The organism is Mucilaginibacter sp. (genome assembly GCF_028288225.1).
GTDB lineage: Bacteria > Bacteroidota > Bacteroidia > Sphingobacteriales > Sphingobacteriaceae > Mucilaginibacter.
Window position 1 is genome coordinate 1 of sequence record NZ_JAQBOC010000008.1, and the last position, 57,671, is coordinate 57,671.

Here is a 57,671-nt window from a genome sequence, read left to right on the forward strand (position 1 = left end):
GTTGAAATATGGAAAACTGAAGGAGTTTCCCACATTCCAACACGACAAAGAAACAACAACGTTTTCTTTAACATAAACCTTCTATAATTGTATTTAAAAACTGTCAACTTATTTTAGGGAAGGTCAAACGGAACACCCGGAACGCTATGAAACATGCTCATTATCAGCTAATTTACTTTTAACAGATCAGCAAATAGCTGATAATCAAACGATATATCGCACTGGTAGTTGCAGTACTTTGGAGATAGCTCAAAACAAAAGTGGGCAGTTACTGGCACCTCCCGCCAACTGCCCACTTAAAACTGCAAACTTTTTTTTACTACTCGCTTTTCAAACTCTTAACCGGGTTTGCCAATGCTGCCTTTATAGCCTGGATACTTACCGTAACCGCTGCAACCAGTAGTGAAGCAGCCCCGGCTGCAATAAAGATCCACCAGTGAATACTTACTCTATAAGCAAAATCCTGCAGCCATGAGTGCGCCATGTACCAGGCTATGGGCGATGCAATTACGGTAGCTATAATAATTAACCCTAAAAAATCTTTTGAAATCAGGACTATAATACTGGAAACAGTTGCACCCAACACTTTCCTTATGCCTATTTCTTTTGTGCGCTGTACAACGGCATAAGCGGTAACAGCAAACAGGCCAAGGCATGCCAGCAATATTGCCAATGCCGAAAACGTGGTAAATACGCCTGCCGTACGCTGTTCGCTGCGATACATGGCATCATAGTCATCATCTAAAAATTTATAGGAGAAAGGTCTTTCAGGCACGCGGTCTTTCCAGATCTTTTCAAAGTTTTGGATAGCTGATGTGGTGTTTTTTTCATTTATGCGTACAAATAATGCCTGTGTTTGGTCATGGTCTAAAAATATCAGCAAAGGCCCAATAGGATCATGAAATGATTTGAAGTTGAAATCTTTAACCACCGCTTTGATCGTCCCGGTTACTCCTTTTGAAATTTCCTTTCCAATAGCTTGTTCCGGTGTCCAGCCTAATTGCCTGGCAGCTGCCTCATTTAGCATAAATGAGTAATGAAAGTTTTTGCCCTGGTTGGTGGTATCTGTCTGTAAAACATCGGTTTGATTATAATCACTCCCTGCAACTATTTTTAGCTGCATTGTTTTTATAAAATCCTCGTCCATAGGTAGTGCATTTACAGAAATATCCTTTCCATCGGCAGTAGTTATTCCATCGCCCCATTGCACATTTATAGGTTCATTATTTGCTGCTGCAACACCTTCAACACCAGGAACATTACTAATGGCTTTTTTTAAGCCTTCAACTTTGGCCAGCATTTTCCAGTTTACAGGCAAAACCACCACGTTGCTTTTGTTGTACCCAATATCCTTATTCCTGATGTATGACAGTTGTTGTAATATAACCACCGTTGTAATGATAAGGAATATAGAAATGATAAACTGGAACACAATTAATGATTTGCGCACTCCCTGTCCCGAAGTAAATGAAAAACCGGATTTTAAGATCTTTGCCAGCTTAACACTTGATAACAATAAAGCAGGATAAGCCCCTGCTGCAAAGCCGATTGTAATACCCAGCAATATCAAGCTGCCCAGTATAACAGGATCAAGCAGTGCGTTAAATTGCAACTGTTTACCCGAGATCTGATTGAATGATGGCAGCAATATAAAAGCCAGGCCAATAGCCAATATTACGCCGATAGCCGTAACGAAAAGCGACTCACCTATAAACTGCCTGAAGAGCTGGCTTTTTGCAGCGCCCATAACCTTACGGATGCCAATTTCGGCGCCGCGCCCGGCAGATTGTGCTATCGAAAGGTTTACGTAGTTTACACAGGCAATTATCAATATCAGTACAGCCACTATGACCATTATGTAGATATAGGTTATACTGCCATTTGGCTCTAAAGAGCTGGGCAGGTTTGAATGCAAATGCACGCTTGTTAATGGCTCCAAGTGATAGGTTAAGTATTGGTTGCCTGCCATTTTAAGCTCATTTTTGGTGACTGAACTCATATAAGCAGTTACCTGTTTTTGTAAAGGATCAATTTGGTTTTTATCCTTTAATAACAAATAAGTAATGTAATTGGCTTCCCACCATTTTTCAGTTTTGGAAGCATTCAGATTATTAAATGATACAATAAAATCAAATTTTACCTGTGAATTTTCAGGTGCATTCATAGTAACACCTGATACCATAAAATTCTGATCGCCAATTTTTAACATCTTCCCTATTGGGTTTTCTGTGTTAAAATATTTTTTGGCCGTTGTTTCGGTAACAATTATCTTATCGGGTGAGCTTATTGCAGAAGCATCCCCGCTAACAAGTTTAAACGAGAATATTTTAAAAAAAGACGGATCTGCATAAAGGATGCTGTTCTCTTCAAACACCTGATTATTGTAGGTTATAACACCACCGCGTTTCTCTAATCGTACAAAATCTGCTACTGCCGGAAAAGTTCTTTTAAACTGTGGCCCAACCTTTGTACCGGTAACTGCTACTTTTTGCGGCGCCTCGCCATGGCCGTAATCCATTGTTACCCTAACTATCCTGTCGGCATTTTCATTAAAACGATCATATCCCAATTCGTTTTTAATGTATACGCCGATTAATAAACAGCTTACAATCCCAACTGTTAAGCCGGTAATATTTACAAAGGCATAAAGCCTGTTTTTCTTTAGATTTCTCCAAGCAATTTTAAAATAATTCTTTATCATGATATTTGGTTCATTGGTTCACTTGTTCATTAGAATTTGCCGGCGTTTTTACTGCCAACTGCCTACTCACAACTGCTAACTTGATCTCACTCACTCCTAAGGCTCTTAACCGGGTTCATTAGCGCAGCTTTTACAGATTGAAAGCTTACTGTGGCCAAAGCAATCAGTATTGCAATAAAGCCCGATAGTACAAATACCCACCAATCAATACTGGTTCGGTAGCTGTAACCTTGCAACCATTTATGCATAGCTAGCCATGCTAAAGGCGATGCTATACACAAAGCTATTAAAACCAATACCAGGAACTCTTTTGATAGTAATGTAAATAAGGAGCCTACGCTTGCACCCAATACTTTACGGATGCCTATTTCCTTTATTCGCTGTTCGGCAGTAAACATGGCTAATCCAAGTAAGCCAAGGCACGAAATAAATATAGCTAAAAAAGCAAAGGCATTTGAAAGTTTGCCTACAACCTGCTCGCTGATATATTGCTTCTGGTATTCAGCATCGGCAAAATAATAGCTGAATTGAAAATTGGGGTTTAGCTCCCTGCAAAGCTTTTCGGCGGATGCCAGTGCCTGTTTGGTTTGACCGGGTTTGGTGCGGATCAACGCCATACCATAGTTTGTTTCCTCACCAAAACGAATGATCAGCGGCAAAATAGGATCGTGTAGCGAATTAAAATGAAAATCTTTTAATACACCTACAATGGTGCCTTTTTTACCCCACATGGTAAATGGCTTACCGATAGGATTGGTATAACCAATTCGTTTTAAAGATGTTTCATTAATTATATAACCTACGGAATCAGTTGCAAAATCTCTTGAAAAGTCCCTCCCGCTAACCAGTTTAAGCTTCATGGTTTTTACAAAATCATAGCCGGTTGATACCTGTGTAAACATTACGTTTACATTAGGGTCTTTGCCATTCCATTTAACACCGCTGGTGGTGCTGCCAAAATTGGTTGGCGCATCAGAGATCCTGGTAACCTGCTGAATCCCGGGCATATTTAAGGCCTCATCTTTAAATACTTTATACTTAGCGGTAAGGTCACCCTCTAATGGGATGTAGATCAGGTTTTCACGGTCATAGCCTAAATTTTTTGTCTGGATATAATTAACTTGCTTGGAAATAACTATTGTACCGATAATGAGCACAACTGATAACATAAACTGAACCACCACCAGTCCTTTACGAAACCAGGCTGCACCTGTGGTTAACTTCACGGCACCTTTAAGCACTTTAACCGGGTTAAATGATGATAGAAATAGCGCTGGATAGCTTCCTGATAATAGACCGGTTATAACAGTTAAGCCTACAAGGCCCAGCCAAAATTTAACCTGACCAAAAGGAAATTCGATTTGCTTTTGCGTAACTGAATTAAATACCGGTAACAACAGCATTACTATTACCAGGGCTATAATTGCAGCGAAGCAAGTAAGTAAAATGGCCTCGCCTACAAACTGCCTTATCAAAACCGAACGCACTGCTCCTACTACTTTCCTAACCCCTATTTCGCGCGCCCTTTTAACAGACCGGGCCGTGGTTAAATTCATGAAGTTGATACAGGCAATTACGAGGATAAATACAGCGAGGATACTGAATAAGTGTACATATTCAATTTTGCCGTCTTCAGGTTTTCCATTCTTAAAATTATTATGAAGGTAAACGTCTTCAAATTTTTGAATTCCTAATTGTTCGCGGAAAGCCGCACTTTGGTCTTTATCGTAGGTATCTAAAAAGTGAGCTATTTTTTTGTCAAATAATGCGGCATTAGCACCGGCACGCAGCATTATATAAGCAACAGGGCCGTTGTTGCCCCAATCTTTTGCCCATTTATTTTCCTCTAAAAAGTTATCCCAGTTGATTAAAAATTCGAACTTGTTTGAGACATTATGAGGCAGATCTTCAAAAACCGCTGTTACTTTAAAATCCTTTTTATTTTCATAACGGATGGTTTTACCAATCGCTTCCTGCGGACTGCCAAAAAAATCAACTGCCATTTTGCGGGATAAAGCTATGCTGACCGGAGAGTTTAACGCAGTTTGTGCATTTCCCTGGATCAGCGGGTAGCTGAACATTTTAAAAAAATCGGCGCTTGCTGATGTGCCTTCCAGTTTCAGGATCTTGGTTCCCACCTGGAAGGTATTCTGGTTATTCCATGCCATCTGTACAGCATACTCAACTTGCGGCAATGTCTTCTTCATTTCATCAGCCAGCACACCCGGGACAGAATATTGTCCCATAATTTTATGATCGTAATACTGGCGCTCAATAACAGCGTATAGCCTGTCGCTGTTTTTGTGAAATGAGTCAACACTCAGTTCATTTTGTACCCACAGAATAATGAGAACGCTGCAAGCCATCCCAAGCGCCAGGCCCAGGATATTAATGGTTGAAAAGAATTTGTTTCTCCACAAATTTCGCCACGCGATTTTTAAATAGTTTTTTATCATTGTTGTTGGTCATTAGTCATTTCGCTGTGCTGTCATTAGTCATTGGTTTGCATCAGTCACTAATGACTAATGATCAATGATTATTCCGAACGCAGGCTCTTAACAGGGTTTGCTAAAGCTGCCTTTATTGCCTGGAAGCTTACTGTAATAACTGATATCAAGACTGTTATAAATGCTGCAATTACAAACACCCATACACTTATTGAAATGCGGTATGAATACCCCTGCAGCCATTTATGCATTGCCCACCAGGATATTGGCGTGGCAATTAAAAAAGAGAGCATTACCAGTTTTAAAAAATCTTTAGACAGCATTGTAGTAACGCCGGCAACTGATGCACCTAAAACCTTACGCACACCAATTTCCTTGATGCGATTTTGTGCCATATAAGCTGCAAGACCAAACAAGCCAAGGCATGATATAACTATTGTAAGTCCGGCAAAAAGGCTGGCCAGTGTGCCTATCCGTTGTTCATCACCAAACTTGCGTGCATACTCCTGGTCAACAAAATTATATTCAAATGGGTAATCAGGGTTATATTTTTTAAATACCTGTTCTGCACGTTTTAAATTCTCTGCAGTGTTATGCGCATTATTTAATTTAAAATGAATGACATTAAACCATGCTTTAGGCCCCTGAATCAGCATATGCTTTACCGGTTCATAAGGTGATTGTAATATAAAATCCTTAACCACGCCCACTACATGCCACAGCTGGGCATCTTTACCCTCACCGTTCCTTACTACCTGGCCTACAGGATTTTTAAAGCCCATGATTTTAACCGAGGCTTCATTCAACAGCATTGCAGATGAATCGGATGGATAATTTATAATGTCGATATCCCGGCCGGATATAACTTTAAGTCCCATTGTTTTAACAAAGTCGCCATCTGTATTAAAAATATTAAAATCAATTTTTTCTCCTCCGGCCGTCCTTCCATTCCAATTATAGCCCCAGCTGTCACTCCAGCCCTGGGTAATTGGGGCGCTGGTTTTAGTTACGGCAGTTGCTGCTCCGCTATTAATTAACTCACTTTTAATGGCGACATAATTTTTTTGTACACTTCCGGTCATCATTACGTAAACCAGGTTATCCTTTTTATAACCTGAATCCCTGTCTTGTGCATATTTTAGTTGCTGCCTGATAATTATAGTACACACAATAAGCACTACAGCAAATGTAAACTGGATAACTACCAGTAGTTTACGGGGTGTAATTAATGCATTAGCCGCTTTCAGGGTACCCTTTAACACGCTAACCGGTTTAAAGGATGACAAATATAACGCCGGATAACTTCCTGATATGATCCCTGTGAATAATATAAACCCAAGGAAAATCAGCCAGAAATATGGATTGCCATAAGGGACAAATAATTGTTTATCAGTTAAGGTATTAAAGCCTGAAATACTTAATTGAACAGCAATCAATGCTATAACCCCTGCTATAAAAGCTATCAATACAGATTCGCCTAAAAACTGGCAGATCAGTGAATTTCTTAAAGCCCCGACCACTTTGCGGATGCCTACCTCGCGTGCGCGTTTCTCACTTCGTGCTGTGCTCAGGTTCATGAAATTGATGCAGGCAATCAGCAGAATAAAAGCAGCAATTATTGAAAAGATCCTGATGGTTTCTATTCTACCGCCTGATACTTTTCCTTTATCATCAAATTTAGAATAAAGCCTCCACTTACTTAATGGATGCAAAAATTGCGAGATATCTTTAGTGTCTGAATGAGATTTTGTTACATTAACAATAGCGGCATCAGCTTGTGCCTCTGTAACGCCTTTCTTTAATAAAACCCAGGTTTGTACGGAGTTATTTCCCCAATATTCATCATCCCACCCAATTTTTTTCATGTATGACCATGGCAGCAAATACTCAAACTCAAACCTTGTGTTATTTGGCAGGTCTTTTAAAACCCCGGTTACAGTAAAATAGGCATTACTATCAATTTTCACGGTTTTACCCATTGCATTAGCATCACCAAAAAGTTTTTTTGATAGTTTTTGAGTAATAACAATATCATGTATATTATTTAGCGCTGTGTGCGCATTCCCACTGATTAGCGGAAAACTGAACATGGTTAAAAACCCGGGATCAGTAAAATTACCCGGAACGGTCAGGCGTTTATCGCCCACAGTAAATAAAAATTTGTTGCTGGTGGTTCTTGCTGTTTCTTCAATTTGCGGGTAGCCTTGCTTTAATGCTTTTCCCATCACTTTTGGTGTGGTACCCCAACACCAAAGCTTTCCATCAAAAACAGAGCGGTTATAAACCTCGTATAACCTGTCTTTCTTTTCATGAAACTGGTCATAGCTTACTTCGTTTTGGATCCACAATAATATTAGGGCCGAGCTCGCCATACCAATGGCCAGCCCTAAAATATTGATAAAAGAAAATGCCTTATGCCTAAGCAAATTTCTCCAGGTGATTTTTAAGTAGTTTTTAAGCATATAAGGGTTAAATGATGTTTTTTACTTTTTTCTAAAAGACCAGCAATTCGGTCACTACGTTGCACGCAGATTAAAATATTCCCTAAAAATTCCACAATGTTAATACCTTTCGCCTATGACCTTCAAGCTTTCACCCCTTCTTACTCACTTTTCAGGCTTTTAACCGGGTCATTGTAGTTAGTCATTGATTCATTAGTCATAAGTGCTTTGAAGTTCACAGTTGGTGATTCATGTCCGAAGCTTTTAAACTGCAAACTGCTACTGCCTACTCACTTCTAAGACTCTTAACCGGGTTCATAATAGCAGCTTTAACTGATTGAAAGCTGATGGTAACAAAAGCAATAAGTATTGCGCCACCGCCGGCAAGTACCAATACCCACCATTGAATACTCTGACGGTAGGCAAACCCCTGCAGCCAGCTATGCATGGCCCACCAGGCCAGCGGTGTTGCCAGCACAATAGCTAAAAGCACCAGCAAAATAAAATCTTTGGAAAGCATACCTACTATAGTTGAAATATTTGCACCCAAAACTTTACGGATCCCAATTTCTTTGGTGCGCTGTTCTGCTGCATAAGCGGCCAGGCCGAAAAGGCCCAAACAGGCAATTACGATGGCAAGCGAAGTAAATGCAATAGAAATTGTACCAATCCGTTGTTCGGCCCGGTAAATGGCATCAAAATCCTCATCCATAAATGAATAATTAAACTCCTGGGTTGGAGAAAAGGAGTTGTATTTGTTTTTTATTTGCTGGATTATTGCCGGAATATTAGTCGACCTGATGCGTACGCTCACAGCTCCCCTGTCTTCATTCATTGTAAAAATCAACGGGGTTATATTATCTTTTAATGATCTGAAATTAAAGTTTTTCATAACCCCGATAATGCGATATTTCTTCAGGGTTTTAACCAGGTTATCATTCGGGGCATAAAGCGGCTGGTCAATAGGGTTTGAAAAATTAAGCATTTTGGCTGCTGCTTCATTTATCACAAGTGCAGCAGTATCTGTAAGCACATCTTTCGAGAAATTCCTCCCGGCGACTAATTTTATCCCGAGCGTTGGTAAATAATCTTCGTCAACCGGCCAGATCTGTGCAAGGAGAGCACGCTTTTGATCAATGACAGGATCTTTGAACATAGTTGAGCTGTTACCATATCCGCCGGTTGGCAATGCACCGGAAAGAGAGGCATTTTGCACACCTGCCAGGCCCTGAACTTCATGTTTAAATGATTTTGCCGAATTGCCAAGCGACCATACATTACGTACGATCATCACATGATCGCGGTTGTAACCAAGATCTTTACTCTGGATATATTTTAGCTGGTTGTATATAACCAGGGTGCCGATGATCAGGAAGATAGAAATTGCAAACTGGAAAACAACCAGGAAGTTGCGGAAAATACCGCCTTTGAAGCCTGCAGCAATTTTTCCTTTTAAAACTTCAATGGGTTGAAAAGCCGAAAGATATAAAGCAGGGTATGAACCAGCAAGACAGCCAATTATAATAATTATTAACAATAGTGTTGGCAACAGCCATGACAGGATCTGCCCTGTAATAACCAATTCCTTGCCCGACATTTTATTAAACTGAGGTAAAAACAACCAGGCGGCAAGTAATGCTATCAATGTGGCAAATAAGGTTACAAGGATAGATTCAGTTAAAAACTGGGCGATCAAATATTTACGCGGAGAACCTAATACCTTACGCACCCCAACCTCACGCGCCCGGTTTGATGAACGGGCGGTAGAAAGGTTCATGAAATTAACGCAGGCGATCAGTAAAATAAATATAGCAACAGCTGAGAATATATAAACAGTTTTTATATCGCCATTGGCGCTCAATTCGGCTATGCTGCCTGAACGCAGGTGGATATCTTTCAGTGGAATAAGTGCGAACCTGAAATAATTGCCGCTTTGTTCAAATTTATCAAAGGTTAAATGGATGATACTTTGCATCTGCGGCCCGGCGTGTTTGTGCATAAATGCAGGAAGTTTTGTTGCGAATTTTTTAATATCAACGCCTTCTTTAAACAGAATATAGGTATTGAAGTTATTACTGAACCAAACATCCTCCTTGCTTTCATCAATGGTAGGCATCGATATAAAAAAGTCGAAATTGAAATGTGATTGTTTGGGAAGATCTTTTATAACTGCAGTTACTTTATAAAGTGATGTATCATTAAAGGTTAACGTCTGTCCTACAACATTTGTCCTGTCGAAGTATTTTTTAGCCATCCTTTCGGTTATAACAACCGTATGGGGCTCGGTTAAGGCATTTTGCGTACTGCCGCTTATCATAGGTAATGTAAAAACACTGAAGATGGAATTATCAGCGTAAACCATTCTGTCTTCAACGATGTTCTTGTTGCCCTTCTTTACCTGGTTACCGCCTCTGTCTCTAAACCTAACTACCTGCTCAATTTCGGCGAAGTCGGCTTTTAAGGCTGCTGCTGCCGGGGCCGGACACACAGCGTAAGAGTTTTCCGTACCGCCAAATTTAATCTCATTATTTACCCTGTAGATCCTGTCGGCTTTGGTGTTGAATCTGTCGAAGCTTAATTCATCAAATACATAAAACACAATAAGCAGGCAGGTAGCCAGGCCTAAAGCAAGCCCAAATACATTAATAAAGGTGAAGCCTTTATTTTTCATCAGGCCTCGAAACGCGGTTTTAATATAGTTTTTTATCATGGCGGTTTGTTTTAGGCGAACTGTTAGTTTACAGTCTATAAATAAGACGACCTGTTAACTTAATAGGTTGCACCTGTATTACATTAATTAATTATAATTCATACAATTAATTCACCATTTAACCCTATTCGCTCCTTAAACTTTTAACTGGATTTGCCAGTGCTGCTTTGATAGCCTGGAAGCTTACTGTTGTAACAGCAATCATCATTGCCAGTATGCCGGCTACTGCAAATACCCACCAGCCGATATTTACTTTGTACGCAAAATCTTTTAGCCAGCTATGCATGCCAAACCAGGCCAGCGGGAATGCAATTATTGCTGCGATGCCTACCAGCAGCATAAACTCTTGTGAAAGCATGTTTACAATCCCGGACACACTTGCACCCAGCACTTTTCTTATACCAATTTCGCGGGTGCGCTGCAGCGTACTGTATGATGCAAGGCCTAACAAGCCAAGGCATGAGATCATGATAGCAAGCACGGCAAAATACATAAACAGCTTGCCAAACCTGTCTTCTGTTGCATACTGTTTATTGAAATTCTGATTTAAAAAGTAATAAGTAAATGGCCGTTGAGGAGCCAGCACCTTCCATTTGCTTTCCACCGAAGCTATTGTATTCGGAATATTGCCGCCCTTTATTTTAAGTGTAAACACATTTATATTCCTGGGGTTTATGCGCAGGTTTAATGGTTTTACATTTTGCTGTAACGATTCGAAGTGAAAGTCCTGCACAACACCAATAATTTGTCCCTTACGGCCCCATTGGTTAAACTTTTTTCCAATTGCATCTTTTGGTGATGCATAGCCCAGGTTTTTTGCAGTCGTTTCGTTTACTACAAATGACTGTGTAGTATCGGTAGCAAATTCTTTTGAAAAGGCACGCCCTGCGATCATCTTCATTCCATATTGCGGCATAAAATCAAAGTCGACATCATACAGATTCATATTCATTGACAACAAGCTACCTGAACGACTTTCAACTTCCGAATAAGCTACACTGTTACCATTTCCGGGGGTTGTACCTGAGCCTGATACTGAAACTACGCCATTCACTTGTTTCAGCTCGTTTTTTAAAGTTTCACTCATGCTTTGAACAACCGAGTCGCCGTTAAAATCGACAATCATCATTTGATCTTTTTGAAAACCAAGCGATTGATTGCGCATGTAATTCAACTGGTTGTAAACAATAATGGTACCTACAATAAGCACTATTGAGATGGTAAACTGCACTATCACAAGCCCCTTACGTAAAAAAATTCCCTTTACCGATGTGCTGAATTTCCCTTTGAGCACCGATGTGATACTGAAATTAGTGAGTACCAGCGCAGGATAAATACCGGCAATAAATCCAATTGCAAGTGATATGGCAAACAAGATAAAAATGTAACCATGTTCAATAATATTATGGCTAATTATCTTGCCGGCCAGTTGATTAAACAAGGGTAGTAACAGCATACTTAGTACAACAGAGAAGAGAAATGAGATCAAACAAATAATGACAGATTCCCCTAGAAACTGTGTAGTAAGCTGATCTTTTCCGGCGCCTACGACTTTACGGATGCCTACTTCTTTTGCCCTTTCGGTTGCCCTGGCAGTGGTAAGGTTTACAAAGTTTATACAAGCGATAAGCAAGATAAATATGGCAATTATTGAAAACGTATACACGTTACTCATATTACCATTTACAGGCGCTCCCCTGAATGTATCCATATAAACTTCTTTCAACGGCTCAACAAACAGTTCATAGTTATAGCCTTTTTTACGCTTGTCTTCGCTGATATGCTTTATTAAAAATCCGGTAAGCTTTGATTTAAGGTTAGCTGCAGCATTTGCATTTGGAATTAGCAAATAGGTAAAATTGCTGAAATTACCCCACTCGGTCATATCTATCAGCTTCATCTTTTCCATTGTTGAAGCTGATATAAGCATATCAAAGCTAAAGTGAGAGTTAAGAGGGACGTCCTTAAGTACACCCGTAACTGAGACCGGCTGTTTGGCGTTTAACCGCAGTATTTTACCTACAGCATCAGTACTTCCAAAATACTTTTTAGCCATAGTTTCGGTAATCACCGCGCTAAAAGGATCTTTTAATGCTGTTTCAGGATTGCCGTGTATAAATGGGAATGTGAATATTTTAAAAATCGCCGGATCGGTAAAGCTGATGTTATTTTCCTGGAATTTTTCGTTATTGTTTTCAACGAGGAAGCTGGCGCCGAACACCCTTGCGTTGACTTTTACCTCAGGAAAATCTGCTTGCAGAGCCGGACCCATCGGCGGCGATGCGCTCGACCAGTGTAATACTTCATTTGGCGACTTAATATCTGTATTAAGCCTGTAGATCTGGCCGAAATTTTGGTTAAACTTATCATAGCTTAGTTCAAACCGCACATACATAAATATCAGGAAGCAGGCTGTCATACCAACAGCAAGGCCTATTATATTTATAAACGAAAAGCTTTTATGCCTCCAAAGATTTCTGAATGCAATTTTAATATAGTTCTTTATCATTTTATCTGGTCATTAGTCATTCTGTCATTCGCTACGCTGTCATTGGATCATTAGTCATTACCTGACGCTTCGATAGTTTTATTTATCAACTGCAAACTGCTACTGCCCACTGCCTACTCACTTCTAAGGCTCTTAACCGGGTTCATCATCGCTGCTTTAATTGATTGAAAGCTAATTGTAACCACAGCTATTATCACCGCTGCAATCCCCGCTATTGCAAATACCCACCAATTTATTGTAATCCGGTATTGATACGTCTTAAGCCAGTTATGCATCGCCCAGTAAGCAACCGGGAAGGCAACCAGGCATGACAGGATCACCAGCTGTAAAAACTCCATTGAAAGTAAGCGCGCCAGACCAGGAACACTTGCACCCAGTACTTTACGGATACCGATCTCTTTGGTACGGCGTTCGGCTGTGTAAGCTGCTAATCCGAACAGGCCCAGGCATGAAATAATGATTGCCAGTGACGCAAATACCCGGGATAATTTACTAACCAGCATTTCTGATAAAAACATCTGGTTAAACTGGTCGTCAACAAAACGGTAATCAAAAGGGTAAACGGGGTTGTATTTTTTTAATACTGCCTGCAGGCTCGCCAGCGATTTTTCAACATTTTTTTGCGATTTCAAGCGCACATACATAATAGTTGCATGTAGCGGTGGCACACTCCAAAACATTACCGGATCGGGCTTACCATACATATTGCCATATACATAATCATTTACAACACCAATAACAGTAGCTGATGTTGTATCGCCTTCACCATGTACAGTTTTGCCGATAGCACTGCCCTTACCCATTAATTTAGCCATGGACTCTGTTATAACCATTTTTAAAGGCATGTTTGTATCAGCCATTGTAAGATTCCGCCCTTCCAATACTTTCAAACCCGAAGTTTCCATAAATTCAGGAGTTACATAACGTTGTGATACTAACACCTTTGAGCCCGCAGGCTTGCTTGCCCAGGTAAGTCCCGAGGTGTTGTTGCCGTTATAAATAATAGCATGGTCGGCAAGGGCCACGTCTGATACGTAACCAGTGTTTAAAAATTCCTGTTTTATCGGATTGAAGTTTTTGGCCATATCACCTTGCAGGTCCATTTCTACAAGGTTATCTTTATCAAAGCCCAATTTTCTGTCTTTAACATGCTGGATCTGCTGGTAAACAATAATGGTGCTAATGATCAGTACAATTGATGCGGTAAACTGTAAAACCACTAAACCCTTACGGATATAGGAGGCACCGCTATCCTTCAGCTTTATTCCTTTTAATACGGATACCGGGTTGAATGACGAAAGATATAATGATGGATAGCTGCCTGCAATAAGTCCGCAGGTTATAGCTATAAACAATAGGCCAATAATGTGATAAGGGTTGTTAAAGCCCGGCACAAGCTGTTTTTGAACCAGTGTATTGAAGGCAGGCAATACAAGAGCTACAATCATTACCGCAAAAATTGCGGAGATAAAGGCCATAAATATGGCCTCCCCAATAAATTGAAAGACCAGCAATTTTTTGCCGGCACCCAGTACTTTGCGAACCCCAACTTCGCGGGCTCGTTTTTCGCTGCGGGCTGTTGCCAGGTTCATGAAATTGATACAGGCAATGAAAAGGATGATCCAGGCGATTATGGTAAACAGGTGAACGTATTCAATTTGACCACCACCGGTTTTCTTACCATCCTTAAAATCATCATATAGGTGCCAGTCGTTCATGGCAAACAAAAATGCATGCCCAATAGCTGTGGGCACACGTTTTTGAATATAACCATAAAGCTGCTTATTTACGGTTTCCGGATCAACTCCTTGTTTTAATTCAACATAAGTAAGTGCAGATTGATTCCCCCATTCTTTTAGCCATGGATTTTGATCATAATAAATTTGATAAGGCATAAACCACTCAACCTGCAATGAGGAATTAGCAGGAAAATCTTTAATAATGCCAGACACTATATAATCCTGCTTATTATCAACCCTTATACTTTTACCCAAAACATCCTTATCGCTTCCAAAAAATTTCCTGGCAGTTTTTTCAGTAATAACAAGCGAATGCACCTGTGAAAATGCCGATGCAGCATTACCTTGTACAAATGGCAGGGTAAACATGTTAAAGATAGCCGGATCTGCATATTTGCCTGAAGCAAAAACAGACTTATCCCCCCTTGAAAAAAGCAATGAAGTACTGCCTTCAGTTGCCCTGGCTGTGTTTGCAACGCCAGGAAGTTCTGATTTCATGGACGGACCCATTAAGCCCGGCGTAGAAGAATGTGTAAATACATAAGTATCGTATTTTTGGTTTTCCTTTACTATGTAAAGCCTTTCTTTCTTTGTATTTACTGAATCAAAATTAACTTCGTCCTCAACCCATAAAAAAATAAGCGAAGCACAGGCTATCCCAATAGCCAGTCCGCCAATATTTAAAAAGCTGTAGCCCCGGTTCTTTGCCAGGCTGCGCCACATGGTTTTAATATAATTCTGTATCATGTTTTAGTTATCTGTCATTCGCTTCGCTGTCATTAGTCACTGGTATTTTAAAGCTGTAATTGTGTCATTGGATATTTTAGTCTAGTCATCCGCCTAAAAACAAATGACTTAATGACCAATGACTAACCTCACTCGGAACGCAGGCTCTTAACCGGGTTAGCCATTGCAGCACTTAATGTATTAAGGCTTACAACAATCATTGTAAGCAATAAAATAAGTGCACCGACCGCGCCAAACATCCAGAAATTGATATCAATATGGTAAGCATATTTTTGCAGCCAGTTGTGCATCATCCACCACGTTAGTGGTACTGATATCACAAAGGCCACTAATACCAGCCTTAAAAACTCTGTTGCTATCAGCATCAATAATTGTTTAACATTGGCGCCTAATACCTTACGGATCCCTATTTCGCGGAATCGTTTTTCAATAGTAAATGATGCTAAACCTGCAAGCCCGATACAGCAGATAAAGATTGCCAGGCCTGCAAAAATATTAGTGAGATGACTGATCAGCTCTTCGCTTACAAACTTCTTCCCGAACTCCTGGTCAACAAACTGGTATTCAAAAATATCTGCTGGGCTGTAGCTCGCATAGAGCTGCTTAAACAACTCAATTGCTTTTTGAGGTTGTACACCTTCATTTAATCGTGTGGTGATATATGAAGAGCCGCGGTCGCTATAATATACCATCAATGGATCAACCGGGGCGTAAGGCGAGGTCATAACCACATTATCAATAACACCTATTACGGTATATTTTTTAGGTCCGTAACTCATTTGCATACCAACCGGGTTCTTAACTTTCATAGCGTCTATGGCTGCTTTATTTAACATCATAGAGACAGAATCAGAAGGCGTACCTGAAAAATCCCGGCCTTGCAGCAGTTTAATACCCATTGTTTTGGTAAAATCAACATCAGTTTGGATGCCTGAAAATATAATTTTGGCATCAGTTGGCATTCCCCGCCATGAAGGAGACGGCGATCTCCACCAGATATCCGTAATAGGTGATGAAGTGCGGGTGACTTCCTTTATCAACCCGGATTTTAACATATCATTTTTAATGGCCACATAGTTTTTATCAGCGGCCTGGGTTGACGGCATCATAATTAGGTTATCGGTGTTATAACCCAGGTTTCTATCCTTAACATGCTGGATCTGCTTGTATATAATAAGCGTTGCCGCTATCAGGAAAATGGAGATCACAAATTGGCCTACAACCAGGATCCGCCTCGGCAATACCGCGCTTTTACCGGCTGCAAAAGTGCCTTTCAATACCTTAACCGGGTTAAATGACGACAGGTATAATGCGGGGTAGCTGCCTGCCATAATACCAGTAAACAGAATAATTATTAATGATCCTATCCAGAAAAAAGGATCGGAGAGGTCTAAGTACAATTGCTTATTTACCAATGAGTTAAACGAAGGCATTAATAAATACACTGATACAACAGCAAAAACAAAAGCTGCCAATGACAACATCATCGATTCAAAAAAGAATTGCAGTACCAGTTGTTTTTTACCGGAGCCGAGTGTTTTCCTGATCCCAACTTCTTTAGCCCTTTTCTCTGAGCGCGCTGTGGACAGGTTCATGAAGTTTACACAGGCAATAAGCAATATTATAATGGCTATAATGGTAAATAACCGTACGTATTCAATCTGTCCGCCAGTGTTTTTGCCGTCTTTATAATCGCTGTATAAGTGCCACCTGTTCATTGCCACCGTAAAATAAGTGCTGATCTTATCATGGTTATGATCAAACATTACTTTGTTGATGGATTTTTCTAATTGAGCGATATCAGGATTAGGTGTCGTTTGGATATAAACCATGTATGAGGAATTTTGCCATTCTTTCATTGCGCCCTGAACCTGTGGATCTGAATAATTATAGCCGGTAAGGCAATCGAACTGGCGGGTGGAGTTGCCGGGCATATCGGCAATAATGGCTGTTACCTTCATTAACCGGCCATCGGCTTTAAGCACTTTATTGATAGGGTCGGCATTGCCAAAAAAAGATTTGGCTGCTGATTCGGTTAAAACAAGGCTGTTTGGCTCGGAGAGCGCAGTTGAAGGGTTGCCCTTAATAAATTTACAGGTAAACATATCAAAGTAGCGGCCACCAACAAAGGCCAATTGCTTTTTAAGTTTTGTGGCACCATAAACAAACTGCTGCGGCGATGCATAGGATGACATTACCGCATTTTTTATTTGCGGATAGCCGGTCTCCAATGATTTTGCCAGCGGGAACACCATATTGTTATCCGTAAATATGTTGTTCTTAAAATCACGGTTGGCAATTACCTGGTAAATGGTTTTGTAATTGGTGTTAAACTTATCGTAAGTAAGCTCATCGTTCACCCATAAAAAAATAAAGATAGTGCAGGTAATACCAATTGTTAAACCAAGCAGGTTAGTAATGGCAAAACCTTTGTTTCGCACAAGGTTACGCCATGCTATTTTTATATAATTTTTTATCATAACGATATGATTTAATTTCAATTAACGGGTTTTTTATATAGACACTAAAACTATTCAATGTGTTGCAGGGTACTTTTTGTTGGTTTCTATTTTATTGATTGCAATTTTATACCCTAATCAATAATTATTCCGAACGCAAACTATCCACAGGGTTAGCAATCCCCGCTTTTATTGCATGGTAGCTCACTGTTATAAGAGCTGTTAAAATTGCTGCGAAGCCCGCCACTGCAAACATCCACCATGAGATGGTTATCCGGTAGGCAAACCCTTGCAGCCAACTGTGCATGGCCCACCAGGCTATTGGCGAAGCAATTACAATCGACAATATCACCAGCGCTAAAAAATCGCGCGATAGTAAAGTGTTGAGTGATGCCAGGCTGGCACCCAATACTTTGCGGATGCCGATTTCCTTGGTACGTTGTTCGATGGTGAAGGCTGCTAAACCAAATAAACCAAGTGTGGCAAGAATTATGGTGATATACGTAAATACGCCAAATATAGAAGCAAGGCGGTCTTCGGCTTTGTATTGCGCATTAAAGGCATCATCCATAAAAGTGTAATTGAATGGCGTATCCTTATCATATTTTTTATAGATAGCCTGCATTTTGTTTAGCAAAGTTGGTAGGTTGGTATGTGGCTTTATCCTGGCAAACAAGTTGCAACCATCCCTCGAAAAAAATGGCATATTACCAGGAGCGATATAAAGAACCATAGCCGATATTTCTGACTGCAGCGAGCTGAAGTTAAAATTCTTCAATACGCCGATAACTTTCATTTTTTGATCGCCCGACTGAACGTAGCTGCCGATAGGATTAGCAGGCAGGTGAAGTTTTTCAATAGCGGCCTCATTTATTACCAGTTGGCCCATACCAGCGAGCTTTTGGCCGGGAGCCGGTGCATATTTCCACTTTAAGCCTAACGTCTTTATATACTGGTCGTCAGCTAACAATGATGAAACCATGATATTTTCGTCTTTAGTTTTACCGGTGAATGAATTCATATCGTACCCGCTGAACATTGCATAGTGCGAAGTGGCGGCGATCTCAACGCCGCTTAATGCCTGTATATCCTGTTTAAATGCCGGGTAATTTGTGCCAAAAGTGTTATGAACCGGTATCATTACCACATTTTCGCGGTTAACGCCTGTATCGGCGTGCCTGAAAAAGTAAAGCTGGCGGTCGATAACAATTCCGCAAATAATAAGGCCTACTGATATGGAAAATTGTAACGTGGTGAATACCTTTCGTACCACAATGCCACCGGTACTTTTGCCCATTTTGCCTTTCAGCGTTGCAACAGGTTTAAATGCCGATAGAACCAAAGATGGGTAACTGCCTGCTATTAAGATTGTTAATAGCAACAATGCAAACAATGATATTAATACCGTCGGGCTGTATAAAAAGGTGTCATCAATTTTAAGCTGAAGCACATTTAAAAACCAGGGTTTAAAAGCGTAACATAATAAATAGCCCAGCGCGAACGATATGGTTGCAAACATTGCTGACTCTATGTAAAATTGAGCAGCGATGGTTTTCCTGCTTGCGCCTGCTACTTTTCGCACGCCAACTTCTTTAGCCCGAAGTGTTGCGCGGGCAGTTGAAAGGCTCATGTAATTAACCAGCGCCAGCAGCAATATCAATATGGCAACGAGAGGGAATATTTTCAGGTATTTTGTGTTTGATGAGTCGCCGAAATTGCTTTTAAGGTGTGAATCGCCCAATGCGATTAGTGAATAATGTGCATTGTCAAACGTCTTTTCCTGTTTCGCCATTACGTCCAGGCTGCGCCTTAGCGTCGCGGTGTCGGACGCATGATTTAGCAGCACATAATTGTCAAAATTACCAAAGCTAATTTGTTTCTTTTCTCCGGTATACAAGGTTGCCTCTTTCATTTGAAGCAGGCTTAAATTAGACGTCACAAAGTTGAACTCGATAGAAGAATTCGATGGGGTATTTTCAGCTACACCAGTAACCTGGTAGGCAAAAGCACTATCTGTTTTTAATGTGATAATTTTGCCGATTGGGTTTTCATCGCCAAAATATTTTTTGGCCATATCTTCAGATAATACAATGGTAAATGGCTTATCAAGCACATTGAGGGCATTACCAGATTTTAGCTTAAATGAGAAAAAGCTAAAGAAATTTTCATCGGCAAATAATAGTTTCTTTTCCGAATATTTTAAATCAGGTTTTTCGGAGCTGCTGGCTACTACCGGTTTAAAATAAGCCATGGTACGCATAAAATCTTTAACAACGGGCTGGCGCTGCATAATAATAGCGGCGGCGGCATAGCTGGTGTGGGCTAAATTCATTGTAACGCCACCTGTTTTAAATTCCATCCGAGGGCTATATATCCTATCCGCATTAGCGTGAAACCGATCATAACTGATTTCGTGCGCCACATACATCATTATCATCATACAAACTGCAAGGCCGACGGCCAACCCGATTATATTTATCAGGCTAAACAACCGTTGTTTAACCAGGTTTCGCCACGCGATTTTTATGTAGTTGAGTATCATATTCTTGGTTTATTAGTTCATAATTGATGCTTCATAACCGGACGTTAATTTGACTACCTAATCTCTGATCACTCACTCCTTAGACTTTTCACCGGATTAGCCAAAGCCGCTTTTATTGATTGAAAGCTTATGGTAACACCGGCTATAATTAAAGAGCCTAAACAGGCATATACCAAGATCCAATAATTCATATCGATCCGGTATGGATAGTTTTGCAGCCATTTATTCATAGCATACCATGCCAGCGGCGATGCAATTACAATGGCAATAAATACCAGCTTTAAAAAATTCATCATTAAAATGGCGCTGATGTTTGCAATACTTGCGCCCAGCACTTTACGGACGCCAATTTCTTTTACCCTTTGCTCAATTGATAATGTTGCCAGTCCGAATAAGCCGAGGCAGGAGATGAAAATTGACATTATAGCCGAGATGGTGATAATTTGCTTCCATTTTTTTTCGCTGTCATACTGATCTGCCAGTGAATCAGTTAAAAAATTATAAACTATTGGATAATCGGGAATCAATTTTTTATACTCATGCTGAATAGCATTAATGGCTTTCACTTTTTGGGCAGGATCAATTTTCACTAAAGCTTCGCCATAGGTTGGTTTGGCAAGCTGCTCTATCACCAAAGGATTGATCTTTGAGTTCAGCGACGAACTGTGGAAATCATGTACAACGCCAATTACCGTATATTCCTGTTTTCCCTGTTTTATTTTTTTTCCTATCGGGTCATCGTTCCAGCCGGCAGCCTTTATAAATGATTGGTTAACCAAAACCTCCGTGGTATCGCCCGAAATGTTTTCAAAGGCATGCCCTCTGATTATGGGAATGTTTAATTGTTTTAAAAACTCATTGTCAACTTCAAAATAAGGCGTACTGGTTAGCTTTTTATCGCCAACTTCAAACATAGTAGCATATACGGAAGTAAAAGGAACGTTTTGTCCTGACACACTTTTTATAAAAGGATACTTTGAAAGGTTGTTTTTAAACAGATCAAAATTGCGTGGCAGTTGCACATCAACAATGTCTGCGGGTTTATAACCCAGGTCGGTATTGATCAGGAAGTTAAATTGCTTTAGCATAACAACAGTACCTATCACCAAAAAAACGGCTACAACAAACTGTATGACAACAAGGCTTTTGCCAAAGTAGTTATTGCCAGTCATTTTTAATTTGCCATAAAGCGTTTGTACCGGGCTAAATCCTGAAAGCACAATTGCCGGGTAAAAGCCCGATAAAAATGTATTAATAATCAGCAGCGCAGTAAGGATGCCTACAGTTTGCCAGTTTAAAAGATAAGAGACCTGGAGTTGTTTATCGGCTAATTCATTAAACTCAGGGAGACAGGTTATTAAAATAAATACCGCAATAATGGAGGCTATGAGGGTTAGTATAAATGACTCCCCCATAAATTGTACAATAAGTTGTTTGCGCGAACTGCCGTTTACCTTGCGGATGCCGATCTCTTTTCCCCGGCGTAACGAGCGTGACAAGGTTAAATTGATAAAATTAATACAAGCTATAAAAAGAATAAAGCCCGCTATTCCGCCTAATATGTATGAATAATCAACCTTGTTTGAAGGCGTTAACCCGTTGCCGGTTCCATACTCGCCCAGGTGAACATTATAATAAGGTTGAAGCTTAAAGGAAGAGCTTAGTTTGGCTCCAAATTTCTTTTTAAAGTCAGCCATTTCCTTACCTGCATAACTGTTAAAAACGGCATTCATTTTCCGCTCCACAACTTTGGGATTTACATTTGGGTTTAAATACACAAATGAATTAAGGAATGAGCTAAACCAATCCATTGCAATATATTGCTTAGGGAGCGACCGCTGGATAGACATCAGGAACTTAAACCTTACAGTTGAATTTTGCGGCGTGTTTTTTGCCACTCCAGTTACTGTAAAAGGGATAAATTTTCCATCCTGGTTTATCTGTAATACTTTACCAACAGCATTATCATTGCCAAAATATTTTTTTGCTATATCTTCTGTAATTACAATATTATCAGGGTTGTTTAGCACCAATGCAGGGTTGCCGGATAATAACGGGAGCGAAAAGATTTGAAATATGCTTTTATCGGCATACAAAATCGGTTCGCTTATAACATCACCGCCTTTTTTAATAAGGGAGCTCCCGCCACCGTTTATCCGGCAAAAATCCTTTATTTCGGGGATCTGCTCTTTAAAGGTTATACCTTCAACACCGCCGGTAAAGCCGTTCTTGTAATCAGTGCCATCCGGCCGCTGCCCATCCTGCACAATACGGTATATGGAAGCTCCGTTTTCATTAAACCGGTCAAAACTAACTTCGTCTTTAATATATAAAGCAATAAGCATTACGCAAGCAAGGCCAATGCTTAACCCAAATATGTTTATCAATGTATAGGTTTTGTTCCTAAACATATTTGTAAATGCGGTTTTAATGTAGTTCTTTATCATTTTGTTAGTTCATTTGTTCAACGGTTCATTAGTTCATTGGTGCCTTTCAATTCACGGTTGATGGTTCATATAGTTCATAGTCGAAGTTTTTTTAACTGCAAACTGCTACTGCCCACTACCTACTCACTTCTAAGGCTCTTCACCGGGTTTACCAGCGCCGCTTTTATGGCCTGGTATGATATAGTTATCATCGCTATAATTACCGACGCCGCTATGGATACGACGAAGATCCCCGCAGTAATATTTATATGGTAAGCATAGTTTTGCAGCCAGCTATGCATGGCATAGTAACCAACGGGTGCTGCAATAAAAAATGCGACAGTTATTAGTATGATAAATTCCTTTGAAAACAGGCCAACAATGCTCATTATTGGCGCGCCTAATACTTTCCGTATGCCCACTTCTTTTGTGCGTTGGGCAGCAGCAAAGGCTATTAGGCCATATAAGCCCAAACAACCTATAAGGATTGCTATGCCTGCAAACAGCTTAAATGCGGTGTAAACCTTTTGCTCCTGGGTATAAAAGCTTGCAATGTGCTCATCCAGAAACTCATACTGAAACAAATTGTCGGGAAATAACTTCGACCACGATTTACCAATGTTATCAATGGTCTTAGTCATTGCGGCCGGTTGTATCTTAACACATGCCGTGTAAAAGTATTGGGCCTGAAAAAGAAGTACGCAGGCGCGTATTTTTTTGTGTTTCGATTCTTCCTGGAAGTCGTGTACAACTCCCATAATGGTTGCGTCGCGCCCGTTTATCGTAAAGTGTGCGCCAATAGCTTTGCGCGGGTCCATTATGCCCAGTTTATGAACCAAAGTTTCGTTAACCACAAACTTTAGGACGGTGTCGGTTTTGGGCACTCTTCTTATTTTTTCACCGGCAAGCATATTCAGGCCAAACATGTCCGTGTAATTTTCGTCCACGAACATTACATTGGTTACATCATCTTTTGTCACGCCATATGCCGGCGCGGAAAAGCCGGCAGCACTGTTTGCGTAGGACGGCGCACCCGACGAAAAGCTGATTTGCTGTACCCCGGGATTATTTGCCAATTGTTGCCGTAATACTTCGCTTTTGCTTCCATCGGGAATTGCGATTGAAATAACAGCATCCTTGTTAAAACCAAGGTCCCGGTTTTCAAAATAATCCATTTGATTGGCTACTACCAATGTGCCAACTATCAGTATTTGTGATATTGCAAATTGCGACACTACCAAGCCTTTGCGTAGCGTAAACCCGCGTGCAAAGCCGCCGATGCTCCCGCTTTTAAGTGAACTTACCGGTTGAAACGCCGAAAGCACGAATGATGGATACAAGCCCGATAAAAGAATGATAACAACGGCTAGCGCTGCTATTACGCCAATTACCATTGGCTCCTGCAGTTGCCTTGCATCGATATTTATATTCAGCCATGTACCGGCTCCGGTTAAAAACAAAGCCGCTGCGCCAATACCGAGTATTAGTGCAACTAGCACCAGTACAGTGGTTTCGCCCATAAACTGGGTAATGAGTTGTGAGCGCATGGCACCCAGTACTTTGCGAACTCCAACCTCTTTGGAGCGTTTGATAGCCTGTGCCGTGGCCAGGTTGATGAAGTTTATGCAGGCAGTTATGATTATCAGCATGGCTACGCCGAACAAAGCGTAGTAAGTACTTTTCGATGTGGGCGTAATAACGTTATTTATATACCGCTGGTCAAAATGAATATCCTTAATGGGTTGCATTGGCAGCCTTACATCCTTCTCTATCGACCAGTTTTTACGAAGAAACGCCGGTATTTTACTTTGGATGTTTTTGATGGACGAATTTGGCGGCAATAAAATAAATGTAAAGAAACCGCCACCAATGTTCCAAAAGTTGTCCATATTGTTTTTAATCTGGCTTTTTATAGTTTCGAGGGACATAATCATTTGCAGGGGCAGGCTCCTGTTGCCCGGCAAATCTTGTATCACCCCGGTAACCTTTGCATTAAACTGATTTTCGATATTGATAACCCTGCCCATAGGATTTGCATTGCCGAAATATTTACGGGCGAGTGTCTCGGTTAACACGATAGCGTTTGGCTCATTCAAAGCTGTTTTAGAGTCACCGGCTATCCAGCTAAAATCAAACACACTGGTGAAATGCTCATCTGCAAAAGCAAAATCATTATCTCTGAAACGATTATTATCCACCTTAACCATCACCTCTTTGCGGTACATCACCTGCGTTACCTGCTCCAGCTCCGGGAAGTCGTTACGCATTTTTGGGGCGATAGCCAGCGATACGTTCGAATTAAAGTCGATTGCATTCAGCGTAACGCGGTAAGTGCGGTCGGCTTTTGCATAGTTATCGTAGTTCAGCTCGTTCCTTACAACTAAAAAAATAACAAGGCATGCGGCTATACCCAGTGTAAGGCCGAATACATTCAAAAAGGCATAACTTAAATTACGCCTGATACTCCTGAATGCTATGATCACATAACTCTTTATCATGGTTCATTAGTTTACTTGTTCATTGGTATTTTCTAACGGTACCGCCTACTCACTTTTGAGGCTATTAACGGGGTTACTTAACGCCGCTTTTATTGATTGAAAACTGATGGTAATAAAAGCTATTAATATCGCCCCGGCACCTGCCATTGCTAAAACATACCATTGGATACTGGTACGATAAGCAAAATCCTGCAGCCATTTTTGCATGGCCCACCAGGCCAGCGGCGTAGCTATTAAAATAGAGATGAGCACCAGCTTTATAAAGTCCATTGATAACATACTTACTATTGTTGATACGCTTGCACCCAGCACCTTGCGGATCCCGATCTCCTTATAACGTTGCTCTGCAGCATAAGCAGCAAGGCCAAATAAGCCCAAACAGGCAATAGCGATGGCAAGGGCGGTAAATGCTATAAAAATGGCGCCTATCCTCTGTTCGGAGCGGTAAGTTGCATCAAACTCCTGATCCATAAAAGAATAGGAAAATGCCTGGTTTGGCGAAAACGTTTTCCACTTATTTTCAACTTGCGTCATTAAGGTTGTAAGATCTGCTGAATGCATTCTTATGCTTATAGCGCCATTATCAGGCCCGTATGCCAAGACCGCTGGTTCTATTTTGTCCTTTAACGATTCGTAATTAAAATCCTTGATTACACCAACTATATGAAAGGCCTGCAAACCATAGCTGAAGCGGTACACGGTTTTATTTAAAGGATCTTTTTCTCCAAGTTTTTTCGCGAAGGCTTCATTAACAATGATGGCGGAAGAGTCGGTAGCCATAACTTTTGAGAAATTGCGACCGGCAACCAGCTTTATGCCCATAGTATTGATATAGTTCTCATCAACCGACCAAAATTCGGTGAGCAGATCTTCTTTTATGTCGATGACTTTGTGAGGAAAGAGACCTGTTTTTAACCTGTCTGATCCTGTTGGTGTGTATGCCGACATAGTGGCATTTACAACACCCGGCAATTGCTTGAGTTCCTGTGTTAAAATTTGAGCATTTTTACCAAGTGATGTGGTGTTTTTTATAACCAGTACCTGGCTCCGGTCGAACCCAAGACTTTTATTGTGGATATAATTAAGCTGATTATAAATTATCAATGTACCTATGATAAGAAAAATAGAAATGGAGAACTGAAAAACAACCACGAAACTCCGTAAAAAGCCGCCTTTAAAACCGGTTGATATTTTGCCTTTTAACACATCAATAGGCTGAAAAGCCGACAGGAAGAATGCCGGGTATGAGCCTGCAAGGAACCCGATTACCAGTACTATAATTATTAATGATGGAACTAGCCAGCTAAGCGAATGTATGGTAAAAGCCAGCTGCTTATCAGCCATTTGGTTGAACAATGGCAACAATGCAAATGCTAAAACTACGGCGATGATTGTAGAAACCAGCGTTACCAAAATTGACTCCGTTAAAAACTGGGCTATAAGGTATTTGCGGGCCGAACCAAGCACCTTGCGCACGCCAACCTCTTTTGCACGGTTTGATGACCTTGCTGTTGAGAGGTTCATGAAATTAACACAGGCTATCAGCAAAATAAAGATGGCTATAACCGAGAATATGTATACATATTCCATACTTCCATTTTTTGAAAGCGAATACTGGCTGTCATCTTTTAAATGAATATCAAGCAAGGGTTTCAAAATCATCCTGAAATGATTACCGTTGGTTGTCCATGCAGCAGCCGAGAAAGAGTGTTTTATTTCGATAGCTGCTATCTGGGTTTCAAGCTTTTTGATATCTGAACCAGGCTTAAGCAATACGTAATTATGGACACCGCTATACCCCCATCCCTGAACCCGGCTTTCGGGCAAGGTTGAGAATGATAAAAAGAAATCATAGTTAAAATGCGACTGGGAAGGAAGATCTTTTATTACGCCTGTTATTTTGTAAGTGCTGGTATCATTAAGGGTTAAGGTTTGGCCTACCACATTTACTTTGTTAAAATACTTTCTGGCAGTACTCTCTGTAATTACAGCCGAATGGGGATCGTTTAGGGCAGTGGATGGGCTGCCATCTATCATAGGCAGTGTGAAAATATCAAACAGACCTGGTTCAGTATAAACCACATTGGTTTCTTGGATATTCTGGACGCCTTTTTTAAAGTAATATTTCGAAGGTGAAATAAACAAGCCAGCGGCATCAACCATTCTTACAGATTTCTCAATTTCGGGAAAGGTGCCTTTTATTGCCGAAAGCAACGGCCCCTCAGAGGTTGCAAATAAACCGCCATGTCCATTTAATTGGGCATCCAGGGTTAACCTGTAAATCCTGTCGGCTTTGGTATTATACCTATCGTAGCTTAATTCATCAACTACATAAAACACAATAAGCAAACACGTTGCAAGGCCTATCGATAAACCTAAAACGTTTAAAATGGTAAATCCCTTGTTTTTTAAGAGAGAACGATATGCGGTTTTTAAATAGTTTCTTATCATGATATTTGGTCATTAGTCATTGTGTCATTCGCTGCGCTGTTATTGGTATTTTAAGGTTGTAAATTATGTCATTGGATCTTTTTAGCCTGATCATTCACCAATGCAAATGACCTAATGACTAATGCCTAATGACCAATCTTACTCGGAACGCAAACTCTTTACCGGGTTTGATAATGCAGCTTTTATTGATTGAAAACCTATTGTAATTAAAGCGATGAATATTGAAATGAAACCAGCCAATACTAAAACCCACCATTGTATGTTTACACGGTAGGCAAATTCCTGCAGCCATTTATTCATTAAAAACCAACCAACAGGTAATGAGATAAGAATAGCTATGAGTACCAGCTTTATAAAGTCAAATGATAGCATACCGGCAATAGCAGCAACGCTTGCACCTAATATTTTCCTGATCCCTATTTCTTTTGTACGTTGTTCTGCAGCGTAAGCGGCCAGTCCAAACAAACCCAGGCAGGCAATTATTATTGCCAATGCTGTAAATACAATGAATATAGTCCCTACACGTTGTTCAGCCCGGTATGAAGCATCAAAATCCTGATCCATGAAAGAGAAATTTATCTGTACATTAGGTGTAAGACTTTTCCATTTGTCTTTAATTTGCGATAGTAATACAGGAAGATTCTTTGTGTTTACACGAATACTTAAAGCTCCGGTATTGTGAGCCAGCACCAAAACCATTGGGCTTATAACATCCCTCAATGAACTAAAGTTAAAGTCCCTTACAACTCCTATAATATGATACTTCTTTGAATTGGATAGATCCTGCTTACCTCCGTTTGACCTGTATAAGGGTTTGTTTAAAGGGGATTTTAACCCAAGAAATTTCGCGGCTGATTCATTGAGAATAATACCTGATGAATCTGACAATATCTGGTCTGAAAAAGTACGGCCGGTTGCCATTTTCATGTCCAGTGTTTTGATATAGTCTTCGTCAACTTCCCATGTTTGCGGAAATAAGGCTTTCTTTTGATCAAATGCAGCGTCTTTAAAAAATATAGCCGTACTTTTCCAGTTTGATGTTGGAAGAAAGCCGGTCATAGTAGCGTTTGCTACTCCCGGTAATTGTTTTATTTCCTGTTTAAAAACATTAGCCTGGTTGCCCAGTTCAAAAGTATTCTGAACTATCAAAACCTGGTTACGGTTATACCCTAAATTTTTTGTTTGGATATAATTAAGCTGGTTATATATAACAAGCGTGCCCACTATAAGAAAAATAGATATCGAAAACTGCAGGATAACCAGAAAGCTCCGCAAGCCACTGCCTTTGAATCCTGTAGATAACTTCCCTTTTAATACATGGATGGGCTGAAATGCAGAAAGATAAAAAGCCGGGTATGAGCCCGCCAATGCGCCAACAACCAAAACAATAAGCAATAAAGCAGGAACAAGCCAAACCATGGTTTGGGAATTAACAATAATGTCCTTGCCGGATAGTTGGTTAAACGCAGGCAATAATGCTATTGCGGCAATTAAAGCTATTACCGTAGCTGCAAAAGCTACTAAAATGGATTCCGTAAGAAATTGTGCAATAAGGTGCTTTTTTAAAGATCCTAAAACTTTACGTACCCCAACTTCACGAGCCCTGTTTGCGGACCGGGCAGTTGAAAGGTTCATAAAATTAACGCACGCTATTAATAATATAAAAAGGGCTATCGCCGAAAAAATGTACACATATTGTGTAGTGCTGTTTGGCCCAAGTTCGCCTGTACGGTTTGATTTAAGGTGAATGTCAGTTAGCGGGGTTAAATTCAGCCTGAAAAAACTTCCGCCTTTTTCAAATGCAGCCATGCTCATCTTTAATTGCGCCTGCATTTGTTCCCCGCTGTATTTGTTTAAAAAAGCCGGTAGTGCAGCTTCAAGTTTTTTATGATCGCCTGCATTTTTAAAAAGAACATATGTATTATAATCACTTCTTAACCATTCAGTCGACCTGCTGTCAGGCAATGTTGACATCGATATAAAAAAGTCGAAATTAAAGTGTGACTGCCTGGGTAGATCACGGATCACGCCAGTTATTTTATAAAAAATATTATCATCAAATGTTAATATTTTACCTGCAACATTGGTGCTGTTAAAGTATTTTTTTGCAGTGGTTTCAGTTAATACCACGCTGTTTGGTTCTGTTAAGGCAGTAGCAGGGCTGCCATTTATCATAGGTAAGGTAAAAACACTGAATAGTGAAGGGTCGGCAAATACTGTTTTATTTTCAAGGATGTTCACTCCGCCTTTTTTAACATGCCTTGAGCCTCCGATTTTTAATCTTACAGCATTTTCGACATACGGAAAATCATTTTTTAAAGTTTGTGCCAATGGAGGCATACATACCGCATATAGAACATTGTTTTCACCAAGTTTCAGATCTTCATTTACACGGTATATTCTGCTTGCTTTGGTATTATAACGATCATAACTTAATTCATCAACCACGTAAAAAATAATAAGCAGGCAGCTTGCAAGCCCTAAAGACAGGCCCAGTATATTTAATACCGTAAAGCCCTTATTTTTTAAAAGGGTGCGGTAAGCTGTTTTAAAGTAATTTTTTATCATTTCATTTAATAATTAGTCATTGTAGTTCATGGTCATAGCCAAATTATCGAGCAACTAATCTCAGGTCTCTAACCTCTAATCACTCGGAACGCAAGCTCTTCACCGGGTTAACCAGCGCAGCTTTTATAGCCTGGAAACTCACCGTTAGTATGGTTATTAAAATAACAGCGGCACAGGCTATAATAAATATGCCAGGGCTTAGATCAACACGGTAAGCAAAGCCGTTCAGCCATTTGCTCATCAACCACCATGAAAGCGGGAACGCTATTACAACTGCTACAAAAACAAGCTTTAAAAAATCTTTGGTTAACATTATCATGATGCTGTTTACCGATGCGCCAATAACCTTGCGGATTCCTATTTCCTTCTGTCTTTTTTGCGCTGTAAATGCTACCAGGCCAAAAAGGCCAAGGCACGAGATCAGGATAGCCAAAGCCGAGAAATATTCTGACAGCAATGAAACCCTTACTTCGGTTTCATATTGCTTTTGGTATGCTTCATCTAAAAAATTATAAGAGAAAGGGAATCCCGGGTTAAACGATTCATACAGGCGCTGGATTTGCGCAATAGTTTCTTTTTGATGATCGCCTTTAAGCCTTATCATCATTTTATAGTAGGGGCTAACACCGCCCGCCAGCATGATAAATGAAGGCTTTACCAGTTCATGCAGCGATTCGAAATGAAAATCTTTTACTACACCAATAATTTGAAAATCGGTATTGCCATATTTTATATTTTTTCCTACCGGGTTTTTAAGGTGCATTATTCTTATAGCGGTTTCATTTAAGATGATCTTATTGCCGTCAGCTCCGAAGCCTTTGGAAAACGGTCTTCCGGCAGCCATGTGCATGCCAAGTGTCTCGATAAAATTAAATCCACCATAAAAGCCTTCAAAATAAATAGCCTGGTCGGCGGCTACATTCCCGTCCCAGCTTAAGCCGCCGGTGGCATAATTGCGCCCTACAATATTATGTTGGGTAAAGCTGGCATTTACAACGCCGGAGATATTCTTCAGTTCAGCGGCAAACCTGTCTTCATTCCCTGCAAGCTTACCTTCCGAGTCAATCCTTATTACATTATCTTTACTATATCCAAGTGAAGATGACTGAATATATTGGATCTGTTTGTAAACCACAAGCACAGCTACAATCAGCGTAACCGAAAGCGTAAACTGGAAAACAACAAGGCCTTTGCGGGCTACCAGCTCAGAGAAAGATGAGCTAAGCTTACCCTTTAAAATTGCCAAAGGATTAAGCTTAGAAAGATACAATGCAGGGTAACTTCCGGAAACAAGGCCGGTAAACAGCATGATCGCCGCAAGTGTGGCTATAAGAGTTGGATCAAATTTCAATTGAATATCTTTACCTGTAAGGTGATTGAATTGCGGCAACAACAGCCATGCAATGCCAACGGCCAGCACTGTAGTAAACAATGCCATTAGCAGCGACTCTGATAAAAATTGGATGATCAGCTGACTGCGCTCAGCGCCAACGACTTTTTTTATACCAATCTCTTTCATTCTGCCGGATGCCTTGGCAGTGGACAAGTTCATGAAATTGATACAGGCTATAATGAGTATAAATATTGCGACCAGCGAGAATAGCTTTACATACTCATCCTTTCCGCCTGTCCTCGATCCGTGGTTAAAAGTATTGTGCAGGTAATTGTCTGAAAACTTTGATACAAAAATGTGGCGGGTGGTATCGCCAGATGCCCTGGTAATCATGTTGGCAATTTTACTATTGAGGGCGTTAACATCTGTGCCTTTTTTTAACAAGACATAGTTATGCGGGCCTCCATTCGTCCAGGTTTTTACCCAGCTTTGGACATCGGCCAGGTAATCAAATGATAAAACAAAATCAAATTGCTGCGATGAGTGCAGCGGCACTTTTTCAAAAACCCCAGAAACGAAAAAATCCCGATCGTGCTGGAATTTTATAGTTTTGCCAATGGCATTTTGGGTTGAATTAAAGAGTTTTTTTGCAAGCTCGTCTGAAATGACGATTGAATTCTTAACTGCCAGCACATCATTCTTTTTCCCTTCTAATAATTTAAATGAGAAAACGTTAAAATAGTCTTTCCCTACATATTGGCCGGCGGCTTTTATATTTTTATCCGCCACTGTAAGGGTGAATTTTTGCCACCAGTCAGCGGGTGCAACCGGGGTAGCATATTCAACTTCAGGGTTCTGAAGCATCAGTGTTTCGCTTACAAGGCCTGATGACTCGTCTGACAAGCCTTCCACTTCCCCACCCTTCCGGTGTTCCATTACCTGGTACAGCTGGTTGTCGTTAACAAAGAATTTATCGTAGCTTAATTCATCGTGTACCCATAAGTAGATCAATAAAGTACAGGCAATACCTGCTGAGAGCCCTATTACGTTTAAAAAGGTAAACTGCTTGTCTTTTTTTAAGTTGCGAAATGCAATTTTCAGATAGTTTTTAAACATGATATAATGGCGTTAATTAATCACTTACAAATTGACTTCAGGCATACTTTATTACTTGTTTACGAATCATTAATCAATATAATTGATTAGTATTTAAGTGTTTACATTGTTTTTATGTTGAAAAAACAGGGTAACACTCAAGCTACCCCTCCGTTTCGGAGGGGATAGCAGAGGCACTTATTAACTTATATAAACTTTCTTTTTAGTAGTTCAACTGGTTCATTGGTTTTTGGAGTTTAATCGTTCTTATTCAGAACGATCAAACCATGAACCATGAACTATAGGCGATGAACTGCCTTATACCATAATGTTTTCCACTACGCTTTGCCCATCCAACAAACGGATAATACGATGGCTGTAACGGGCATCATGTTCTGAGTGGGTTACCATTATAATTGTTGTTCCCTGCTCGTTAAGGTCTGTCAATAATTCCATAACATCATTACCATTGCTTGAGTCAAGGTTACCTGTAGGCTCATCCGCAAGGATCAATTTTGGTTTGTTAACTACGGCACGGGCAATAGCAACACGTTGTTGCTGACCACCTGATAACTGCTGTGGATAGTGGTTACGGCGATGCATGATCTGCATTTTGTCAAGAACTTCTTCTACTCTTTTTACACGTTCTGCTGATGGAACACCTGTGTAGATTAATGGGAGCTCCACATTTTCAAATACAGTTAACTCATCAATTAAGTTAAAGCTTTGAAATACAAAACCAATGTTGTGCTTACGCAGATCAGCTCTTTTACGCTCAGTAAAATGGGCAACTTCAACTCCGTTAAAAACATAGCTGCCTTCATCAGGATCATCAAGCATCCCCAGGATGTTAAGCAAAGTTGATTTGCCACATCCTGACGGACCCATTATGGCAACAAATTCGCCGGTTTTAACTTCAATTGACAGCTTGTTTAAAGCGATGGTCTCTACCTCTTCGGTGCGGTAAAATTTTTCCAGATTTGTAATTTTTATCATTGGTGCCTCCTAAATCCTTTCCCGTTCATTTTGTTAAGGGCGGATTTTAATTTATAGTTTAAGTTAATTAATTGCCTTTATTTGATTATCTTAATGTTATCTCTATGTTTAAAGTTCTAACTCCTTTAGTAACTTTCCCGCTACTTCTTCAATACAAGTTCCTGTATATCACCATAGGTTTCATAACTTGATGTTATTACCTTATCGCCGGGTTGCAGTCCCGATGTTAACTCGAAATAATCAGGGCTTTGCCTGTTTATCTGGATTGGTACTTTATAAGCTCTTTTTCCATCTTCACTTACTTTAAAGATCCAGTTACCACCAGTTTGCTGAAAAAAGCCGCCCTTAGGTAGTAATAAAGCTGTTGTTTGATCACTCAAAGCCAAACGCACCTGTAAGGTTTGTCCTTTTCTTATACCTTTTGGCACTTCGCCAACAAAACCCATATCTACCTGGAATTGACCATCTTTACCAACTGATATAAATACCTTTTTAATTACCAGGTAATATGTTTTACCTGCAAACTCAAAATCGCCCTTCAGTCCAGTAAATACTCTTGATAAATAATGTTCCTCCACATTTACTCTTACCTTAAAACCTGATAAGACGTCAATTTGCCCCAAGTGTTCCCCTTTATTTTTACTTTGTCCTATTTCGGCATCAAAGGAGGTTAATTGGCCATCAAGCGGCGCCCTTAAAGTTAGGTCGCTTACTTTTTTACGCATCATTTGCAATGCTGCCTGCATTTGCGAAATCTGTTCTCTTGTTTGGCCATCCTGTTGTTTTACCATTGTGGTATCCTGTACCAAGATCTGTGTTGCTAATTTTTTACGGCTTAACTGGTACTGGTATTGATTTTGAGCGGTTTGAAATTCCTGCGAGCCAATTGCTTTTTTAGCGTACAGGTCTTTATCCACCTTGTATATTCTTTCAGCTTCTTTAAAGGCCACATCCACATCAGCCATATTATTCAATTTTGAAATTGTGGCCGACTGCATCTGGGTATGCGAGATCTGCATTTGGATCTGTTGGGCATATACATTGGTTTCCTGAGTAGCTAAATTAAGCTCAAGGTCTGTATTCGACATTCTTAAAATCGGCTCATCTTTTTTCAATATTGCGCCATCCTCAACATATTTCTCTTCAACACGCCCACCATCGGATGCATCCAAATAAATAGTAGAAAGCGGCATTACTACACCATTAACCGGGATAAACTCCTGGAACGGGCCTTTTTTAATTTCACTTATAGTTAGTCTTTCGGTATCAACATCAAGTTTACTTTTACCCGAGGTAAAATAAATGCTTCCGCCAATTAGTAAAACAATGCCCGTTATTCCGGCAATAGTTAGTATCCTTTTGGTATTCCAGGTCTTTTTTTCAATTACTCTATCCACTGTGTTTATTAGTTTATATTTTGTTATTAGTTACAAAAACACATGCCACAAATTAAGTGGCTGTTTTTCAGTATTTTAAAGCTAAAATACCAAATTGAAGCGTACGCTTCTGTTACATCATGTGTACGGTTATGATACAATGCTTTTGGGCAGTCATTAATCATTGGTCATTTGTCATTAGTCTGCCTGTTCATGTAGTTTATTGGTTTATTGAAGTATATGTAAAGTTATAATTTTCAAATAGCAATTTATTACCCATATTTATTGTCCAAACAGCTTTTAGCATAGAAATTGTTACTAACAAGTATTATAATAACTGACAGTATAAAATTATAACATTTACGGATAAATATAGTATTATTGGCAACAGTCGCTTGGAACAACTAATGACTATTGACCAATGACCAATGACTAACTAAAGAATGATACTAAAAAAAGCTAGAGTATTAATTGTTGATGATGATCCTGACGTACTTACGGCGGTTAAGCTTTTGCTTAAAACCGAGGCCCAGGAAATTATAACAGAAAAGAACCCCGAAAACCTTAACTGGCTGCTTCAGCGTAACGAGGTTGATCTTGTTTTGCTTGATATGAACTTTAACAGCGCTATTAATACCGGTAATGAAGGTTTATACTGGTTGCGCAAAATTAAAGAATGGAAGCCTGCGGTTTGCGTAATTATGATAACCGCCTATGGCGATATTGATCTGGCAGTACGTTCATTAAAAGAGGGTGCCAATGATTTTATTGTTAAGCCCTGGCATAATGAAAAGCTGATTGATACCATTAAAGATCTGCTTGATAAAAAGGAAGGGGTTAAAACTGTTAAGACATCTGCAAAAAACACGGCCGGCGATACATCTATACTTGGTGACTCGGATGTAATGCAGGACATTTTTTATAAAGTAAATAAAATAGCCCCTACTGATGCCAATATATTGCTTTTGGGCGAAAACGGAACAGGTAAGGACCTAATGGCTAAGGCTATTCATGAACGGTCATTACGGGCTGATAAGCCATTTATTAAAGTGGATGTTGGTGCATTGACAGATACTTTGTTTGAAAGTGAACTTTTTGGGCATAAAAAGGGCGCATATACTGATGCCCGCGAGGATCGTACCGGCAGGTTTGAAGATGCACAGGGCGGCACCTTGTTTTTGGACGAAATTGGAAATATTTCACTACAGCAGCAGGCCAAGTTGTTAACCGTATTACAAAACCGGCAGGTTACAAGGCTGGGCACCAACAAAGCCGTTGATATTGATATTCGGTTAATTTGCGCCACTAACCTGCCATTGTCTGAGCTGGCAAATGAAAACCGTTTCCGCAAGGATTTGATCTATCGTATAAATACTGTTGAAATTAACATGCCGCCTTTACGCAGGCGTAATGAAGATATTGTAATATTAGCCCGTCACTTTGCAAAATTGTATGCCAGCAAATATTTAAAACCATCGGTTGATTTTGATGCTGCCGCCGTTCAAAAATTAAAGTCATATAACTATCCGGGCAATGTGCGTGAATTGCAGTACACTATTGAGCGCGCTGTGATAATGGCAGATGATCATATACTCCGGCCTGACGATCTTATATTTTCCATACTTGAAACGCCTGGTGAAGTTGTTGTAGATGATGACAATGTGCCATTAAGCACACTTGAAAAAAATGCCATTTTGCGTGTTATTGAGAAACACAATGGCAATATTACACGGGCAGCAAAAGAATTGGGTTTAACCCGTACCGCATTATACCGCAGATTGAGCAAATATGATATTTAACCGTTACGAATGGCGGCTGGTGCTGCGTGTAATATTAATGTTTATTACCCTTACCGTATCATCGGTACTTGTAATACAAGGCCCCATGCTGTTTTTGGTGATAACTGTACCACTTTGTGCATACCATATTCTCGACCTTATCCGCTTCCAGAAAAAAGCGCAGGATGAAGTGAGCCAGTTTGTTGAATCTATCCATTACCGCGATTTTTCACGCCATTTTGATGTACGAAAAGCGCCAAATGAGCTTAAACCGCTCCGTAAAGGTTTTAATGATATTAACACGACCTTTAAGCTAATCAGCCGTGAAAGGGAAACGCAATATCATTACCTGCAAAAAATTCTGGAACTGGTTGATACCGGCATTATGTCGTACGAACAGGAAAGCGGCGAAACAGGGTGGATAAATGAGGCCTTTAAAAAATTGATAGGTGTCCCCTATCTCAAAACCGTCCATTCACTGGAAAAACGCGAGGAGGTTTTATACCACGAGATAATTAAGCTTAAACCAGGCGACAGTAAAATACTAACCATTACCCGCAATCAGCAACTGGTTAAAATATTAGTTACTGCCAGCGTAATGCGGAGTGAAGAGAAAATTTATAAGCTGATTGCGTTCCAAAACGTTAGCGAAGCCCTTGACGAAACAGAATCAAAGGCATGGCAAAAGCTTTTGAATGTAATGACGCACGAGATCATGAATTCTGTAGCGCCAATATCTTCACTGGCCGACACTCTTAAAAATCGTTTGCAAAGTCCGGAAATTGCTAACAGCCCTGTAAGCAGCCAACTGGAAGACCTGGAACTAGGGATTGATACCATTAAGCGGCGCAGCGAAGGACTGCTTAAATTTACAGAGAGTTATCGCAGCCTTAATAAAATCACCAAGCTTGATCTTACTAAAATATTGGTACGTAACCTATTCGAATCACTTAACAGGCTGATGCGACCAACATTGGAGAAGAAGCATATTGACATGGAAATAATTTTGCGCGATCCGGCCCTTGCTATTGAAGCTGACCTTAACCTGATTGAGCAGGTGCTTATAAACCTTTTGGTAAATGCCATTGAGGCGGTGAAAGACAGGGAACATCCGCTATTAACCCTTTCAGCCGAGGTTTTAAATAATGGTAAAACGCTGGTAAAAGTTACAGATAACGGTTTAGGCATGCCTACCGAATTGCTTGATAAAATATTCATCCCATTTTTTAGTACCCGTAAAACAGGCAGCGGCATTGGATTAAGCTTATGTAAGCAAATTATGCTCTTGCATAAAGGAAATATCCAGGTACAATCAACAGATGGCTTAGGGTCATCATTTATACTGCAGTTTAGTCCGGCGAGCGTGTAATGTGATAAGATCCGGGCTGGCTTTACGTCAATTATCACCATATTTCATAAAAGCAGACCTGGTTGTAAATTTAAGAAGTAGTGTTGTATTTATAATTTATAAAGGATGCAATTACCTAAAAAAAAGAGCATTTTTGCTATTTCAGGCAGCTTGCGGTCAGGTTCATCAAACCATTCTATTCTTAACTTTTTAAAGAAGCTGGCTCCATCTGATATAGCTTTTACTATGATAGCTTAGCCCTTATTCCACCTTTCGACCCGGGGAATGATCACGATCGGGTGGCTGAACCTGTTTTTGAATTACGCAGCTTTATAAAAGATGCTGATGCAATCATCATTTGTACACCCGAATATGCCTATGGTGTACCCGGGCAGCTTAAAAATGCTTTGGACTGGACAGTATCAAGCGGATCCTTTTCAGGTAAACCAACCGCTTTAATTACGGCATCAACGGGCGGAGAAAATGCTCATCCGGCCTTAATAAAACTATTGGGCGCTATAGATGTAAATTTGTCGGAAAGCACCACATTGCTTATATCTTTCATCCGCTCAAAAATGGATCCTGCGGGAAATATCATTGATGCCGAAACAGAAAGAAAGTTAAAAGATCTTTTTGATACTTTGTTACGGAGGATTGAGTTAACATAAGGAATTGAAATTAAACATTATTCAATAATAGGCTTCAATTTCAGTTTTCCTTCAAATTTCAATCTTATTTTTATAGATAAGTACGCTAATTGGCGAAATTTTATGTTTGAGATACATAATTAAAATATTAATCCTAAAAAAATGAAATTTATTCCCAGGATATTAGCAGGATGTCTTTTGTTTGTTTTATGTAGCAGTGCAAACAAAATTCCATTAAAAAACACACAGGCCTTTGTTAATAATTATGAAAATGTATTGGGCACCTCTCTCCAGATAAAGGTTTTTACTTCGTCTGCAACTGATGCTGCAACAGCTGAAACCAGGGCTATAAATGAAATAGACAGGTTGGATAAAATATTAAGCGGATATAATCAACAAAGTGAATTTAGTAAATGGATGAAGGCCCCAGCTAAGCCAATTGTTGTTTCACCGGAATTATTTGCGGTATTAAACCTGTTTGATGAATGGCGTACACGCACTAACGGAGCGTTAGATGCATCAGTCGAAGTAATTGGAAAGTTATGGAAAGCTTCTGCCCGCCGCAACCAAATTCCAACAAAAGCAGAGATAGAACAAGCGGTAACGTTAGTAAAACAAACGCATTACAAACTTGATGCTATTAACCATACTGCTGAAAGATTGGATAATGCACCCTTGATGCTCAATTCATTTGCAAAAAGTTTTATAATCAATAAAGCTTGCGATGCAGCCCTGTCATCTGGAAATATAGACGCTATTGTATTAAACATTGGCGGTGATATTGTGATAAAAGGAGATCACAAAGAGCAGATACAAATTAGCGACCCAAAAGCTGATGCTGAAAATGATGCACCAATATCAACAGTGACGCTTGATGATAAAACAATTGCCACAAGCGGTAACTATAGGCGTGGAGAATTGATAAATGGTAAATGGTACTCACATATCGTTGATCCGCGTACAGGTATGCCAGCTGATAATGTGATCAGTTCTACAGTAGTTGCCTTCAATGCCACTGATGCGGGTGCACTTGCTACTGCTTTTAGTGTGCTTACTCCGCAGGAAAGTGCCAGGCTTGCGTCAACTATTCCCGGTGCTGAATATCTTATAATTACAAATAACGGACAGCGCATAGAAAGCAACGGGTGGAAGGGCATTGAAGTTCCTGTTGCAAGATCTATAACTGTAAACTCCGAGATGCAGCAAAAAGGTAATACCTGGGATCCTAATAATGAATTGCTTATTAACCTTGAGCTTGCCCAAATAGAAGGCTTTAGGATTCACAGGCCTTATGTTGCTGTTTGGGTAGTTGATAAATTCAAAAAGCCTGTGCGCAATATTGCAATATGGTATAATAAGCCCCGTTATCTGGATGATATGCATGCCTGGTACAATACATATTACCAAACTTTTATGGATGCTAATAACAATATAAGCTCAACGTCAAGCGCTACCCGTTCACCCGGGAAATACACATTAAAATGGGATGGAAAGGATGATAATGGCAAACTTGTAAGTCGTGGAACTTATACTATCTATATTGAAGCTGCGCGTGAACACGGCACTTACCAACTGATGGAACAGAAAATGGACTTTTCAGATACTTTCAAACAAATCATGCTAAAAGGCAATACCGAAATCGCATCAGCCTCATTAGATTATAGAAAAAAACCAAAAGATGCCCAATAATAAGATCTCAGGTAATGGGTTACCAGGTAAGGCAAATACGGAAAAACACCCTAAATCGATATTGAAAAAGCGAACGGTTTCGCTATCCCGATGGCTGCATATTTACCTTTCAATGGTAAGTTTTATAATCGTGCTGTTTTTTGCTATAACGGGCTTTACCCTTAACCATGCTGATTGGTTTGGGAATAAACCCTTAATAAAAAAACATTCCGGAAAAATGAACTTAAAATGGGTTAAAACCAAAGATACGTCTGCCATCGACAAATTGAATATTGTTGAATTTTTACGCAAAACTAATGGGATAACAGGGAAAGTTAGCGACTTTAGAATTGATGATGGAGATGTTTCTGTTTCGTTTAACGGCCCCGGTTATGCAGCTGACACTTATATTGATCGTAATACTGGCGAATATAAAATTACCGAAACACGTTTTGGACTGGTAGCCATACTAAATGACTTACACAAAGGTCGTGATGCAGGAAAAAGTTGGGGTATTGTGATAGATATTACCGCCATATTAATGACCATGATATCCCTCACAGGCATTATTATGCTGTGCTTTATGAAGAAAAAGCGATTTAAAGGCTTATTGTTATTTCTTCTTGGTTTAGCAATACTTTATACGGTGTATCATTTTTTAGTGAGTTAAAAGCCAAAAACGAATAATATATTTTTTGAAAGATTTTATCTCTGCCAATTTGACAAATTACATTCTTTGGAACAGGCATTGATGTGTGGTGATGACACTAAAACATTAATTTTCATAACCAGATAAATTATGCAAGAAAAAGGCACAATTTCGATCCATACCGAAAATATTTTCCCGATAATTAAGAAGTTCCTATACTCAGATACTGAGATATTTTTGCGGGAATTGGTATCAAATGCTATCGATGCTACTCAAAAAATAAAACGCTTAAGTTCATTAGGGCAATATAACGGTGAGCTTGGCGATTTACGCGTTGAGGTTTCTTTTGATGAAAAGGCAAAAACCATTACCATTTCTGATAACGGCTTGGGCATGACCGCCGAAGAGATAAAAAAATACATTAACCAGATAGCTTTCTCCGGAGCTACCGAGTTTGTAGAGAAGTTTAAGGAAGCAAAAGATGCCAACGAGATCATCGGTCGTTTTGGCCTGGGCTTTTACTCTGCTTTTATGGTAGCTGATAAAGTTGAAATTGAAACATTATCATACCAGGAAGGCGCTGAACCTGCACATTGGATCTGCGATGGCAGTACTGAATTTGAGATAAGCGAGGGTAGCCTGGCTGAAAGAGGTACCGAAATAACCCTGCACATCAATAAAGACTCGGAAGAGTTTTTAAGCAAGCACCGCTTACAGGAGATCCTTGACAAATATTGCAAGTTTTTACCTGTGCCTATCAAATTTGGCACAAATACACAGCAAGAAGAAGATGGTGTTGACGAAGAAGGCAAGCCAAAATATAAATCAGTAGAAACTGATAATATTATTAATGATACTAACCCAATTTGGACTAAAACCCCTGCTGAGCTAAAAGATGAGGATTACCTTAATTTTTACAAGCAGCTTTATCCGTTTTCGGAAGACCCATTGTTCTGGATCCATTTAAATGTTGATTATCCGTTTAATTTAACCGGTGTACTTTACTTCCCTAAACTTAAAAATGATTTTGAGATCCAGAAAAACAAGATCAAACTGTTCTCGCGCCAGGTATTTATTACTGACGAGGTAAAAGACATTGTACCTGAGTTTTTAATGCTGCTGCATGGAGTTATTGATTCGCCGGACATTCCTTTGAATGTTTCCCGCAGCTTTTTACAGGCTGATAGCAGTGTTAAAAAGATAAACAGCTATATCACTAAAAAGGTAGCTGATAAATTGGCAGAACTATTTAAAACCGACCGTAAAGCCTTTGAAGAAAAGTGGACAGATATTGGCCTCTTTGTAAAATATGGTATGGTTAGCGAAGAGAAATTTTATGATAAGGCAAAAGACTTTGTTCTGCTAAGCAATACTAAAAAGGAAAACTTTACTTTAAACGAGTATAAAGATAAAGTTGAACCTGAGCAAACAGATAAAGACGGTCAGCTGGTTTACATTTACACCAATGATCCGGCTAAACAGGATGCGTTCATACAGTCGGCCAATAAAAAGGGTTATGATATTTTGCTGATGAACTCGCCTATCGATAATCACTTTATCGGGCATTTAGAGCAAAAACTGGAGAAAACATCATTTAAACGCGTGGATGCTGATGTTGCAGATAAATTGATCAAAAAAGAAGATGCTTTGGATCATGTGCTTACTGCAGAAGAGGCTACAAAAGTTAAGGAGATCTTTGATAAAGCGATAAATAAGCCTGCCTACAAAGTTGAGCTGGAAAGCTTAAATCCGGATGAGTTGCCAGTAACCGTAACGATGGATGAGTTTATGCGCCGGATGAAAGAAATGGCTGCTATGGGCGGCGGCATGGGATTTTATGGCAGCATGCCTGATAATTACAAAGTAATAATTAACGGTAACCATAAATTAGTAAGCCGGATACTGCAGGAAGAAAACGAAGAAGTACAAACAGCACTTTCAAAACAAGCGTTTGACCTTGCTCTTTTATCTCAGGGATTACTGACCGGTGCCGAACTTACTGAATTTGTTAACCGCAGTGTTAACCTGATATAATTTCTACTCAATAAAATAGTAAAGCTGCTCTGAATGAGCGGCTTTTTTATTTTATATAAACTTTTTATGTCGTATCTTAGACTAAGATATTTTTCGTTAAAATCATCAGCTATGAAAAGTTTAATTAAGATATTTTTTACAGTGGCAATTTTATCAGGCACTATAAATATTGTCAGCGCTCAAACCACAAAAAAAGAAAAACAGGCAACTAAGGCTGCCAAAATAAAAGAATTGCTTGATGCCCATCATTATGTTTTTAAGGCAACTTATGTAATCCCGCAAAGAGGTAATTCAAAATCATTAGATTATGGTTATGATGTAATAGTTTCTAAAGATACGGTAACGGCCTATTTGCCATATTATGGAAGGGTTACCGTTGCCCCTATTGATCCTACAGATGGTGGCGTTAAATTTACTTCAACAAACTTTGATTACACTACAAAGCAGGCTAAAAATGGCAGCTATAATATCACTATAACTCCTAAAGATGCAGGCAACCAGGGTTCAAAAGACGTAAGATATTTAAGGGTGAATGTTTCAACCAACGGTTATGCTTCGTTACAAGTTCTCTGCAACAACCGCGATCCAATATCTTTTAACGGTGATATAGAAGAGCGAAAAGCAAAGAAGTAATGGGAAAGTAACAGGTTGGTTGTAAGGGTTGTAAAAGTTAACTTATTTATTGCGCTGCCTCAATATTGCTTTTAAGGTCGATAAGCCTTTTCTTTACATCGCCCTGCAATTTCACCCTTATAAATTTACTGAACAGGCTAAACGGAAACCTTAATTTATAAGAATACAGAAAAACAACTTCCGTACTCATCCCTTTTATTTCTTTAAAGTTTTAGGAGCCTAAAAAAGCCTCGAACATAAAAGGCCCTTTAGTCATTTTTATAGCAGCTGCCTTTAACCTGTTAAAGGTTACATATTCTGTAAATCGTTATAAGGATTAAAACAAACCAATTTACACTTTTAATAATTATAATGCCGCCCAACTAAGGCCGTATTATAATTATTGAGATTCTTCATGTGAATGATATATCTTAAATATCTTTCCTTTAGGATATTTGTCTTTGTGAAAGTTAGTCATGTCCCGAAGCTTAAAATAATATCTTAAACGTTCACCATAGGAAAGACCTGCAAAAAATTGTCTTTGCTCTTCTTCATCTTCCTCAAAAGTGGTGTTTATTTTAATTCGTTTCATGATCAAATATAATGTAGAGATATAATAGTTACACCTCTACACTTAATATTTTACTTTCTACAACTTCTTTAATCTCAGCAACATTACTTGGTCTTCCGTTCTTAAAAGCCTTCCTTGGCTTCAATCCCAGTAAGTCAAACATGGCCATATCAGTATCAAATGATGGATTTGGTGTGGTTAACAGCTTCTCTCCTGCAAAAATAGAGTTAGCACCTGCCATAAAACAAAAGGCCTGCTCAACCAAACTCATCTCTGTGCGGCCTGCTGAAAGGCGTACCACAGTTTTTGGCATAATTATGCGGGTTGTGGCTATCATGCGTACCATATCCCAAACAGATACCCTTGGCTGATCCGCCAGCGGCGTTCCCTGTACCGGTACCAAAGCATTAATAGGTACCGACTCCGGATGTTTGGGTAAAGTTGAAAGGGTTTTAAGCATTGAGATGCGGTCTTCAATAGTTTCGCCTAAGCCTATAATACCACCGCTGCAAACTGTTATCTTAGCTTTACGTACATGTTCCAGGGTCTTTAACCGATCATCATAAGTACGTGTGGTAATAATGCGTTTATAATCATCTTCTGATGTATCAAGGTTATGGTTATAAGCATACAGGCCCGCGTCGGCCAAACGTTGGGCCTGGGCCTCGGTAAGCATGCCTAGCGTACAGCAAACTTCCATATCCAGCTCGTTTACAGCCTTAACCATGTCAATCACCTTATCAAAATCACGGTTATCACGTACCTCGCGCCATGCAGCGCCCATGCATAACCTTGATGCGCCACCGTCTTTAGCCTTTTGGGCTACAGCTACAACCTCTTCCTTAGGCATTATAGCATGCACATCAACACCCGTATTATAGCGGGCGGCCTGCGGGCAATAAGCACAATCTTCAGGGCACCCCCCGGTTTTTATAGATATCAGGGAGCTGATCTGTACTTCTGAATAGTCTTTATTTTCACGATGCACAGAAGCAGCTTCGTAAACCAGGTCTAACAAGGGCCTGTGATATATTTCAGCAATCTCTTCTTTTGTCCAATTGTATCTTACTTCGGTCATTATTTTATAATTTATTATATAAGGGCTAATTATCCAAAAGGCCTTCAACCTCTTGTTTTAATAGTGGTAAATGGTTAATAATGATATTCCAGATCTGTTCCGGCTGTATTTCATCATAACCATGGATTATTTTATTCCTGGTATCAACCATTCTGCGTGCACTCGTAATTTTTATTTCAGGATCTATTTTGAGCAAACAGTTTACAGCTTCTCCAATAATTTCAAGATTTCTTTCTATTGCTTGTTGAAGCATCATATTCTGTCTGAAGCTTTCAAATATTACCAATAGAGGCTTCAATCTTCTCTAAAGCGATTTGTATATCAAAAAGATATTTCTTTTCTTCACGCAGCATAGATCAATCGTTTTTTCTCATTTATCTCTTCAATAAAATAAGGATTTTTTAAAGAGTTTTCTATAACTAAATCGATCTCCCTGTTAAAAACAGCTCTTAATGAATCATGTAAATCCCACCAGATCTCGCCTCTTTCCAAAGGCTCTAATCCGTCTTCAAAATTGATAAGTAAATCAATATCACTTTCGTCATCAAAATTATCACTCACAACAGATCCGAAGGCAAAGGCGCTTTTTATTTTGTGATCCTTGAACAACTTTGTCACCTGTGGCAATTTCGATTGTAATGTTGCGTGTAACATATATTAAATCTACTTAAATTTATTAAGCTCTTTATTTTTCAATAAGGTCAAATTTACAATAAAGCCTTTGTTTCTTATTAATGTATTATAAAAGTTTAGTCGCAAACCATAAAGGCAGTAAAAAACCCGCACAATCAGTAAAGGTAGTTATAATGATAGAGGATGCCACAGCAGGATCTATCCCTACTCTTTTTAACACCAACGGAATTGAAGCCCCGGTTAAGCCCGCAATTATCAGGTTGCCGGTCATTGCTAAAAATAACACCAACCCAAGCATTGGGTTTGCATCATAAAACAAAGCTACAAAGAAAACTATCAAACCATTGGCTGCACCGTTAAGCATGCCTACCAAAAATTCTTTTATTACCGCATTATATGCTTGTTTGTCACTTAAATCACTTAATGAGATACGCCTTACAGTTACAGCCAGCGCCTGGGTCGCCGCGTTGCCACCCATTCCCGCAATAATGGTCATATATGCTGCAATTGCCGGTAGCCGCTCAACTGTGGAATCAAAGTGCCTGATAACTGAAGCAGCCAGGTAAGCCGTGCCAAGATTAATAACCAGCCATGGCAAACGGCTTTTTACCGCTTCTTTCCAGTTACCGCTCAGTTCCTCGTCTTCTGATACACCGGAGATCTTCAAGATGTCTTCGGTACTCTCCTGCTCCATTACATCGATGATGTCATCAACCGTAACACGGCCCAGCAGCTTCATATTATCATCAACAACCGGAATAGTTGTAAGATTATATTGAGAGATCAGTCCGGCCACATCTTCCTGGTCGAGATCAGCTTTAACATAAACAAAATCAGTATTTACCAAATCGCGCACATGGGCATCAGGACGGGCTTTCAGGATAGATTTAATCGACAAAATACCTTGCAAAATATCGGCATCATCAACCACATAAATTGTATAAAACTCCTCCATCTCCTCCGACTGGCGAATGATGTCCTCCAAGGCATCTTTTTTATCAAGGTTGATGTTCACCTTAATAATTTCGGAGTTCATTAATCCGCCCGCAGTATCCTCATCATATTTTAATAATGCTCGGATGCTATCAGCATCATCCTGATCCAGGTCTTCCAGTATTTCCTGCTGTTCGTCTTCATCAAGCTGTGAAATAATATCTGTAGCATCATCATAATCCAGTTCCTCAATAATCTCCGAACGTTTTTCAGGGTGAAGGCCAATAAGCAGTTCACCCGGATCCTGTTCCTCGTGCATTTCGGAAATTACTTCTGATGCAACGTCGGTTGGGAGAATATTGATGATCCTTTCTTTTGCTTCCTGCGGGAGCTTTTCAAATAGCAAAGCAATCTCCGAAGCGTGGTATTCTTTCAGAACACGCTCTAATTCAGCATCATCACCAGCAAGCGCGGTTTCGATGCGTAAGAGATCAGACTTATCTATTTCAAAAGATTGCATATGCGACTAAAATACATATTTATTTATTTGCCTAACTTATAATTTGAAGATTTAGACCAATTGACACGCCTAACAAATAATACATTACAGACGCAAAATATTGTGTCTCTACATTGTGTGATCGTACTTCGTGATTACCCCATTCAACTTACTTAATTTTGACAGGGTTTGATTAACCTGTATTTTGCGGATAGAAATCCGGATGCTGCAATTGTTATCAAAAGCCTGGTTAATTATTGTTAATCCATCGTCTTTAATTATCCGCATTACATCATTCATTTGCAGGTAATCAAATTCAATAGTATAAATATCATTTACTGTTTTTTGAATAATTATAGCTTGTTTCAACGTTTCTTCGGTTGCCATTTTATAGGCATTTATCAACCCCGGTACACCCAATAATGTCCCGCCAAAATAACGGACAACCACAACTGCAAGATTGGTAAGATCGTGTGATAATAATGTATTCAGAATCGGCCTGCCGGCTGTCCCCGATGGTTCCCCATCGTCATTCAGGCGAAATACAGAACGGTCAATACTCAACCTCATAGCCCAGCAATGATGATTTGCCTTTGGATGTTCGGAGCGTAACTGTGCAAGGTTATTTTTTAGGTCTGCTTCGCTGTTTACCGGGTAGGCAAAGGCAAGGAATTTGCTGCCACGATCGCGAAATAAACCTTCCGAGGGTTTTTCAATAGTACGGTAAGTGTCGTCAAAAAGCATTAATGAGAAAACAGCTTGGTAAATAATTGCGGATAATAAATAATTGTGATAGCCAGTAAGGCTAACAGGATGCCTATTTTATTAAATAAACTCAGCTTCTCTTTAAAAACAAATACCCCAATAAACGTACCGGCTATAATAACGCCAATATTCATAGATGAAAACACTATTGATGGATTTTTAGCCAATGATTGGTGTGCTTTTATATAAAACAGGATATTCCCAAAATTGGCAATCCCTAACACCCAGCCGATCAAAATATGGGGCCACGAAAACCGCATTGTTTTATTAATAACCTGGTATAACAAACCAATAAGCGCTATTGCAAACGCTAATGAATAAACAATGAACAGAGATGTACCTGTCGATATTTGCTTAACAAGGGCTACCTGCTTAAATAAAACATCAATAATGCCCATCCCAATAAACACAACTAACAGATAGATCCATGAGCTGGCCAGTGCTTTATTCTCCCGGTTATTACGAGCGTGCTTTTGCCAGGGTATCAGGCATATGATTGCTGCAAAACCTATAATTAATCCAATTAGCTTAATGGAGTTAAGGGTTTCATTAAAAAACAAAAATGCAGCCAGTATAGGGATAAAAAGAGATAAACGTTGAGCAACATCCGTCTTTACTATACCGGTTACTTTTACCGAGGCGGCAAGTATTACAAATAATGAGGGTAATAGTAAGCCCAGTAGCCCGTATAAATATAATGGCGCATCGCTAAGATTACCTAATTGCGGTTTTAAAAATAGCCAGCTTAAAACAATAGCCATGCTGTAATTCCACGTGATGGCCTGGTAAACGTCAATATGATAGCGTTTGGCCAGCTTTAACATTATTGATACGAATACACTGCAGCAGATACTTAAAAAAACGTAGAGCATTGGGTTGGTTGATTGAGTTGAATAAGTTGATTAGATGAGTGGCTGATTATGTCTTTTAACTTAATCAACCTAATCTAACTCAATCAACTATTCACTAACATTAATATTTTATCTTTCCCTGATGAATATTCACCGGTTACTTTCCCTATTACAGCCGGTGCTTTTATTCCTTTTTTCAATTCCTTTTCACCAGTAAAAATACGGGCCTCATCCCACAAATCTGCTTCAATAAAGCTATTTAATGTATGGGCGCCACCTTCAATAATTACCGACTGGATATCCTGAAGATATAATTGAAATAAAATGTACTGGGGTACATATCTGTCAAAATCTTCAAGGGCAATATACTTGTTTTTACCTTCAATATCAGTTTTTAGTTCATTAAATATCAGTGTTTCAACAGAATGATCAAATACATTTAAGTTTTGGTTTAATTCGAGTTTTCTGTCAATCACAACCCGCTTTGGTGATCGGCCTTGTGCATATCTGGCGTTTAATTGTGGATTATCAGTTGCAACGGTGTTCTTTCCAACCAATACAGCATCTTCTTCACTGCGCCATTGGTGTACCAGCTTCCGGGATTCAATACCGGTTATCCAATGCTGACTGTTATTATCAGGCGCAAAAAAACCATCGGAAGTTTGTGCCCATTTTAGAATGATGTATGGACGGTGCTTTTGTACCCTGGTAAAAAAACGCCGGTTAAGCCATTGGCATTCTTTCTCTAAAACACCAACAACAACTTCAATGCCTGCATCCTTTAATTTTTCAATCCCTTTGCCATCTACCTGGTTAAATGGATCGCGGCAGCCAACAATTACTTTTGGGATCTGGTGCTTGATGATCAGATCGGCACAGGGCGGTGTTTTGCCATAATGCGCACAAGGTTCCAATGAAACATATATGGTCGCCTGTTTTAATAGTTCGGATGAATTGGGATGTTTATTGATAACCTGTTCAATAGCATTAACTTCGGCATGTGCTTCGCCATATTTATGGTGGTAGCCCTCTCCTATTATTTTATCATCAAATACAACAACAGCACCCACCATTGGGTTAGGACTAACGGCGCCAATACCCAATCCGGCAAGCTCAATACAGCGTTGCATATATTTTTCGTGTTGCACCATGCTGCAAAAGTAGCTTTTATGTTACTTTGTTGCATGAAAACTATAAAGGATGTTTTTGTTGGTTATAAGAAAGGGCTTGATAAGGTATACGATGCAAATGAGCTAGGTGCTATAACGCTATTGACAGTCAGTGAAATATGCAATGTATCAAAAGCAAAGATCAAAGCCTTTCCTGAAGACGAAATATCTTCTGAACAAGTCGAAAAGCTAAAGAGTATCCTTGATGAATTAAAAACGGGAAAGCCGATCCAATATATTTTAGGGAAAACCGAGTTTTATGGTCTACCTTTCAATGTAAATCCATCCGTGCTGATCCCCCGGCCTGAAACGGAAGAATTGGTAGAATGGGTGATTGGGTCAGTTAGCAGTAGGCAGTTGGTAGTTGGCAGTTTATTGGATATTGGTACAGGTAGCGGGTGCATTGCTATCAGCCTGAAAAAGAATCTGCCAAATTTTAAAGTATCTGCTATAGATATTTCTGCTGATGCATTGCAAACAGCAACATCAAATGCAAAATTTAATGAGCTTGATATTGAGTTTATTGAAGATGACATACTAAGTCCAAAATCTCATATCTCGCATCTCACATCTCATATCATCATCAGCAATCCTCCCTACGTTACCCTGCATGACAAAACACAGATGCATAACAACGTAACAGACTTTGAACCGCATACCGCCTTGTTTGTTCCGGAAAATGATCCATTGATATTTTATAAGGCAATTGCTGATTATGCTGCTGCTCACCTAACCCAGGATGGTTTATTATTTTTCGAGATCAATGAAAGTTATGGCAAGGAAACTGTCGAACTATTAGCTGATAAGGGCTTTAAAAACATTGAGTTAAGGAAGGACATGAGTGGCAGGGACAGGATGATCAAGGCACAGTTTAAGCTTCCTTAATAACTTTTAAAATCGGTGAAATAATTCCCAATATCAGTGAAATCACAAAAAATTAACTTCTGGGGTGAAACTGTATAATAGTTCCCTTTAAATACTCCCTGTCCAAATGGGTATAAATCTCGGTAGTAGTAATACTCTCATGACCCAGCATTTCCTGCACAGCACGCAGATCGGCGCCCCCTTCTACCAAATGAGTGGCAAATGAATGTCTGAAGGTATGCGGGCTGATTGTTTTAGTTATTCCGGTAAGCTCCGCTAACTGCTTAATTACCATGAATATATACACCCGGCTTAGCCTCGCTCCCCGTCGGTTTAAAAAGACCCGGTCCTCTTCCCCTTTTTTTATGGAGATGTGTACGCGAATATTTTCTATCCAGATCTTTAACGCTTGTACTGCCGATCCGCCTATTGGTACTAATCGTTCCTTGCTGCCTTTTCCTGTTACCTTAATAAACTCAATATCTAAATAAAGATTGGATAATTTAAGCTCGGTTAGCTCCGAAACCCGCAGTCCGCAGCCATATAACACTTCAAGTATTGCTTTATTGCGCCCGCCTTCGGGTTTGGAAAGATCTATGGCATTTATCAGCTTATTTATATCCTCATAACTTAAAGTATCCGGCAATTTGCGCTGTATTTTGGGTGATTCAAGCAATTCAGAGGGGTCACTTTTTATAAGATCCTCCATTAAAAGATATTTATAAAATGATTTTATGCCCGATAAGATCCTGGCTTGTGAGGAAGGGATCATGCCCAAATCCGCTGCCCAAACAATAAACTGGCGAAGATTGGTTAAAGTTATATTTTCAGGATTTACTTTAAAGTCTTCCCTGTTAGCAAATTGAAATAGCTTTTCTATATCTCTGCTATAGGCCTCAATTGAGTTCCCCGACAGTGATTTTTCCAATTTTAAATAAGATTGAAAACCTTTTATTGCCGAACGCCAATCCAATTTGATTTTTTTTAATGTTTTTAGTTAAGTTTGAACAGATGAAGATACAAATTATAAACGGCCCTAATTTAAACCTCCTTGGTGTACGCGAGAAATCAATTTACGGAAATACTGATTTTGAAACATACCTTGACGAGCTTCGCAAACGTTATCCATCTGTTGCAATTGATTATTATCAAAGCAACGTGGAAGGCGAAATTATAAATAAAATTCACGAAGTTGGTTTTGTTAACGATGGGATTGTTATAAACGCTGGCGCCTATACCCATACATCCATTGCCATTGCCGATGCTATTGCTGCTATAAAATCACCAGTTATTGAGGTGCATATTTCAAACGTTTATAAACGCGAAGAGTTCAGGCATCACTCAATGCTGGCAGCAAGTTGTAAAGGCGTTATTGCCGGTTTCGGGATGGATTCCTATCGTTTGGCTATTGAAAACCTTATAAATATTTAGTAATTGTACAAAATGCCCAGCATGCGCAAAATAATTAAGTTAACCCCGCTAATTATATTTTTATTGACTGCTTTTTCATCGTATGAGGGGCTTGCCCAGGATAAAAAGAAAAAGCCGGAAACAGCAAAGAGAGAAACTGAAAGACGCAAAATGCATTCACGCGATTCATTATTGCGTTCATTTAACAAGTCTGATACTTCAATAAACAGCCTTTCACAACGAATTGAGCAGTATACAACTACGTTTAACCAGATAAATAATAACCTGGCTGAAGGTATTGACACAGCCGATATAAGCCAGGGGTTTCCGGCGGTTATAAAAAGGATCAATAGAATTGATAGCCTTATTAACACTCATAAATCAAGCACGTTACGTTATTTATTTGTATTAAGAGACAACCTTGATCATATGCAGGGTGACATAGAAGGCTGGCAGTCTGACCTGGAAGATGTTAGTACAAAACTAATTCAAAACCAAAAAGAGCTCATCAAATTTACTAAAGATACCTCGCTGAAAATTGTTCCGGCTGATAGCTTAATAAGGGAAGCTTTTTTTGCACATCGAAAAAGTGTATTTAGTCTGTTTCGTAAAACCGATTCTGTTAACCGTGCCAATTTGCTAAAAGTTAATCTTCTACAGGATAAAATTGCCGTTGCTTACACTAAAATACTGGATGAAACTGACCAGATAGATTCAAAAATAAAGAGATTTGCAATAAAGGCTATAAATGGAGAATCTGACTATATATGGAATACAAAACTACAGTATAATGATTTCAAAGCTGCATTAAACAGTACCATCAGGCTTAATAAAATACTTTTTAACTATTTTATAAAGAACGAAACTTTTACTCATTATTTGGGAGTATTGTTCCTGGGCCTGGTATTTGCCTGGATATTCTATGTAAGGAGAAAAACACTTCGCCATCATGAAAACCCTGAAACCATACTAAACGAAGCTAATTATATCTACAAGCACCCTATTGCAGGTTCATTATTGTTTGCAGTAGCTATAATCCCATATTTTTATGATCATCCCCCTATAGTTTTCCTGGAAACGCTCTTTTTAGTATCTATTACTTTATCGCTGTATTTGGTGAAAAAAGATTTTGAACGCCACTATTTCACCTTTTTACACCGGTTATTTTGGCTCACCATTATTTATGGGGCAAGCAACCTATTCATCCAAATTTCAAATGTAGACAGATATGTTATTTTGTTATTAAGCATTGCCTCGCTCATAATAAGCTTTTCGTTTTATAAAGAAATTAAAAAATCTCCTGATAATCATCTTCCAAATACAACACCGGCACTCAAAATATTTATTGCATTGCAATTTTTATCGTTGTTATGTAATATAACAGGCAGGTTCAGTTTGGCAAAAATAATTGGTGTAACATCCGTTTTTAACTTATGGTTTTTAATTATCCTTTTTTTCGTGGTGCAGGTAATTATCCAGGGTTTGTTTTTGCAATTCCAGGTTAAAAGTGATGAGAAGAGCATTTTAAACTGGATAGATTATACAGTTGTCCAGAAAAAATTCAGAAGTACACTTATCACTTTAGCTTCACTGGTATGGCTTTTCTTTTTACTTCAGAACTTAAATATTGACGATTGGGCCCGTGATTACTTTAGCGATCTGTTAAGTCAGTCACGCAGTGTTGGTGATGCCTCCTTTACTTTTGGCGGGTTTGTTATTTTTATAGCAGTTATCTGGCTGTCATCTATAGTATCAAGAATAGTCAGTTATTTTTATGATGTTTCGGCCCAGCGTGTTAATGATCTATCAGTAGCTAAAAAGAAAAACCGCACCTCTACCCTTTTAATCAGGATGGGAGTTTTTTCATTGGGTTTTCTTTTGGCTGTTGCTGCTTCAGGTTTCCCATTAGAAAAATTAACCATAATTATTAGTGCTTTCGGTGTGGGTATTGGCTTTGGTTTGCAGAATGTTGTGAACAACCTGGTATCAGGTTTAATACTGGCATTTGAAAAGCCTATCCAAATAGGCGATGTTATAGAGGTAGACGGTGTTTCAGGAACCATGAAAGAAATCGGAATCCGGTCAAGTAAAGTATCAACGGGTGATGGGGCCGAAGTTATCATACCTAACGGCGACCTGATATCGCACCATGTAATAAACTGGACATTAAGTAACAGCTATCGCCAGGTTGGCCTGGTAATTAATACGGCCTACGGTGTAGACATTAACAAAGTTAAAGAGCTGTTGAAGGATCTATTGATTAAACGGGATGATATTATGACCACTCCCGGCCCTTCTGTGTTCCTGAATAATGTGAGCGAAAGTGCCGTAGAATTCAAGCTGTTTTTCTGGGCCGCCGATATCGGTACGGTTTCAGAATTAAAGAGCCGTGTGTTAGCTGATATTTTCGATGCATTCAGAAATGAGAACATTGCAATACCTTCAACGCAAAAGGATTTGTATTTACATTTTCCGGAAGGCGCGCCTGCGGTAATGCTGGAAACAAAAACAGAAGAGAAAAAAAGTAAAATGGATATTAAGAACGATCTTAATAAAAGCGATCCGGATCAAGATCAGTAAAGTGTCTTTTCTTTTTTACAAAAAATTCCCATACTAAACTGCCTTTGTACATGCCTTTTTTACAATTTACGGTTGGCAGTGTACAATCAGCTGCGGTTACTTTTGGCCTTTTATCTTTTATAGACTGATGCTGTCTTTTAAAGAGACTTAAAACAAAGTTTTGATGCGCACGGCTAACGGCCCAGGCATCTTTGCGCTTGCCCTCTGTTAAAAAGCGAAGTAATGCCAGCAGGTCCATCCAAATGCGGATGCTTATCACAAATACAGCGCGCCAAAATGGGAGATTATTTTGCAACAGCAATAAGTTGTTTCTGAAGTTGAGGTAAGTTTTAAACGGGTTCTCCACATTTAATGTACCACCGCCCAGGTGAAACACTTCAGATTCGGCACAGTACATTACTTTATAGCCCATATTTTTTAAGCGCCAGCACAGATCAATCTCTTCCATGTGAGCAAAAAAACGATCGTCAAAACCACTTGCTTCATGCCAGCAATGTTTTTTAATAAATAATGCAGCGCCGGTAGCCCAAAACACCTCACCCGATTGCTCGTATTGGCCTTTATCTTCCTCAATTTCATAAAACATCCGCCCCTGGCAAAAAGGATAGCCATAGCGATCAATAAAGCCACCGGCAGCACCTGCATGCTCAAAATGATCTTTTTGATTATATGCCAGTATTTTTGGCGCTGCGGCTGCAATTAGCAGATCGCTTTCCATTAAATTAATAACAGGTTGGATCCAACCAGGCGAAACCTCCACATCAGAATTAAGCAGAATGTAATAATCGGCTTCAACATGTTCCAGCACCCGGTTATATCCACCCGTAAAGCCATAGTTATCATCATTCTCAATAATGCGAATTGATGGATACTCTTGTTTAATAAACTCAACAGAGCCATCAGTTGATGCATTATCCCCGATAATAATATCAAGGTTGGGATATATTGACGATAATACTGATGGAAGAAACTCGCGAAGGTGTTTAATGCCGTTCCAATTCAATATAACTACGGCAACTTTGGGTGTATAACTCATTTATAATTTAGTTCATAAGTTCAATGGTTTATTTGTTCATTAGTTAAATAGTTCATTAGTTAAATATTTTGATAAGTTTTTTATATCCGCATTACATACCAATGAACCAGTGAACAAATCAACTAATGAACATCTTCAGGCTTAATTTTCCATCTCCGGTGCGACCATAACCAGTATTCAGGTTTTTCTTTTATTAATGATTCCAGGTACTTTACGTGAATCTCCGTAATCTCGTAAGGTTTGGTTTGTTTTGGCTCTTCAACCAAGGGTACAAAGGTATAAGTATAATGGCCTCTTTTTACTAAATCTATTCTATAAAATATAACAACGCAATCAACCACTTTTGTTAACTTTTCTATCCCAAGAAATACTGCTGTTGGCTGATTAAGAAAAGTGGTAAAGTAGTTTATTTCGTGCTTTACAGGTGTCTGATCAGATGCGAGTACAGTAAAGGTAAGTTCATTCTTGTATTCAATCATTTTACGAAGCGTTTGCTTCATGGATATCATGGTAGCGCCAAAACGGGAACGCGTACGGTTAAAAAAGTCTGTGAAAACTTCATTTGACTGCGGCTTATAAACAATTACTCTCCTTTTATCTGTCAAAAAACCAAAGCTCAGGCAAGCCATCTCCCAGTTACAATAATGTCCTGCGGCAGCCATAATACTTTTTCCCTGTTTAAAGTAATGTTCCACCAGTTCAGGATTGGTTGGGATCATTCTTTTTCTTACCTGTTTTTCAGACATGCTAACCGATTTAATGGTTTCCATCATCAGGTCGGCCATGTATTTATAGTATTTTCTTTCAATAAGCCTGCGCTCTTCTTCTGTTTTTTCAGGGAATGAATTTTTCAGGTTTTCCTGTACAACCTTACGGCGATAACCTGTAATGTGATAAAGAATTACAAATACAACATCGGAGATAAGGTACAAAAACCAGAAAGGAAGCAACGAAAGCAAATACAAAAAGAATGTACCTAATCTTGAAAGCCCTTTTTTTATCATTATTTTCGTCCGGTTTTTGATACAAACATAAAATATATGATTGAAAAAGGCGCTGTGTTACCTATGTTTTATCTTCCGCCGGTTGAATATTTTGTAAGATTGAATACTTACAAGCCTGATATACTGATAGAAAGCGAAGAACACTTCCCCAAACAAACCTACCGGAACCGGGCAAACGTTTACACACCCGATGGCGTGCTTACATTAACAGTGCCTGTAATAAAAGGTTCAAAAAATCATACAAAAATAAAAGATGTTAAAATAAGCTATGATTTTGAATGGCAGCGCCTGCATTGGTTAAGCTTGCAGGCTTGTTACCGTCGTTCGGCTTACTTTGAGTATTATGAGGATGAGTTGGTGCCGTTTTATGAGAAAAAGTTCAATTTTCTTTTTGATTATAATGAGCAGCTTTTGCAATTTATACTCAAGGCAATGAAAATAAAGCTTGAGCTAAAATATACTAAAAGCTACGAAGCTGAATATCCCAATTTAGCTGATTATAGA

General features: G+C 39.4%; 39 protein-coding genes (1 of these 39 running past the window's edge). 12 read left to right on the forward strand and 27 right to left on the reverse strand.

The window, feature by feature from the left end; all coding sequences use genetic code 11:
- Nucleotides 1-319: 319 nt before the first annotated feature.
- The 15 genes from JWQ54_RS02455 to JWQ54_RS02525 form a co-directional block, all read right to left on the reverse strand.
- Entirely contained in the window at nt 320-2,701 is a 2,382-nt protein-coding gene (locus JWQ54_RS02455; RefSeq protein WP_299579663.1) for an ABC transporter permease, read from the reverse strand.
- 86 nt (nt 2,702-2,787) lie between these two features.
- The gene (locus JWQ54_RS02460; RefSeq protein ID WP_299579666.1) at nt 2,788-5,157 is read right to left on the reverse strand and encodes an ABC transporter permease; all 2,370 of its coding nucleotides are present in this window, start codon (nt 5,155-5,157) and stop codon (nt 2,788-2,790) included.
- Between the two features lie 80 nt (nt 5,158-5,237).
- A complete protein-coding gene (locus tag JWQ54_RS02465) occupies nt 5,238-7,610 on the reverse strand; it encodes an ABC transporter permease (protein WP_299579669.1) in 2,373 nt (790 codons plus the stop codon).
- A gap of 265 nt (nt 7,611-7,875) precedes the next feature.
- A complete protein-coding gene (locus tag JWQ54_RS02470; protein WP_299579672.1) occupies nt 7,876-10,299 on the reverse strand; it encodes an ABC transporter permease in 2,424 nt (807 codons plus the stop codon).
- Between the two features lie 124 nt (nt 10,300-10,423).
- Nucleotides 10,424-12,808, reverse strand: a complete 2,385-nt coding sequence (locus tag JWQ54_RS02475; RefSeq protein ID WP_299579675.1) for an ABC transporter permease — start codon at nt 12,806-12,808, stop codon at nt 10,424-10,426.
- 113 nt (nt 12,809-12,921) lie between these two features.
- Nucleotides 12,922-15,294, reverse strand: coding sequence for an ABC transporter permease (locus tag JWQ54_RS02480; RefSeq protein WP_299579678.1), 2,373 nt, complete (start codon nt 15,292-15,294; stop codon nt 12,922-12,924).
- Nucleotides 15,295-15,422: 128 nt separating this feature from the next.
- A complete protein-coding gene (locus JWQ54_RS02485; RefSeq protein ID WP_299579681.1) occupies nt 15,423-17,774 on the reverse strand; it encodes an ABC transporter permease in 2,352 nt (783 codons plus the stop codon).
- Nucleotides 17,775-17,898: 124 nt separating this feature from the next.
- Nucleotides 17,899-20,295: an ABC transporter permease gene (locus JWQ54_RS02490; protein ID WP_299579684.1), complete on the reverse strand. Its 2,397-nt coding sequence runs from the start codon at nt 20,293-20,295 to the stop codon at nt 17,899-17,901.
- A 68-nt stretch (nt 20,296-20,363) separates the two neighbouring features.
- Nucleotides 20,364-22,742: an ABC transporter permease gene (locus tag JWQ54_RS02495; RefSeq protein ID WP_299579687.1), complete on the reverse strand. Its 2,379-nt coding sequence runs from the start codon at nt 22,740-22,742 to the stop codon at nt 20,364-20,366.
- A 119-nt stretch (nt 22,743-22,861) separates the two neighbouring features.
- Nucleotides 22,862-25,219 carry an ABC transporter permease gene (locus JWQ54_RS02500; RefSeq protein WP_299579690.1) on the reverse strand — a complete coding sequence of 786 codons (2,358 nt, stop codon included), beginning with the start codon at nt 25,217-25,219 and terminating at the stop codon, nt 22,862-22,864.
- Between the two features lie 45 nt (nt 25,220-25,264).
- Nucleotides 25,265-27,670, reverse strand: coding sequence for an ABC transporter permease (locus JWQ54_RS02505; protein WP_299579693.1), 2,406 nt, complete (start codon nt 27,668-27,670; stop codon nt 25,265-25,267).
- Nucleotides 27,671-27,808: 138 nt separating this feature from the next.
- Nucleotides 27,809-30,238 (reverse strand): ABC transporter permease, encoded by a 2,430-nt coding sequence (locus JWQ54_RS02510; protein WP_299579696.1) that lies wholly within the window; start codon nt 30,236-30,238, stop codon nt 27,809-27,811.
- A 79-nt stretch (nt 30,239-30,317) separates the two neighbouring features.
- Nucleotides 30,318-32,687, reverse strand: coding sequence for an ABC transporter permease (locus tag JWQ54_RS02515; RefSeq protein ID WP_299579699.1), 2,370 nt, complete (start codon nt 32,685-32,687; stop codon nt 30,318-30,320).
- A 297-nt stretch (nt 32,688-32,984) separates the two neighbouring features.
- A complete protein-coding gene (locus JWQ54_RS02520) occupies nt 32,985-33,662 on the reverse strand; it encodes an ABC transporter ATP-binding protein (RefSeq protein ID WP_299579702.1) in 678 nt (225 codons plus the stop codon).
- A gap of 140 nt (nt 33,663-33,802) precedes the next feature.
- Nucleotides 33,803-35,059, reverse strand: a complete 1,257-nt coding sequence (locus tag JWQ54_RS02525) for an HlyD family efflux transporter periplasmic adaptor subunit (RefSeq protein WP_299579705.1) — start codon at nt 35,057-35,059, stop codon at nt 33,803-33,805.
- Between the two features lie 422 nt (nt 35,060-35,481).
- On the opposite strand from JWQ54_RS02525, the gene JWQ54_RS02530 reads away from it, so the two are divergent.
- The 8 genes from JWQ54_RS02530 (at nt 35,482) to JWQ54_RS02565 (ending at nt 43,795) form a co-directional block, all read left to right on the forward strand.
- A complete protein-coding gene (locus JWQ54_RS02530) occupies nt 35,482-36,837 on the forward strand; it encodes a sigma-54 dependent transcriptional regulator (protein ID WP_299579708.1) in 1,356 nt (451 codons plus the stop codon).
- On the forward strand, nt 36,827-38,185 hold the full coding sequence (locus tag JWQ54_RS02535; RefSeq protein ID WP_299579711.1) for an ATP-binding protein: 1,359 nt from the start codon (nt 36,827-36,829) through the stop codon (nt 38,183-38,185). Before JWQ54_RS02530 ends, JWQ54_RS02535 begins: the two co-directional genes overlap by 11 nt.
- 105 nt (nt 38,186-38,290) lie before the next feature.
- The gene (locus tag JWQ54_RS02540) at nt 38,291-38,422 is read left to right on the forward strand and encodes a hypothetical protein (RefSeq protein ID WP_299579713.1); all 132 of its coding nucleotides are present in this window, start codon (nt 38,291-38,293) and stop codon (nt 38,420-38,422) included.
- Between the two features lie 41 nt (nt 38,423-38,463).
- Entirely contained in the window at nt 38,464-38,832 is a 369-nt protein-coding gene (locus JWQ54_RS02545) for an NADPH-dependent FMN reductase (protein WP_299579716.1), read from the forward strand.
- Nucleotides 38,833-38,973: 141 nt separating this feature from the next.
- Nucleotides 38,974-40,500: a DUF2271 domain-containing protein gene (locus JWQ54_RS02550; protein WP_299579719.1), complete on the forward strand. Its 1,527-nt coding sequence runs from the start codon at nt 38,974-38,976 to the stop codon at nt 40,498-40,500.
- Entirely contained in the window at nt 40,490-41,149 is a 660-nt protein-coding gene (locus tag JWQ54_RS02555) for a PepSY-associated TM helix domain-containing protein (RefSeq protein WP_299579722.1), read from the forward strand. The genes JWQ54_RS02550 and JWQ54_RS02555 overlap by 11 nt, the downstream gene beginning before the upstream one ends.
- A gap of 129 nt (nt 41,150-41,278) precedes the next feature.
- Nucleotides 41,279-43,162 (forward strand): molecular chaperone HtpG, encoded by a 1,884-nt coding sequence (htpG, locus tag JWQ54_RS02560; RefSeq protein WP_299579725.1) that lies wholly within the window; start codon nt 41,279-41,281, stop codon nt 43,160-43,162.
- Nucleotides 43,163-43,273: 111 nt separating this feature from the next.
- Complete coding sequence (locus tag JWQ54_RS02565; protein ID WP_299579728.1) at nt 43,274-43,795, forward strand: DUF4251 domain-containing protein; 522 nt, start codon at nt 43,274-43,276, stop codon at nt 43,793-43,795.
- A 46-nt stretch (nt 43,796-43,841) separates the two neighbouring features.
- On the opposite strand, the gene JWQ54_RS02570 is transcribed toward JWQ54_RS02565, so the two are convergent.
- The 9 genes from JWQ54_RS02570 to ribD form a co-directional block, all read right to left on the reverse strand.
- The gene (locus JWQ54_RS02570) at nt 43,842-43,985 is read right to left on the reverse strand and encodes a hypothetical protein (protein WP_299579731.1); all 144 of its coding nucleotides are present in this window, start codon (nt 43,983-43,985) and stop codon (nt 43,842-43,844) included.
- 189 nt (nt 43,986-44,174) lie between these two features.
- A complete protein-coding gene (locus JWQ54_RS02575) occupies nt 44,175-44,366 on the reverse strand; it encodes a hypothetical protein (RefSeq protein ID WP_299579734.1) in 192 nt (63 codons plus the stop codon).
- Between the two features lie 28 nt (nt 44,367-44,394).
- Nucleotides 44,395-45,423: a biotin synthase BioB gene (gene bioB / locus JWQ54_RS02580; protein ID WP_299579737.1), complete on the reverse strand. Its 1,029-nt coding sequence runs from the start codon at nt 45,421-45,423 to the stop codon at nt 44,395-44,397.
- Between the two features lie 25 nt (nt 45,424-45,448).
- A complete protein-coding gene (locus JWQ54_RS02585) occupies nt 45,449-45,721 on the reverse strand; it encodes a DUF86 domain-containing protein (RefSeq protein WP_367187075.1) in 273 nt (90 codons plus the stop codon).
- A gap of 44 nt (nt 45,722-45,765) precedes the next feature.
- Complete coding sequence (locus JWQ54_RS02590) at nt 45,766-46,077, reverse strand: nucleotidyltransferase family protein (protein ID WP_299579740.1); 312 nt, start codon at nt 46,075-46,077, stop codon at nt 45,766-45,768.
- An 85-nt stretch (nt 46,078-46,162) separates the two neighbouring features.
- Complete coding sequence (mgtE, locus tag JWQ54_RS02595) at nt 46,163-47,509, reverse strand: magnesium transporter (RefSeq protein WP_299579743.1); 1,347 nt, start codon at nt 47,507-47,509, stop codon at nt 46,163-46,165.
- Nucleotides 47,510-47,617: 108 nt separating this feature from the next.
- Nucleotides 47,618-48,232 carry a YigZ family protein gene (locus tag JWQ54_RS02600; RefSeq protein ID WP_299579746.1) on the reverse strand — a complete coding sequence of 205 codons (615 nt, stop codon included), beginning with the start codon at nt 48,230-48,232 and terminating at the stop codon, nt 47,618-47,620.
- Complete coding sequence (locus tag JWQ54_RS02605) at nt 48,232-49,125, reverse strand: EamA/RhaT family transporter (protein WP_299579749.1); 894 nt, start codon at nt 49,123-49,125, stop codon at nt 48,232-48,234. Before JWQ54_RS02605 ends, JWQ54_RS02600 begins: the two co-directional genes overlap by 1 nt.
- Before the next feature lie 83 nt (nt 49,126-49,208).
- The gene (ribD, locus tag JWQ54_RS02610) at nt 49,209-50,255 is read right to left on the reverse strand and encodes a bifunctional diaminohydroxyphosphoribosylaminopyrimidine deaminase/5-amino-6-(5-phosphoribosylamino)uracil reductase RibD (protein ID WP_299579752.1); all 1,047 of its coding nucleotides are present in this window, start codon (nt 50,253-50,255) and stop codon (nt 49,209-49,211) included.
- A gap of 33 nt (nt 50,256-50,288) precedes the next feature.
- Between ribD and prmC the strand changes: the two genes are divergently transcribed.
- Entirely contained in the window at nt 50,289-51,158 is an 870-nt protein-coding gene (gene prmC, locus JWQ54_RS02615) for a peptide chain release factor N(5)-glutamine methyltransferase (protein WP_299579755.1), read from the forward strand.
- A 52-nt stretch (nt 51,159-51,210) separates the two neighbouring features.
- On the opposite strand, the gene xerD is transcribed toward prmC, so the two are convergent.
- Entirely contained in the window at nt 51,211-52,110 is a 900-nt protein-coding gene (gene xerD, locus JWQ54_RS02620; RefSeq protein ID WP_299579758.1) for a site-specific tyrosine recombinase XerD, read from the reverse strand.
- 38 nt (nt 52,111-52,148) lie between these two features.
- Between xerD and aroQ the strand changes: the two genes are divergently transcribed.
- The gene (gene aroQ, locus JWQ54_RS02625) at nt 52,149-52,568 is read left to right on the forward strand and encodes a type II 3-dehydroquinate dehydratase (RefSeq protein ID WP_299579761.1); all 420 of its coding nucleotides are present in this window, start codon (nt 52,149-52,151) and stop codon (nt 52,566-52,568) included.
- 21 nt (nt 52,569-52,589) lie between these two features.
- Nucleotides 52,590-55,127 carry a mechanosensitive ion channel domain-containing protein gene (locus tag JWQ54_RS02630; protein WP_299579764.1) on the forward strand — a complete coding sequence of 846 codons (2,538 nt, stop codon included), beginning with the start codon at nt 52,590-52,592 and terminating at the stop codon, nt 55,125-55,127.
- Here JWQ54_RS02630 and JWQ54_RS02635 read toward each other — a convergent pair.
- Together JWQ54_RS02635 and JWQ54_RS02640 are read right to left on the reverse strand one after the other, a co-directional pair.
- Nucleotides 55,096-56,163 carry a glycosyltransferase family 2 protein gene (locus tag JWQ54_RS02635; RefSeq protein ID WP_299579767.1) on the reverse strand — a complete coding sequence of 356 codons (1,068 nt, stop codon included), beginning with the start codon at nt 56,161-56,163 and terminating at the stop codon, nt 55,096-55,098. The genes JWQ54_RS02630 and JWQ54_RS02635 overlap by 32 nt on opposite strands.
- A 122-nt stretch (nt 56,164-56,285) precedes the next feature.
- A complete protein-coding gene (locus tag JWQ54_RS02640; RefSeq protein WP_299579770.1) occupies nt 56,286-57,167 on the reverse strand; it encodes a lysophospholipid acyltransferase family protein in 882 nt (293 codons plus the stop codon).
- A gap of 36 nt (nt 57,168-57,203) precedes the next feature.
- Here JWQ54_RS02640 and JWQ54_RS02645 point away from each other — a divergent pair, with 36 nt between their 5' ends.
- On the forward strand, nt 57,204-57,671 hold the 5' portion of the coding sequence (locus JWQ54_RS02645) for a WbqC family protein (protein ID WP_299579773.1). It continues 144 nt past the right edge of the window; only the first 468 of its 612 coding nucleotides appear in the window; its start codon is at nt 57,204-57,206; its stop codon lies off the right edge, out of view.

Coding starts and splice junctions, on each gene's coding strand:
- JWQ54_RS02455 (WP_299579663.1), bottom strand. CDS start 2,701: ATGATAAAGAATTATTTTAAAATTGCTTGGAGAAATCTAAAGAAAAAC.
- JWQ54_RS02460 (WP_299579666.1), bottom strand. CDS start 5,157: ATGATAAAAAACTATTTAAAAATCGCGTGGCGAAATTTGTGGAGAAAC.
- JWQ54_RS02465 (WP_299579669.1), bottom strand. CDS start 7,610: ATGCTTAAAAACTACTTAAAAATCACCTGGAGAAATTTGCTTAGGCAT.
- JWQ54_RS02470 (WP_299579672.1), bottom strand. CDS start 10,299: ATGATAAAAAACTATATTAAAACCGCGTTTCGAGGCCTGATGAAAAAT.
- JWQ54_RS02475 (WP_299579675.1), bottom strand. CDS start 12,808: ATGATAAAGAACTATATTAAAATTGCATTCAGAAATCTTTGGAGGCAT.
- JWQ54_RS02480 (WP_299579678.1), bottom strand. CDS start 15,294: ATGATACAGAATTATATTAAAACCATGTGGCGCAGCCTGGCAAAGAAC.
- JWQ54_RS02485 (WP_299579681.1), bottom strand. CDS start 17,774: ATGATAAAAAATTATATAAAAATAGCATGGCGTAACCTTGTGCGAAAC.
- JWQ54_RS02490 (WP_299579684.1), bottom strand. CDS start 20,295: ATGATACTCAACTACATAAAAATCGCGTGGCGAAACCTGGTTAAACAA.
- JWQ54_RS02495 (WP_299579687.1), bottom strand. CDS start 22,742: ATGATAAAGAACTACATTAAAACCGCATTTACAAATATGTTTAGGAAC.
- JWQ54_RS02500 (WP_299579690.1), bottom strand. CDS start 25,219: ATGATAAAGAGTTATGTGATCATAGCATTCAGGAGTATCAGGCGTAAT.
- JWQ54_RS02505 (WP_299579693.1), bottom strand. CDS start 27,670: ATGATAAGAAACTATTTAAAAACCGCATATCGTTCTCTCTTAAAAAAC.
- JWQ54_RS02510 (WP_299579696.1), bottom strand. CDS start 30,238: ATGATAAAAAATTACTTTAAAACAGCTTACCGCACCCTTTTAAAAAAT.
- JWQ54_RS02515 (WP_299579699.1), bottom strand. CDS start 32,687: ATGTTTAAAAACTATCTGAAAATTGCATTTCGCAACTTAAAAAAAGAC.
- JWQ54_RS02520 (WP_299579702.1), bottom strand. CDS start 33,662: ATGATAAAAATTACAAATCTGGAAAAATTTTACCGCACCGAAGAGGTA.
- JWQ54_RS02530 (WP_299579708.1), top strand. CDS start 35,482: ATGATACTAAAAAAAGCTAGAGTATTAATTGTTGATGATGATCCTGAC.
- JWQ54_RS02535 (WP_299579711.1), top strand. CDS start 36,827: ATGATATTTAACCGTTACGAATGGCGGCTGGTGCTGCGTGTAATATTA.
- JWQ54_RS02540 (WP_299579713.1), top strand. CDS start 38,291: ATGCAATTACCTAAAAAAAAGAGCATTTTTGCTATTTCAGGCAGCTTG.
- JWQ54_RS02550 (WP_299579719.1), top strand. CDS start 38,974: ATGAAATTTATTCCCAGGATATTAGCAGGATGTCTTTTGTTTGTTTTA.
- JWQ54_RS02555 (WP_299579722.1), top strand. CDS start 40,490: ATGCCCAATAATAAGATCTCAGGTAATGGGTTACCAGGTAAGGCAAAT.
- htpG (WP_299579725.1), top strand. CDS start 41,279: ATGCAAGAAAAAGGCACAATTTCGATCCATACCGAAAATATTTTCCCG.
- JWQ54_RS02565 (WP_299579728.1), top strand. CDS start 43,274: ATGAAAAGTTTAATTAAGATATTTTTTACAGTGGCAATTTTATCAGGC.
- JWQ54_RS02570 (WP_299579731.1), bottom strand. CDS start 43,985: ATGAGTACGGAAGTTGTTTTTCTGTATTCTTATAAATTAAGGTTTCCG.
- JWQ54_RS02575 (WP_299579734.1), bottom strand. CDS start 44,366: ATGAAACGAATTAAAATAAACACCACTTTTGAGGAAGATGAAGAAGAG.
- bioB (WP_299579737.1), bottom strand. CDS start 45,423: ATGACCGAAGTAAGATACAATTGGACAAAAGAAGAGATTGCTGAAATA.
- JWQ54_RS02590 (WP_299579740.1), bottom strand. CDS start 46,077: ATGTTACACGCAACATTACAATCGAAATTGCCACAGGTGACAAAGTTG.
- mgtE (WP_299579743.1), bottom strand. CDS start 47,509: ATGCAATCTTTTGAAATAGATAAGTCTGATCTCTTACGCATCGAAACC.
- JWQ54_RS02600 (WP_299579746.1), bottom strand. CDS start 48,232: ATGCTTTTTGACGACACTTACCGTACTATTGAAAAACCCTCGGAAGGT.
- JWQ54_RS02605 (WP_299579749.1), bottom strand. CDS start 49,125: ATGCTCTACGTTTTTTTAAGTATCTGCTGCAGTGTATTCGTATCAATA.
- ribD (WP_299579752.1), bottom strand. CDS start 50,255: ATGGTGCAACACGAAAAATATATGCAACGCTGTATTGAGCTTGCCGGA.
- prmC (WP_299579755.1), top strand. CDS start 50,289: ATGAAAACTATAAAGGATGTTTTTGTTGGTTATAAGAAAGGGCTTGAT.
- aroQ (WP_299579761.1), top strand. CDS start 52,149: ATGAAGATACAAATTATAAACGGCCCTAATTTAAACCTCCTTGGTGTA.
- JWQ54_RS02630 (WP_299579764.1), top strand. CDS start 52,590: ATGCGCAAAATAATTAAGTTAACCCCGCTAATTATATTTTTATTGACT.
- JWQ54_RS02635 (WP_299579767.1), bottom strand. CDS start 56,163: ATGAGTTATACACCCAAAGTTGCCGTAGTTATATTGAATTGGAACGGC.
- JWQ54_RS02640 (WP_299579770.1), bottom strand. CDS start 57,167: ATGATAAAAAAAGGGCTTTCAAGATTAGGTACATTCTTTTTGTATTTG.